Raw genomic sequence first — 43779 nt, 5'->3', positions numbered from 1 at the left:
GTACCATTTTTTAGTTCATTATTTTCTTTGAGTTCAATCATCACTAAAGCAAGGTTTACTAAACCTGCTTTCATATCATTTGTTCCACGTCCGTATAATTTTCCGTCTCTTTCTGTCAATGTGAACGGATCTGAAGTCCACTCGCTTTCATCACCAGGTGAAACGACATCCATATGTCCAGAAACGCCAATGACTGGACTCCCAACTCCTATTTCAGCTACTAAGTTAACACGAGTGTCTGTAACCGGAACAATTTTAGAGTCTATGCCGTATTCAGCAAATAAATCTTTCAAGTAATTCGCCACTTCGATTTCGTTTTCATTAACTGATTTAATTGCGATAATGTCAGATAAAATCTTTATCTTTTCTTCTTCTGTAAAATGTTTCATGCTAAATCCCTCCAAAATTTTATCTGTCTATTCTCAAGGAGAATACAACTGTATTATTACCGAAAAGTCCATTAATAAGTTGGCGGCTGAAATAATTAGAAAACTCCTCCCCACAATGGTTTGGAGTTTTTTGGTTTGCAACGAAACTGATGTAAAAAAATGCAAACTTTGTAGCGGATAGTCTAAATATTTTCTGAATCTAGGATGCTACTATTTAAAATAACAACAACAAAACTATAAATTTTCTTAATGAAAGAGTGAAGTCAAATGTGTGGAATTACTGGATGGATTGATTGGCAACAGGATTTAATTCGGCAGGTAACGACTGTCGAAAAGATGGCGCAAACATTAGCAAAGCGTGGTCCGGATGCTTGCAATGTCTTTAGTGTTCATCATGCTGCACTAGGTCATACAAGGCTTATTGTGGTTGATCCTTCCGGAGGCGAGCAGCCGATGACAAAGAAATCAAAGAACGGGGAAGCTTTTACGATGGTCTATAATGGAGAGCTTTATAATACCGAGGAACTTCGTAAAGAGTTAGTTAGCCGTGGGTATGTCTTTCAATCCCAATCAGATACGGAAGTTCTTCTTACTGCTTACATCGAATGGCGAGAAAATTGTGTAGAGAAATTAAATGGCATTTTTGCCTTCGCGATATGGGAGCACGGACAAGAAAAGCTTTTTATGGCAAGAGACCGGCTAGGGGTGAAACCATTATTTTATAAACATGAAAATAGTAGCCTTTTGTTTGGATCAGAGCTTAAAGCTATATTGGTACACCCGTCACAAAAAGCAGAAATCGATTGCGAAGGTCTCCAAGAAGTATTTGGCTTAGGTCCATCCCGTTCACCAGGTAACGGTGTTTTTAAAGGGATAAACGAATTAAGACCGTCTCATTTTCTTATTTTTGATCGAAATGGGATTAAAGTAAATCGCTATTGGAATGTGGAAAGCCGCAAACATACAGATTCATTAGAAGAAACGGTGGAACAAGTTAGATTTCTTGTAAGGGATGCGATTGAGAGACAGCTGGTTGCAGATGTTCCGGTTTGTACATTATTGTCGGGAGGGCTTGACTCTAGTGCAATAAGTGCGATTGCCTCGAACCATTTTAAGCAGCACGGAAGAGGAGTTCTTCATACGTATTCGATTGATTATGAGCGCAACAGTGAGTTTTTCCAATCAAGCTTATTTCAGTCAGATGAAGACCGACCTTGGATTGAAAAAATGACTCATTATTTGGGTGTCGTTCATCATTCAAAAATCATTACCCATGACCAGCTTGCTAACCGCTTGGAAGTCGCAGTAAAAGCAAGAGACTTACCCGGGATGGCTGATATCGATTCTTCTCTTCTATGGTTTTCGGAGGAAATCAAACAAGACTTCACGGTGGCGTTGTCTGGAGAATGTGCGGATGAAATTTTTGGCGGGTATCCTTGGTTTTATCGAAAAGAGCTATTACAAGCCGACCATTTTCCATGGATGAAGTCCGAAGCGGAAAGACACCTGCTTCTGTTACCTCAGTGGCAACAAAAACTGAATCTAAGAGACTATGTGCAAGATCAATACAGGGCTACATTACTGGAGGTGCCACGTTTTGAAGGAGAAAGTTCTATAGAGGGACGACGTAGGGAATTGTTCTATTTAAATATGGTTTGGTTCATGGCCACCCTGCTAGAGCGAAAGGACCGTATGAGTATGGCGGCAGGATTGGAAGTCCGCGTGCCATTTGCCGATCATCGATTAATTGAATATGTGTGGAATATTCCGTGGGAGATGAAAATGCTTGAAGGAAGGGAAAAGGGAATTTTAAGAAAGGCATTAGAGGGTGTGTTACCTCATTCCGTCTTGTACCGCAAGAAAAATCCTTATCCGAAAACCCACAATCCAGAATATACGAAACTAGTAAAGGACATGTTAACGAACATCATTGAACGCAAGAGTTCCCCAATTCTTGAATTGGTTTCGAAACAACAGGTTAAGGAAATCATTGAATCCGATGGAACTTCCTCTAAGGCTCCTTGGTTTGGACAGCTCATGACAGGGCCACAGCTTATCGCGCATTTGGTTCAACTTAATATGTGGCTAGAACTCTATCACGTGAACATTATTGATTGAATAGGAGAGATACCAATGACTCTAACAGACTATACACAACAACTATTTGCAGATCGAATCGGAGGACCGACGTTCGGACTTCAAGAAGAGATTTTTAAATTTGAAAAAATAAAGAGGGCCAAAAAAGCTGCATTAAAAGAAAATCCTCATATCAAATTAATTGATTTGGGGGTTGGTGAACCAGATGCGATGGCCGACTCAGCTATTGTTGAAATCTTGTCGCGGGAGGCTACTAAACCAGAAAACAGATTTTATTCCGATAATGGAATTTTTGAATTTAAGGAAGCTGCTGCACGCTACATGGATGAAGTATTTGGGGTGAGCGGACTCGATCCTGATACAGAAATCAACCACGTAATTGGATCAAAATCAGCACTCGCGATGCTACCAACAGCCTTTATAAATCCAAGCGACATCACACTAATGCCAACTCCAAGCTATCCAGTTCTAGCAACCTTCACGAAATATTATGGGGGTGAAATCGTGCAGCTGCCCTTATTAGAGGAGAATGGATTTTTACCACAGTTTACCGANNATCTTGAAAAGAGCAAAATTGCTTTATTTAAACTATCCAAATAACCCAACAGGTGCGCAGGCAACGAGGGAATTTTTTGAAGAAGTAGTAGCATTTGCAAAGGAACATAATCTTATCGTTGTTCATGATGCCGCCTATGGCGCTTTAGTGTTTGACGGCATCGCCCCACTTAGCTTCTTATCTGTTCCAGGTGCGAAGGAAGTGGGTGTTGAGTTACACTCCTTATCGAAATCCTTCAATATGACGGGATGGCGAATCGGTTTTATCGCCGGACACCCTAGTCTAGTCAAGGCGTTTGCAATGATAAAGGATAACAGTGATTCTGGCCAATTTATTCCCATACAAAAAGCAGCGACCTACGCGTTATCCCATCCTGAAATCACTATAAAAACAGCTGAAAAATACTCGCGCCGCCATGAAATGCTTGTCCGAGTTCTTTGTGACTGTGGATTTAAGGTGGAAAAACCAAAGGGTTCCTTTTTCCTATACACTGAAATACCAATTGGAGTGGAAGGAGGTCCAACCTTCAAGACTGCGGAAGAGTTTGGTGAGTACCTAATCCGTGAGCACTATATTTCGAGTGTGCCATGGGATGACGTAGGCAACTATGTTAGGTTTTCCGTAACCTTTGAGGCTGATAGTGAAAAGGAAGAACAGCGGGTCATGGATGAAATTCACACGCGTTTAAAGAGAATTAGATTTATTTTTAAAGGAAGGTGAGAACGTGTTATTTACGAAAATGCATGGCTTGGGCAATAATTATATCTTTTTTAATCTACTAGAGTGTCCATTAGAGGAACAGAAGCTTTCAGCGCTCGCTAAAGCTGTTTCAGATGTGAACTTCGGGATTGGCTCTGATGGGATGATCCTGATCTTGCCTTCAGAGATTGCAGACTTTCGGATGAGAATTTTTAATGCGGACGGTTCAGAAGGAAAAAACTGTGGGAATGGGCTGCGTTGTGTAGGAAAATTCCTTGTGGATCATTTACTTGTTGAAAAAAATACGTTCTCGATTGAAACACTTGGTGGGATCGTCGATGTGACTGTTCAAACAGGTACCAATCATGTTGCAGTTGATATGGGGGAGCCCAAATTGCGTAAGGAACTGATCCCGATGAAAGGAGAGTCACATTCAACTACGATTAATCAACCGTTTACGATTGACGGGAAAGAATATCATCTAACATGCGTATCAATGGGAAATCCACACGCAATCATCTTTGTAGATGATGTAAAAGCCTTTCCTCTTGAGAAAGTAGGACCGCTTATCGAGCACTCAGAGCTTTTTCCTGAAAGGGTGAATGTCGGAATCGTCCATGTAAAAGATGGTGGGGAAATTGATTATAGAGTGTGGGAGAGAGGATCTGGCATCACCATGGCGTGTGCCACCGGTGCATGTGCTGCTGTTGTAGCTTCAATTTTAAATGGGAAAATTGCAAAACACCGGCCCGTAACCGTTCACCTTCCTGGAGGCGACCTAGAGGTGACCTGGGATATAAACAATCATATCTGGCAAAAAGGAGAGGCAGCATATATTTGTCACGGTGAAATAAACCTCCAGGCAATTTTATATAGATAATTATTAGGAGGAAGTAAAATGGAAAGATTGTATTCGAAGGAAGACATCTTACGATTCGCAAAGGCGGAAAATGTAAGGTATATTCGCTTACAGTTCACAGATTTATTCGGTATTATTAAAAACGTCGAAATACCGATAAGCCAACTATCAAAAGCGCTGGATAATCAAATCATGTTTGACGGTTCTTCAATTGATGATTTTGTCCGCATTGAAGAGTCTGACATGTATTTATACCCTGACATCAATACGTGGCTCATTTTTCCTTGGGATACAAGTAACAGCAAGATTGCACGCCTTATATGTGATGTGTATTCACCAGATGATCATCCGTTCCCTGGTGACCCTCGTGGAATCTTGAAAAAAGTATTGAAAGAAGCAAATGCATTAGGGTATACAGCCATGAATGTCGGACCAGAGCCCGAATTTTTCTTATTCAAAACGGATGAACATGGCAACCCAACTGTGGAACCGAATGATTCTGGAGGTTTTTTTGATTTAGCCCCGGCTGACCTCGGTGAGAACTGCCGACGTGATATTGTGATTGCATTAGAGGAAATGGGATTTGAAATTGAGGCGTCACATCATGAGGTAGCTTCTGGACAGCATGAAATTGATTTCAAGTACTCTAATGCAGTTGATGCCGCTGACCAAATTCAGACCTTCAAGCTCGTGGTAAAAAACATCGCAAGAAAACATGGGCTTCACGCATCCTTTATGCCTAAGCCGCTATTTGGGGTAAATGGTTCAGGAATGCATTGCCACCAGTCGCTCTTCCGTGGAAAGGAAAATGCCTTTTACGATAAAAATGATGAATTAGGTCTAAGTGAAACAGCCAAACAGTATTTAGCAGGTATCCTTAAACATGCTTATAGCTTTGCTGCGATCACGAATCCAACCATTAATTCATACAAACGCTTAGTTCCAGGCTATGAAGCACCAAGCTATATTGCCTGGTCCGCGAAAAACCGGAGCCCACTCGTTCGTGTTCCGGCTAGCAGAGGTTCCAGTACACGGATTGAATTGAGAAATCCAGATCCATCCGCCAATCCTTATCTTGCCTTAGCCGTCATGCTTGCTGCAGGGTTAGATGGCATCAAAAACAAACTCCCATTAAGTGAACCTGTAAATCTAAATATCTATGAAATGAATGAAGAAGAAAAGAAACGGATTGGCATTGTAAGTCTTCCCGAAAATCTAAAAGAAGCTGTTGAAGCATTCGCCAATAATGAACTACTCACTCGTGTGCTAGGTGAACACATAACCAACCATTTTATAAAAGCAAAACAAATAGAGTGGAATCAGTTCCGTACGCAGGTCCATAACTGGGAGCGAGAGCAATATTTGTGATTTAGGGGGCTTTGCCAATAAGAACTGGTGGGAAAACAAGTTGACAACCATAGGGACCGTCCCTATGGTTTTATGCGTTTTTTACGTATAGACCCAAATTAACCACGATGTCAATACAGTACCCCCTAACAGTCAATATCGTTTCCTGTATTCTGGCTCTTGACCAGTTATAATAAAAGAAAGCGATTTCATAAATAAGGGGGTGGTGTAAATGGAGGCGAAGAGAGAAGAGAGTGAAGTACAGTTGAATCGAAGACTAGAACTCGGGACCAAACGAAAGATAAAGTGGAAAAGCGTGTTAACCTTTGCTGCGTTTGTCGGGCCTGCACTCTTGTTTTTTGTGATGATTCAAATTATCCCATTTATGATGGGAATCTATTATTCATTTACATCCTGGAATGGGATTAGCTCAGCGGTAGAATGGATTGGATTTGAGAATTATAAAAAGATTTTTACAAATGATGCGAAGTTTTTCAATTCCTTCTGGTTTACGACAAGATTTATGTTTGCTGCTGTTATCATTAGTAATTTGATAGGATTTGGATTAGCCCTTTTACTAAATGGCGCATTGAAGACGAGGAATATTTTACGAACGGTCTTTTTTATGCCAAATGTGATTGGCGGACTTTTGCTAGGGTTTATCTGGCAGTTCATCTTTGTGAAGGGGTTTGCGTCGGTAGGAAAATATACCGATATTGGGATATTTAAGCTTGCATGGTTAGGTGATGAGGCTACTGCTTTCTGGGGGATTGTGATTGTATTCGCCTGGCAAACGGCTGGTTATATGATGATTATTTATATAGCGGCCTTACAGGGAGTGGATCAATCCTATATAGAGGCTGCTCGAATAGACGGGGCTTCGAATTGGAAGGTCTTAACGAAGATTATTATGCCATTAATTCTTCCGGCGTTTACGATTTGCTTCTTTTTAACAATTTCGATGGCATTTAAGATTTTCGACATTAATATCTCGTTGACAAATGGGGGTCCATTTAACTCAACGGAGTCTGTTGCCATTAATATTTATCGTGAAGCTTTTCAGTATAATAATTTCGGTCTAGGTACAGCTAAAGCAGTCTTGTTCTTTGTAATCGTGGCGATCTTTACAACTGTTCAAGTTGTGATGACGAAGAAAAAGGAGGTTGAGGCATAATGAACCGTAGATATACAAAAAGGACCTTACTATTAGAGATATTCGGAATTGTGCTAGGTCTCATTTTCCTCATCCCATTTTACTTTGTCTTTATTAACTCTGTGAAGGCATTTGCTGAGATATTAATTGATGCTGCAGCATGGCCAAAGGAAATTCTTTTTACGAATTTTGTAAAGGTATGGGACATCATTCATTTTCCGAGAGCGTTTTGGAATTCGTTGATTATTACGGTCTTAAGTAATATTGGGATTGTCGTGATAAGTTCCATGGCCGCATGGAAATTGGTCAGAACGGGTGGCAGGTTTAGTAGTTTCTTATTTATCTTTTTTGTGTCAGCGATGGTAATTCCCTTCCAGTCTGTCATGATCCCGTTGATGAAGTTTGGAGGGATGTTAGGGATTGTGAATAGTATTCCAGGGATTGTGATTATGTATTTTGGGTTTGGTGTACCTTTGTCGTTATTCCTTTTTCACGGATTTGTAAAGACAGTCCCCGTAGAAATTGAAGAATCAGCAAGAATCGATGGTTGTTCGCAGTTTGGTGTTTTTTGGAGAATTGTATTTCCGTTATTAAAACCAATTACAGTGACGGTGATTATTTTAAATACATTATGGATTTGGAATGATTATTTACTGCCACTCCTTGTTTTAACAGATGCAGAGCTACGAACGATTCCGTTAGCAACAAGCTCATTCTTTGCTCAGTATACAAAACAATGGGATATGGGATTAGCCGCACTAGTTCTTGGAATCACACCAATAATCATATTCTTCTTGTTTTTACAAAGGCATATTATTAAGGGAATTGCTGCAGGATCTATTAAATAATGATTATACAATTTTTGTATAATGCAAAAATTTTTATAATAAATATGTAAAGGGGGAACTACGAATGAAACGCATTCTGCTGTTGGTATCAATGTTTTTGGTTATTGGTATCCTTGGTGCTTGTTCGGATAAGGAGAAGACAGGTGGCAAGGGTGATGGAGGAACAAAAGAAGAGACAGTAACTCTAAACATGATGCAGTTCAAGGTTGAAATTGCTGATCAGCTACAAGCGATGATTGATGAGTATGAGAAGGAACATCCAAACATCAAGATTAAGCTTGAAACAGTTGGTGGTGGTGCTGATTATGGTGCTGCATTAAAAGCGAAATTTGCTTCAGGTGATGAGCCAGATATTTTTAACAATGGTGGATTTAAGGAGTTAGAGCTTTGGAAAGAGCGCTTAGCGGATCTTTCAGATGAGCCATGGGTTGAGCATGTGTTACCAATCGGTAAAGTTCCAATGACAGATACGGATGGTAAGCTATATGGGATGCCAGTTAACTTAGAAGGTTATGGATTTGTGTATAACAAGGATTTATTTGAAAAAGCTGGAGTTAAAGAATCTCCAAAAACATTCTCAGAGCTAAAAGAAGCTGCAGAGAAGCTTGAAGCAGCGGGGATTACTCCATTCTCAGCTGGTTATGGAGAATGGTGGGTAATTGGTCAGCATTTACTGAATATCCCATTTGCACAACAAGATGATCCTGTGAAATTTATTGAAGGACTTTATGCAGGAACTGAAAAAATTGTTGGTAATCAACATTTTAAAGATTTTCAGAATGTCCTAGATTTAGAGTTAAAATATGCAAATGATAATCCACTTACGACGGATTATAATACCCAGGTCACCTTATTCGCATCTGGTGAAACAGCGATGCTACAGCAAGGAAACTGGACAGAAAACATGATTTATGAAATTAATCCTGAAATCAACATGGGCTTCTTACCGATTGCGATGACGGATGATGAGGCGACAGCAAATCGTCTACCAGTAGGGGTTCCAAATAACTGGGTACTTAATAAAAATTCGAAGCATCTGCAAGAAGCAAAGGATTTCTTAAATTGGATGGTGTCTTCAGAAACTGGTAAGCGATTTATTACAGAAGAATTCGCATTTATCCCGGCATTCGATAACATCGAACCGACAGGATTAGGTGATCTTGGTCTTTCGATTCTGGAATATTCGAAGGAGGACAAAACCGTTCCTTGGACGTGGTTTAGATGGCCAGATGGAGCAAATATGGAGAAAGCAGCAGCTATCCAAGAATATGCAGCAGGAAAAATTGATTACAATCAATTATTAGCTCGTTTCCAAGAGACATGGGATAACCTGAAGTAATTAAGTATCAGTGGAAATTCCCTTCTTTTTAGAAAGCATATCTATACCAGATATGCTTTCTATTTTATACTATTATTGTATATATTTAGGAGGGGAGGCCCTTTGTTTAAAAAGAGTATTCGAAATAGGCTGATTGTGTTATTGCTCCTAACCACAATTGTGCCATTTGGGACGTCCATTGCGATTACATATTTCCATATTAAAGAATCTTTAAAGGATCAAGTCGTTCAAGAGAATAGGAGTCTCTTATATCAAGGGAAGGAAAATCTTGCGAGCTATATTCGAGAGCTTAATGGATTATCGCTCTCCCTCTATAATAATCCTGATATTGTGAGTTATTTAAGGTCTCCTCAAAAAGAAAATCATTATCCGACCTTGGATACTCTGAAGGATGTTTTGCAAACGATTTTATATGCGGAAGAAAATATTGAACGAGTCTATATTACGTTTTCAAATGATGACCGAATTATCTCCATTTCAAAGCAATCAGCGGTCGTTTTTGCAAATAAGGTAGAGAACGGGAACGAAGAGGTCTTAGAAAAGGCTAAAAATAGTCCAGGTAATATGTATATTGAGCCTATACACATCCAAAATAATTTGGACAACATTGTGAATGTCAAACGACCGAAAACAGTTTTATCGATTCATCGTTCTTTTATCAATTCACCGTCTGATCACGTTCTAGCTTATGTGACATTGGAAATTACACCAGATAAAATCTTTGAATTAAGTGAAAATCTTTACAACGAAGAAAATGAGGAATTTTATATTGTTTCAGCTGAAGGAGAATTTATCTATCAATCGAATCAAGAGAAAAAGGCCGATCATAAAGCGTGGATTGAAACATTAGTTCATACAAGTGAAGAACAGGGGACGATGGAGTGGAGTGATGATTCATTTCATGGTGTCATGGTCTATAGTAAGCTTCCAGAAATTTCAGGGAACTGGATGTTAGTCAAACGAATTCCATATACCACTCTCTATGAAAGTGTGAATCACGTAGCCATTATTAACATTTTGTTTGGGGTCATTGGATTAATTCTGGTTGTGCTTGCCACATTATTTGTCTCATTTAAAATAACATTACCGATTCGAATCCTCTTACATAATATCCGTCAGGTTGAAGAAGGAAATATGGATGTGAATTTTCAACCATTAGGTGAGGATGAAATTGGGGTATTAGGGAATCGCTTTAAACAAATGATTGAAAAAATCAATCATCACATTAATAAGGAATATAAGCTTGAATTAGAGAACAAGACCAATCAATTACGTGTACTTCAATCACAAATTAACCCACATTTTTTATACAATGCCCTTCAATCCATAGGGACACTTGCACTTAAAAATAATGTTCCACAAATTTATTCGTTAATTACTCAGCTTTCGAAGATTATGAGATACGGAATGAATATGGAGGAAGACATTATTCCGCTGATAAAAGAGGTTAATTATATAAAAGCGTTCCTTCTTTTACAGAAAGAAAGATTTGAAGAACAATTAGAATTCACCATTGATGTTGATGAAAAGGCTCAATTTGTGAAGGTTCCAAAAATGATTCTACAGCCAATCATTGAGAACTATTTCAAGCATGGATTCGATGATCGGACTGAAGTTGGCAATATCGCGCTAACATGTACGATTGAAGATAATGAGTTATTCATTGAAGTAAAAGACAATGGAACGGGTGTATCTGAAGAAAGACTTCAAAAGATCTATTCACATTTTCATAGTGAAACGAGTTTGGGTGAGGGAACCAATATTGGACTCAAGAATGTATATGCTAGATTAAAGCTTTATTATCATGACCAAGCAGCTTTACAACTTCAAAATAATGAGGAAGGTGGTCTTCTCGTTACGATGAGACTTCCGATTGATGTGAAAGGTGCCAATTATGAAAGCAATCATTATAGATGACNNTGGAAACGATTTGGTATTGAAACAATTTTTGAAGCAAAAGATGGGGAAGAGGCGATGCAAATCATTTCGGAGCATCAGCCTGAGATCATTTTTACCGATATGAGAATGCCAAAAACCGATGGAATCAGTCTTTTGAAATGGATAAACAAATCCGGGATTTTGAGTAAAACAATTGTCGTAAGCGGTTACGATGATTTTGAATACATGAGAAATGCTATTTTTTATAAAAGCTTTGATTATATATTAAAGCCGATTGAGCCAGACGTGTTAAATGAAACTTTAGAAAAGGCTGTTAACGAATGGAAGGAGCAAGCCCTTCATCGAGAGCCTTTGGTCACGACCAATAACTATCAAAAAGAGAAAACAGGCATCCATTTGATTGAAGAATTCGTAAGACAAAATTATCAAAATGAAATCAATCTCCAAGAAATAGCTGACCGTTTTTTCTTTAGTAGAGAGTATATTTCAAGGAAGTTCAAGCAAGAGTTTGATGATACGATTACCGATTATGTAATGAAAATTCGGATGGAAAAAGCAAAAGAATTATTGGCAAATCCGCATTTGAAAATATACGAGATTGCTAATCATGTCGGCTATCAGAATGAGAAATACTTTAGCAAACTATTTAAGAAATTAATTGGGGTAAGGCCGAATGAATATCGAAATATGAAAGTAAATGTTAAATGAAATTGGAGGAGAATCGATGCTAAAAGTAACGGTATGGAATGAAAATCGCCACGAGCAGAAGGATCCGCGTGTACAAGAGATATACCCGAAAGGAATTCATGGGGCAATTGCAGGTTTTTTAAAAGAAGAGTCATTGGAGGTTAAAACAGCAACCCTTGATGAGCCAGAGCACGGTTTAACAGATGACGTTCTTTTACAGACAGATGTTTTAGTGTGGTGGGGACATCTTGCCCATCATGAAGTGAGTGATGCGATTGTTGAGAAGGTGAAGCAAAGGGTTCTAGATGGAATGGGACTCATTGTTCTGCATTCAGGTCACTTTTCAAAAATATTCAAAGTCCTGATGGGAACCTCTTGTGATTTAAAGTGGCGCGAGGCGGATGAAAAAGAAAGGATTTGGATTGTCGACCCAAGTCATCCGATTGTCGAAGGGCTTGGGGAATATATAGAGCTCGAAAAAGAAGAAATGTATGGGGAACATTTTGATATTCCGGCACCTGAGCAGCTGTTAATGGTGAGTTGGTTTGAAGGTGGAGAGGTATTTAGAAGTGGTTGTACGTACCAAAGAGGGAAAGGCAAAATTTTTTATTTCCGTCCAGGCCATGAAACATACCCAACGTACCATCATAAAGACATTCAACGAGTGATTCGCAATGCAGTCAAATGGGCAAAGCCTACTGAGCTGCCAAAGCCGATTTATGGGAATGCGAAACCACTTGAGGAAATAAAGGCAAGTAGATAAAAGTCATACATAAGGGAGGAAATGGGATGAGTAAGGTGAAAATTGCTGTGATTGGTTGCGGGAGTATCGCCCAGCACCGTCACCTGCCAGAATATGCAATGAATGAAAATGTTGAAATTGTAGCCGTGTGCGATATTGTTGAGGAGCGTGTCCATAAGGTCGCAAGTGAGTATGACGTTATAGCCTATACAAACTATGAAGAACTTCTTGCAAATCCTGGGGTAGAAGCAGTAAGTGTTTGTACCCCAAACTATTTGCATGCCCCAGTTTCGATTGCAGCATTAGAAGCCGGAAAGCATGTGCTTTGTGAAAAACCAATGGCTACTTCTAAGCAAGAAGCGATGAATATGATAGAAGCGGCGAAGAAATCGAACAAGAAGCTGATGATTGGGCATAATCAGCGATTCGTAGCCTCCCATCAAAAGGCAAGACAGTTGATTGAAGAGGGTGTACTAGGAAAAATCTATAGCTTCCGAACAACCTTTGGACATGGTGGTCCGGAAGGGTGGAGTGTGGACGGAAAGGAAAGCTGGTTTTTTAAGAAGAATGAGGCCTTTATTGGGGCAATGGGTGATCTTGGTGTCCATAAAACAGACTTGTTGCGTTTTTTGTTGGGCGAAGAGTTTGTAGAGGTCGGGTCGTTTATTGAAACAAGTGCAAAGGAAAATGCGGATGTAGATGATACAGCAGTGTGTATTTTACGAACAGAATCAGGCATCATCGGAACATTAGCTGCGAGTTGGTCTTATGTTTCAAAGGAGGATAATTCAACGATTTTTTACGGGGAAAAGGCGATTTTACGGATAGAGGATGATCCTGTTGCTAACGTCATTATTCAATATAAAAATGGTGAGGTTGTGAAGTTTGAATTAGGTGGAATTCAAACTAATGAAGACGGTGGGCAAACAAATTCTCATGTTATTTCACATTTTATCCAATCCATTGTTACCGACACCATTCCACCTGTAACAGGGGAAGAAGGAATGAAATCGCTACAGGTAATCTTGTCAGCACTTGAATCAAAAGAGACGAAGAAAATAATTTCGATCGATTGAGGTGGAAAACGTGAGTAAGCTGAGAATTGGTATAATAGGAGCTGGTGGAATCGCACAAGCAAGACATATTCCTGCATTTCAACAATTATCTGAGCATGTCACGATTGAAGCCATATGTGATGTAAGTGAAGAGAAAGCAAAGACTGTTGCAGAAAAATTCCAGATTTCAAAGGTCTATACAAACTATCAGGAAATGTTTGCTGAAGTTGATGCTGTCGTTGTTTGTACCCCGAATAAGTATCATGCAGAGATTTCAATTGCTGCACTTAAGGCAGGTGTTCATGTTTTATGTGAAAAACCAATGGCCATGTCGGCAGAAGAAGGTAAGAAGATGGTTGATGCAGCTAAAAGTTCCGGAAAAGTGTTGGCGATCGCCTATCATTATCGCTTTCTAAAAGACTCACAGGCTGCGAAAAGGTTAGTATTAGAAAATGAAATTGGTGACCCAATCGTTGCAAGGGTAAAAGCATTAAGAAGACGTAAGGTTCCAGGCTGGGGCGTCTTTACCAACAAGGACCTGCAAGGTGGAGGAACTCTGATCGATTGGGGTTGTCATTTCTTAGATCTATCTTTATGGTTACTAGGAAATCCAGAGCCTGTAGAGATAATGGGTACAGCCTATAACCGCCTCAGTAAAATTTCGAACCAAGTCAATCAGTGGGGAAGCTTTGATTCGGAATCCTTCGATGTGGATGATCATGTAACAGCCTTTATTAAATTCCAAAACGGCGCTTCAATGCTTTTTGAAACATCATGGTCGGCAAATATTCCGAAGGATGAGGAAGGAGTTAGCATTTCGGGGCTTAAGGGTGGAATCGATCTATTTCCCCTTCAACTGAATCAAGCGAAGCATGGAATGCTATTAAATACAGTTGCGGACTGGGTACCTGGGGAGGAATCTCCAGATATTCCACAAGCGAAAAACTTTGTTGATAGCTGTATAGGATTAGATGAACTTATCGTGAAACCAGAGCAAGCTTTACAAGTATCGAAAATCATCGATGCGATTTATAAAAGTAGTGAAACAGGGGAAAGCATTAAATTGCCGTATGAAATTTAAGTCAGTCTTGCTTGAAGAAGTTTCAGGCTATATGTGGTGAGTTTGATTAAATAATAACCTTTAAACGCAGTAACTTTAAAACACCTGCAAATGAGGCTACCCCACATATTGAAGGTGTTTTTTTGGTGTATGACACTTGTCGATATATACGATTCTGGTTATAGTAAAAAGTAGTAAAGATGAGGTCTTTTATAATCAGATAGTAAGGAGTAAATCATGACAATTATCGATAAATTAAATCTAACAAAGTATACAAATATGGCCATTATTAATCAACCGAGTGATTATGGTGTATTTGTTAATTACAAAACATCATTAACTGGAGAACATGATGCTATTTTCATTTTTGTTGAAACGATTGATGATATGGTCCAGCATACACAGCGTATTATTAATGAAAATCACTTAATTGAGAAAGGGTATTTATTTTTTGCTTATCCGAAGAAAGGGAATAAGAGATATCCTACTTTTGTTCATAGGGATGAAATCTTTCCAGTTATGAATGTGGGAGAAGATGGTTATGTGCAGGATAGTGATTTGAAGTTTTCTCGGATGGTAAGCATGGATGATGTTTTTACAGTTGTTGGTTTAAAGCGTGAGCAGAAGAAAGCAACAAAATCCTCAGCAGCAAGCCAGTGTGTTGCCGATTATGAGGAAAATGTAGGAGATGTCGAGAAAATCTTATCTGACTATCCAAGTGAACTTGCATTCTTTCAACAGTTAACACCTGGTTATCAAAGAGATTGGGCACGTTATATTTTTTCTGCGAAACAACAAAAAACACGTGAAAAACGTCAGGAACAGATGATTGATATTTTGTCTCAAGGCTATAAAACAGTTGATTTATATCGACAAAAAAAGAAATAAAAATGAAGTCCTCGCAAATATTGATAAATCAATGTTTGCAAGGACTTTTGCCGTTCGTGTTATTTACTTATTTCAACCGAATGTTCCTCATGCTCGTGTAGACCGTTGCTGTTTTCAACATGGATGACAATTGTGTGAGTTCCATCTTGTGTAAATGAATAAGAGGCTTTGTATTCACCTGAAGCAGCTTCTTCTGTATTAACCCAGTCATGCTTTTCTGAACCATCTTTATAAATTTCATATCGAACTCTAGCCTTCGTTAGGGGTTCATTATCAAGCTGTAGGTGTACAGCTAATTCTATTTCCTGATTTGCTTTAATATTCTCTGGTTTCATAAAATGCATACTGAGTCCTTCATTATGCCCATGGTCATGACCTTCTGATTGTTCATGATGTTCTTCTTCATGAGCGGCACTAGCACCATCACCGACTATAATTGATTTTTTTGGCATTGTGTGCATACTCTTAGCGGTTGTGTGTGCATATATTTCATAAACTGCATCATGGTCAAAAGTAACTTCAGCGGTGTAAGAACCATCGCCATTATTCGTCGATTCGACCGTTGTTTTTTCTTCATCATTACCACTTACCCAGTATTCAAAATTCATCTCATCAGCATCGTTTACTTTTTCGTCCCCATATGTAACAACCGCTTTGAGTAGGATTTTCTCACCCACATCGGCTTTTTCAGGTACGATAAAATCAACTCCAAGTGGCTTTAGTTCTTCTACAATTTGTTCTTTCCCTACGTTCTTATCATTGTTACCGCATGCAGCTAATAAGCCGATGATCAATATGAAAAGTAACACTCCTAATTTTCTTTTCAATTTACATTCCTCCGTTTTAAAAGTTATATTCCATTATTGCCTACTATCATGATGTTTAGTGCAACTACCAGAAGGTCCTTGCATTTTCTGACGAATCACTTCCATAGCTTCCTGTAATCCATAGATTTCTCCACCAAAGCCCTTAACAAATTTTTCGGCATGCTCCCGGTTTTCAAACGTGAGCACTTGTGGTTGACAACAACCGACGTTAAGGGTGGTGTCCATAACAAACCAAGTTAAAGGAGCGCTTATCGTAGTACTCATAAAAAAATCATGGCAGATTGCCTGTAACACTTCTTCACCAAGTTGGCGGTGTCGAAGGAGTCCACAGTGAGCACAGCAAGCCGTTTCAATCTTGTCATCAGCTAAGATTAACCGATACGCCATTTTTGAATGGCTTGGTTTGTGACAGTATACACATTGGCTTTGATTTCGTAGCACATGTTTTTCTTTTTCAACAAGTGATATCCCACCAAAGGTTTTTGCGATAAAACCTTCTTCAACTAAAGGCTTAATATCACGATAAATCGTCATTTCAGAGACGTTAAATTGTTCACTTAGCTCACTAATCTTTAATGTCTTTTTTATTTGAATCAACTTACGAATTTGGCTCTGCCTTTCTATTGGCAGCATGTGATCACCTCTTTGTTAAGTTGTGAAATTTTTTGATAAAAAACAACAATCTACAACATTTATTCTATCATCTATCGTTTTAATTGAAATATAGAGAAACTGCAATTGTATGAAAAGATTGTGACAAAATGTGATAAATCACAAACTTTAACATAAAATCTATCAAATCTATGTTCTAAAGGGAATCTAAATTTAATAGAATATAGTAATTTGAGAAGAATGAAAGTGGTGAAAACTCAGTTATGAAAGAAACAAACCATTTAGAGATTAGTGGAATGCATTGTGCCGCGTGTGCGACAAGAATTGAAAAAGTAGTCTCAAAGATAGAAGGAGTAGAGGAAATACATGTGAATTTAGCGACTGAAAAAGGTCGTGTTACATTTACAAAAAAACAAACTAACTTGGATGAAATTATTAATAGAATAAATAAAATTGGCTTTGAGGCGAAAATTGATCGGAAGAATAATCTTCAGTCAGAAATGGACAAGCGTAGAGAAATTACACTTCTCAAGTGGAAGTTTTTTATTTCAGCACTGCTTACCATACCTTTGGCGTGGGCGATGTTTTCCCATTTTAAGTGGGCCTCGTTTGTTAAAGTTCCGGAAATTTTTATCAACCCGTTATTCCAGTTTACGATTACCATTCCAATTCAATTTATAATCGGGTTCCAATTTTACGAGAGGGCTTGGAAATCGTTGAAAAGTGGAAGTGCTAATATGGATGTGTTAGTGGTGTTAAGTACGTCCGCAGCCTTCTTTTATAGTCATTATTTAACTTTCACTCATTTGGGTAGTTTCGGAAAACCACAATCAATGATCTTGTTTTATGAAACAAGTGCATTCATTATTACATTCATCTTGTTGGGAAAATTACTAGAGGCCAAAACGAAAATGAGAACAACAGAGGCCATCAAGAAGCTTTACCAATTGCAAACGAGAACTGCCACATTGTTTTTAGAAGGTACGGAATACCCAACACCAGTTGATCAGATTTCACCAGGGAATGTGGTTGTTGTGAAATCAGGTGAAAAGGTACCAATTGATGGACAAGTTATCGAAGGGAATTCAATGATTGATGAGTCATTGTTAACTGGGGAAAGTATACCAATTGAAAAAGGCATCGGAAATCATGTGTATGCTGGGACGGTTAATCACAATGGAACATTAAAGATAAGAGTAACAAAACAGGAATCTGAAACTACATTGTCTCAAATCATTCGGATTGTAGAGGAAGCTCAAAGCTCTAAAGCACCCATTCAACATATAGCCGATAAAGTGACAGGGGTTTTTGTTCCAATTATTATTTTCATCTCTATCGTTACATTTTTTCTATGGCATATGTGGATTCAACCAGGGGAATTAAGTGAGGCTTTGGAAAAAATGATTGCAGTATTAATAATCGCATGTCCATGTGCGCTTGGATTGGCTACTCCTACTTCAGTAATGGTAGGGAGTGGACGAGCAGCACAAGCAGGTATTCTTTTTAAAGAGGGAAAATACCTTGAGGTACTAGGAAAAAGCAACGTAATTGTATTTGATAAAACGGGAACAATTACTAAAGGTGAGCCCGAAGTAACCGATGTGTTTGTCGAGTATTATAGTAAGCGTGAATTCTTTGAAATAGTAGGTTCGGTTGAAGGCGGTTCAGGGCATCCTGTTGCACAAGCAATTGTGAAAAAAGCGAGGAAAAGGGGTATAAGTTTCACAAATGCAAATCAAGTTGAATCTATTCCAGGTTATGGGGTAGTGGGAACAGTACACGGTAAGAAAGTGTTCATCTCTAATCCAAGTTACTTTCAGAAGAATCGATTATACATACCACGAAGAGTAGAAAGAGAGATTACTAGACTAGAACAAGAAGGAAAGACGGTAATGGTCGTATCGATTCAATCTCGAATTGAAGGGATTATTGCTGTTGCTGATGAAGTAAAACAATCGTCAAAAGCAGCGGTTACTCGTTTGAAACAGCTAGGGATGGAAGTCGTCATGCTAACAGGTGACAATAAGGAAACGGCGATGATGATTGCGAAAAAGACGGGAATTGAAAACGTTCATGCCACGATTACACCACAGAAAAGGGCAGAAATTATCCAAAGTCTGCAGAAACAAGGAAACCAAGTTGTGATGGTTGGGGACGGGATTAATGACGCGCCAGCCTTAACTGTCGCTGACGTCGGAATTGCAATGGGGACAGGCTCTGATATTGCCATTGATTCTGGGGATATTACGGTTATAAAAGGTGATCTAAAAAAGATTGTGGATGCAATTAAGATCAGTAAAGCTACGTTGACCAATATTAGGCAAAATTTTGTTTGGGCATTTCTTTATAATATCATCTGCATCCCATTTGCGATGTTTGGCTTACTTGCTCCATGGTTGGCAGGTGCGGTTATGGCATTTAGTTCTGTATCAGTCGTCCTTAACTCTCTTAGATTACAAAAAGCTAGAATCTAGTCTATTAAAGGGCTAATTATGGTGCCATTCCTCAATTAGGTAAATTATTACCGTATTGGGGAATGGCACCTTTATAATTGTAAGAAAGATTTCATTTACCGCTAAGCACCCGACTAGTTTATAATAAAAAGAGTTAAAAGTGGATTAGATTCCTATGAATCTACGAATATGGAAGTAGGTGAGTCCAATCGATGTTATTGAAACACGGGTGAGAGGGTTTATTACAGATATTCAGCACCCTAAACAAAAAAAGAAGATTAATATAAATGAGTTAGAGCTTCAGTTGCGAAGGATAATCGACGATTATTTTGAAATGGACGGGTATGCTCTATTTTATTCTGCGATTCAAAACCTACAAGCTGAAGAACAATTGACTCCAATTCAAAATAAACAATACAACGGAAGGTCACCGGCACTTCCACTATTTTTTTGGGTAAATATAAAGGTTCAGGAGGATCAATGGGATCGTCTTGAGATGATGAAGATAAGTGATACATTTGATTTTTCCTTTTATGAACGTCATCCGGAATGGCAGACGAAAGAGGAATGGGCACGAATCCAGAAGCTATACCATTTTCTTCACTCCAGTCAGGAACGGGAAATCGTGTCAGTTGAAGAAAGAAGCCTTCAGCTCTTTGGCCATGAAAAATTCTTGCTAGATAGTGAAAGCTTTCCTGAAGGAAGTGGCTTTTTAACTAGAATAGGAGTAGCAGAAGAACAGCTGAAAATGGTGCACTATGGTGAACCATTTGTGTTTTGGATGAAACAAGGGGTAGAAATGAACGATATTCAGAGAGTCCTGATTGTCGAAAATCTATCATTCTTTCATACCTCCATACAGTTATTGGAGGCAGAGAAATTAGATTATGAGCCTGAGTTGATTATTTATGGGGAAGGGACAAAGATTGAACGGAGCTTTTCTTTTTTCTTCCGAATGTTTCCGGCTAAAAACTATCTTTTCTATTACGCAGGAGATCTAGATGCTGCGGGATACGGTATTATGGTTAGACTGATTGAAAAATACCCAGATTGCAGTATTCAGCCCGCCTTAAAGATTTATCGCAAAATGCTTGAATGTGTGGATCAAAAGAATACGCAAAAGCGTGGAAAAGCACAAAATATCACCTACCGTGATTCCTTTTTTCAGTGGTTTACGGAGCCCGAGCAAGCAATACTTATGGATTTATGGCAGGAAAATATGCGTATCCCGCAAGAAGTCTTAACAATCGAAACATGGAGGAGATGGATGTGAACGAATCGTGGGAAGGGTTTGCCCAGCGCATGCAACGGTTAAATCCTCTGTTTGAGCTTGGGAGGGGAATGGAAGTGGGGGAGTTAAAGCCTCATATCCAAACGATTCTCATGCATGTACTAATCACCATCTTTTACCGAGAATTAAATGATGATGATAACAGACGTAAATTAGATATTAAGTATATGGTTGATGATTCAATCAAACAAATGAAACTATTAGCAGACGACAAGCAAATAGAACGGATTACAAGTGGACTTTTGTACCAGGGAAAAGAAGAATTTAGTCAACCGTTTGAAGCTCTATATTACGATGAAATTAGGCAATCGTGGGAGACTCAAGTCTTTCGCTATGTCACAATGGATGAATTATATACGAATTTAGAGATGGGTGGCCAGGTTGTATATAAATTGACCGATGTCGCTCAAGAAATGATTTTTATGAGCAGGGAAATGGCTGAGGAATTTTCGATCACGATTGAACAGCTCTATAGTATTCAGTTAATCAAAAACGGTAACTTCAGAAAAGCTACTCGCAACCTCGATCACCTCATATCAAGGGTCAACCGCTTAATGGCAAACGAATTCTCCTTTCAAAAGGAAATGATCAACAATCCAAAAATTTTATTGATTGAAGAGGAATGGCAAAGGGCTGACAATCGTGTTGAGATTGAAAAGCAATTTGAAGAAGAAAAAAATCACTTTCGGACCATCACGAGCATGATTGAAAAATCGAAACGAACCAATGATGAAGATGATTATATCCAAAAGGAATTGATTCTTCTTCAAGAAAAAATTGGTCATACGAGGCAGTTACATGATCGATTTGCCAAGCTTGTGATCCAAAATATTTCATATGAGATGAAATTAAAGGTAGAGAACCCATCATTGTTTTGGGAAAATAGTTTGGTTTCATTTCGCGAACATTTTTATGAGGATTGGATAATGAAAGAAGGAGTTACTTCTTTTACAACCGTTGAACAGATACTGTCACCATTATTTTCACCGAAAAATGAATTTATTTTGCCCCTTGATTGGATTTGGGGAGAACAAGAATTTGATGGAATTGAATCAGATGATGAATTAATTGAAGATGAGGAAGAAGAAAATGTGACTCCGAAGCGGGTAACTGACTGGGATTCGGTTATTTCGGCATGGAGTTACGTGTTTCAATATTTACAAACATATGGAGAGTTTTCGTTAACTGATTTAAAGGACCTGCCACTTGAAGTACAGGATTTATGGTTTGAAGAGTCAGAAACGATTGATTTATGGATGATGTTTGATAAAAAACCGCTAAAGGTTCAAGTGCTTTATCGTAAGGAAGAAACGTTAAGTGATGAGAGGGAAATTCTTCTTTATAAATTAATGAAGGAATATCCTCAATTTCAAGTGTTTGAAGGATTGAAGATCTATACAAAGTTTGATCATCATGCCGAGCCTTTCCAATGGTATCAAATGAAAATTACCCCATTTAAAATCTGTGTAGAGGAGGGGAAGTAAATGGATGCAGAAATCGTCAAAAAGGCGTCCGCTGTCTATTTTAAATTATTAAAAGAGAAGGTTATTGATGAAAACAGTGAGCACTTCCAAACATATTTTGAGCCAGAAGTAAGACAGACCGTTCTCTTATTAGCAGACGAATCTGGTACCTATATCATTGAAGCACCGAAACGCATTCAGTTAGTGGTCCAGCCTACCGGTTCAGTGTTTGCAACAAATTTCACCCATATGAAAGACAAGCACAAGCAAATTGAAACGAAAAAACACTTTCATTTGATTAGTATTGTGATTATGTCATTTTTGGCAACAATTGACCGCAACCAGGCTGCTAAAATTCGTACAAAACGAGAAGGAATTAGCTTCTATGCATTAGAGCGGCAAGTGAATGATCTAATCGTGAATTGGGAGAGCATTCTAAAATCTAAGCCTGCATTCGGAGAAGAAGAACGAATTGATATGAAGGAAGTTGTGACCACATGGAAGTACATGGAGGTCGACACCGAGAATTACGGGCTAAAAAAGGGAAATCGTCGAACAAGAATCGGGTTAATTGCAAGTAGCATGCGCTTATTAGAAACAGAGGGGCTAATCGTCATTCTGGATCGTGATGATATACCAAAGGTGTTTCCAAAGAGTGAGATATTCGAGCGAATTGAATACTTGTATCACGATTACGATCGGTATGAAGTATTTAAGAAATTGATGACAACAGAGGAGGATGAGCATGCCGAAAATCTTTTCGATTAGAATTGCCGGCCTGAAATATGATGGCATGCAAAAACAATATAAAGATACCACCTTCAATTTTCATAATGATGAGACCTCAACAAATGGTTTGATTGCGATGATGAATGGCGGCGGAAAAGGTGTGTTCCTGCAAACGATTTTCCAAATACTTAAGCCCGGAACCTCGTGGGGAAAACAAAACAATCGTTATTATCAACAATTCTTCTTTAATAATAAAGAGCAATTTATTCCTTATACCTTTCATGTCGCCATTCAATGGGAATTGGACGGTGCCGATCATCGTCATTTGATTACAGGTGGAATGTTCTCAGCCGAACAGCGAATCTCAATGAACGATGAAAGTGGTAATGAAAATAAAACACTGGAACAAGAAGCGAAAATATTGCCTGATATTACTTTTTATACAAGGGAATTTGACAGGAAAGAGGAAGCCGCCCTTGATCATATTCCACTTTATGAAAATGATGAGCTAGCCGAAACGGATAGCCTGAAGGATTATTTAATGTGGAATGGATATGACGTCTACCGGGACACGAAGAAGCATTACCGCATCCTTGATACATACGGAATTAACCGTAAGGATTGGGATATTATGAAGGAAATCAATAAGGATGAAGGCGGGGTTGGAAAATACTTTGAGGGAGCTGAGGATGATCATTCCCTGTTTCAGAAAAGAATTATTCCGACTGTAAGTCAAGTTTTGCATCGTACCGAGCATCAAAAAAACGATCTAGTGGAAATTTTTAAGAGCCAGGCTAGTATTGCGAAGGATCTTCCTGTTCTTTTAAAAAGAGAGCAAGCCCATAAAGAGTTTTTAGAAGACATTGTCCCATTTGAAGAGCACATTGCAATTGGAGTCGAACATAAAGAAATTGCTAGTGAAAGTATCAAGATAGGTAGACAACTACTTGGTGCGTTGGAGCATGTAAAACAAACTGAAGAGGAAACCCAGCTTACATTAGCGAAAGAGACCGAAAACTTAACCATTAGGCAAGAAGAGTTGCGCTTTCAAAAGGATAATTTAGAGTATGCCAAAGCTCACAGAGAAGTCATGGATTGGGAAGAGAAATTAGATGTAGAAAAAGAGAAGCACACTTCCCTCCAGGAAATCGTAAATGAGAAACAGGAGCTAAAGGAACAACTGATTTTTCAGCTCTTATTAAAAGAGTGGAGTGAAAATGAACAAAGCATTCGTGCCCTGTCACAGCAAATCATGAAATTGGAACAAAACAGTGGATTAGAGCAAGTGAATCAACGAATGGAAGAAATCAAACAGGAAGCTCTAAAGCAATGGGAATCCTCCTATCAATCACTCCAAGAAGCTGTAAAACAGTATGTCGGGTACCAAAAGTTCTTAACTAAAAAGGAAAAAGAACTTTCTCGACAGGATAAGAAACAGACACAGGAATTAGCGAAGCTTAGTACGGAAATCGATTTCCTTTATACACAGATGCATAACTTTGAGTCTAAGGAAGCTGAGCTTATCCAAGAATTTGGTGACCGTCTAACGTATGACTTTCAGGGCTTGCTGGGTCACATTTCTAAACAAATCGAAGACAAAAAGGCTAGATTAGAAGACTTGGAGGCAAAAGAGAAAGAATCGAATGAAACACAAAATCGTCTTGCCACTACACATGGTACGCTTGTCCAATCGATTTCATTTTCTGAAGAAAAATGTGACGCACTAAAGGCATCAAAAGAAGAACAAGACCATAAAGAAGCAAAACTAGTAGATAAGCTTTATGGATTAATAGATGAAATCACGACACCATTTACACATTCGCTATTATCGAAATATGCCATTCAAATAGAAGGATTACTTGACGAGAACCGAAAGCAAGCTGAACAAATTAAAAAAGAACTATGGGAAACACAAATCGACCATTCATTAAATGATGAACCCTTCTGGATTCCGAATAAAGATGTGAAAGAATTAAAGGAATGGATTGATGAAAAGACTGGTATTGATGTGTTTTACGGAACTCAATATCTACAATCCTTAACGAAAGAGGAGATGGAAAGCTTTGCTCTAACGTATCCGCTCCTTCCTTATGGGTTGGTCGTAAGTGGCCAGCAATGGCAAAAAATTAATACACAGGTCCTTTCAGGAAGAATGTTTAAAAGCCCTGTTCCAATTTTTCTACGTGAAGAGATGAAAAGCGAAAAACAACACTTATCGTTTGCAGTCATTAACGGGACAGAGCAAGAGCTATTAACAGATAAAAATCAGTTTACCAAATGGAAAATTCAAATCGCCAAACAAATTGAAGACAAGAAAGACACCCTTGGTGAAATGGAAAAGACAGAAGGATCACTACGTCGCATTTTACAAGAAATCGATCGATTTTTATCAGGGGAGCTTTCGAGTGATATAGAAAAAGCGCTCCAGCAAGAACAAAATGCTCTACTAACTAAGAAAACAAACTTACAGGAAGTCATCACAAAAGAAGCAAAGGAAAAAGAACTCCAGCTTCAGCTAAAGGAACAGCTAGAAAGGACAACTGGAAAGATTGAAAAGCTTAGAAAAGATGTGGAAGTATTAGAGGAGTTTGAAAATGAAAAATCTCTCTATCAAGAAAATAAACGGGTGAAAATAGAGAAAGAAAAACAAAAGGAAGCCTTAAATCTTGAGCAGCAAGAGCTAGGTGACAAGCAACAACAGATCGCCCAGCTACAAACCAAGTGGAACCAAACATATGTAGAATGGAAGCTTACAACCGAACAAACGATTAAAGAGATCGCCACCTTTATTAGTGAAGCGGTGTTTCCAGCTGATGAGAAAGCGGATGAATGCGAAGAGGTACCACGCTTATCACCACATTTGCTAGAAGATCTAAAAGGTAATATAGAAGAGCTTAAACAACTCCAGAAATCAAAAGAAGAACAGGCTCATGAATTACTCGTTATTCAAGCGACCAGAGAAGCCGAACAAAAGCAGCAAATGAAACTGGAGAAAAAACTAAATAGCCAGAATGAGGAATGGAAACACGCTCCAGAACCGGATGAACCATTAAGTATATTGGAAAATATGATGCAAACTGCCCAAAAGGATGCAAGGACAGCGGAAAAAACAGAGCGGGAACAAGGGACTGCTGTAACAGTAGCAGAAACATCCTTAAAGCACGCCAAAGAGCAACGTGTCAAAGCAGGAAAAAAGGTCAAAAAGTATGATAAACAGCCTGAAGAATGGGAAGATCTTGATTTAGAAGTTAAGGAAATTGAAATCAAGGATCAAACGAAAGTGACAATTGAGGAAATCAATAAGGCCCTGAAACGTCAAAAAGATACAGAAACGCTAATTGCGGGTTATGAAGGAGATCTGTTAACTCTGTCTGTTATCCTAAAAGAAGAGGCGGCCGTCTTCACGGATCAAGATGTGGAAAAAATCAGGACTCAAGGAAAAACCTGCATCTTATCCTGGTGTGAAGAACATCAAGCCATTCAAGAAGAAGGGCAGGAAAAGCATGCAAAAATCGACCAATCCTTAAGAAACTTAAAGCTTACTATTGAAGGAAAGGATTGGGAAATACGTTTTAAAAACGAAGTGTTAACAACACTCGACCATTTGGATACAAGGCATTATGCCCATATTCAAAGCATCGTGAAAAACATGAAACGTTTTTCGCAAAGTGGATTAGAGCAACTAGAACGCGACAAAGAACGTGCTGAAAAGGCCCAAAACTTTTGGGCTAGCCGTGCCAGCATGAAAGTGATGAGCATTTCAGAGGCGATTCGTTCGATGATCGCGAAAATGAAACTAAAAAATGAACGAGGAACTTTTCCACTCGTCCAGTTAAATGATGACATTTTACCTAAAAAGGCGGACGAGATTGAGCCACTTCTGAAGCAGCACTTTGTCGCAGCCATTAACAAAATTACAAAGAAATTTGATATTATCGATGACAATAATCGTGCGTTAGACCAAGAAATAAAGGAGCTTATAAGTGATGAGCAAATTTTATTTGTCTCACTTCGAAATCGATTCCCCGAGCTTCTTGTCTATAATATGCGAACAGATAATGCCTTTATGTACGGGAAACCACAAAAGGAGCATTATTCAACCTGGCAAACTATTAATCAAGGTTCTAGAACGAAATCTGATGGTAGCGGAGGACAAAAATTGTCAGCCAGAATGGTGATGATGATGATGTTATTATCTGTGAAAAGTGAAACAGACCAAAGCTGGGTGCCGTTGGTCTGTGATAATCCGTTTGGACAAGCGGCATCGGCACACGTCCTAGACCCAATCTTCGCCGTTGCTGAAAAACTAAAGTTCCAGTTCATCGTCGTTACTCCGCCAGAACTGGTGAAGACGGAAATCAGCCAACGATTTGACGCCTATTATAAATTAGACTTCATTCGTGAAAAAGGAAAAGAAATTGTTTCGGATACGATTGTTCCAGCATTTAGGATTTATCAATAAGTGGGACAGAGGGCACTTCTGGTGCCAGACTCCTTATTAGGTGTGGTGTAGCACTACTGCGGGGAAAGGCCCATTTTTTTATAAGCTAGAATCTAATCTATTAAAGGGTCAATCCTCCGCCAGCGGGGGAAAGGCCCTTTTTTCTTAATATTTATTTTTGTAGATTGGAACTGTCTCTCTGACCCTCGATTGTTTCGATGAATTTTTCAATGGTTGGTGTTAAGAAAGTATCCGCTCTTCTGACGAAAACTGTTTTTATCTTACTATATTGCTCTGGGAGCTTATGAAATTGAATGAGTCCGTTCCTTTTTAGTTGGCTAACCTCTGACTTCGGAACGAAGGCGATGCCAAGTCCCATAACCGTACTGCGCAAGATGGTTTCTAATGTACCGAATTCCATGATTTTTTTTGGAGCTAGGTTTTGGTCTTTATACCATTCCGCTAGGCGAGCCCGGTATCCACAGCCCTTGCTAAAACATAAAATAGGTTCTTCGGTTAACTCTTCAAGAGTGGAAATACGATTATCGGAAATGAGAATGAGTTCTTCCTGAAACACTTCATAAGACACAAGGTCAGGATGGGGGTCTGTTTCGGTAATAAAGGCGCCATCCAGCCGATGATGTAGTACATCCTCCACTAATGTGTTTGTTACCCCTGTAAATATAGATAAATCCACATCTTTATATTTTTTTACATAGCTTGATAGGATTTTAGGCAAATGAATGACGGTTTCGACTGTCCCAATTTCTAATTTTCCTGATGGTTCCTGGTTGGTTTGAACAGCCTGTTTCATTTCCTCCTTTAAGGATAATATTTTTTGACTATAGGTTAATAGTTTTTTTCCTTCAGGCGTTAGGCTCATCCCTCGTCGATGTCGGTTAAACAATGGTGTGTTCATTTCAACTTCTAGCTTCCGAATTCGTGAAGTAATATTTGATTGTACGTATTTTAAGTCTTTTGCCGCCTCTGTAATGGTTCCCTTTTCCGCAACCAACTGGAATATTTCTAAGTCTTTAAATTCCACTGTGAATCCTCCCCTGATGAAATGATTACTATTATGATATCACGAAAAATGATAGTAATTAATCATTATTATTCATTTTACAAGATATCAAAAAGGGGAGATAATCGAATTTGTTAGTTATTTAATGGTGGAGGCATGAGGGAATTGAGAAATAATGTATTATGGGGTGCGTTTTTGTGTTTTATTGCTGCGGTTTCTTGGGGAGCGATGTTTCCTGTAGCACATGCGGCCTTTACGCATATTGATCCTTTTTATTTTACAATCATTCGTTATGGTGCTGTAACGATTATTTTGGTTGCGATGCTATTCTGGAAAGAAGGAAAACAAGCGTTTCGATTTGAAGGGAAAGGCTTGCCATTATGGTTCTTTGGGACAATGGCCTTTACAGTTTATAATCTATTTATCTTCTGGGGAGAGGATTTATTGGGTGAACCAGGAGTAATGGTTGCATCTATTAACGAGTCATTAATGCCGATGATTTCGATTGTGATCGTCTGGCTGTTTTTTAAAAAACGTCCTCATTCATTCACTTTACTATGTGTAATCGTGTCTTTGATCGGTGCGGTATTCGTGATTACAAAAGGTGATATACAATCCTTTTTAAGTGCTACTGATAATTTGATTCCATCTATTCTAATCTTCGTTGCAGTTGTTGGATGGGTGATTTACACGATGGGAGGAAGTGAGTTCAGCGGTTGGTCAGTATTACGGTATTCAACATTAAGCTGCTTGCTTGGAACGATAACAGCAGGCGTGTTTGTAGCAGGGGCGACGCTGTTTGGATATGTATCAATCCCAACAGAAGAAGTGATCATGGCAACAGGTCCGCATTTACTGTTTATGATTATCTTTCCTGGACTTATTGCACTGCTCGGCTGGAACGTAGGTGTGAGCATTTTATCGCCAATCAATGCCCTTCTGTTTATAAATTTCGTTCCCGTTACTACTCTATTAGTTTCGATTTATCAAGGCTATGATGTGACAATGTTTGATATTCTAGGAACGGTCTTGATTATCCTTTCGCTAGTGGCGAATAATCTGTTTGTCAGATGGCAAAAGAAAGAATACAAGCAGCCGATTGCGCAAACGGAATTGCGGGAACGGGCATCCTAATGAAACCTTCTATTAAAATATGAAAGAGAGCCGTTACTGTTGTGATGGCTTCTTTTTTGTCTTAATATGACGCGATGTCATATTTTTGTTGACAAGTGACAAGGTGTCATATATTATTTATTTTGTGATATGACGAAATGTCATATGCTGAATATCATTTGCAGAAGTAGTAAATAATGAGCGGTAATAGAAAAGAGACTTGGTTAGAAAGAGGATTCAAAATGAGTACAGTCACAATGCATAAAAGAACGAATAATATTAAAAAAATATCACGGGCAATAGCGGTTATGATTGGGGCATTTATAACAGCCTACGGGCTAGAGGCGATCTTGATTCCAAACAATGTCTCAGATGGCGGTGTGACAGGCCTTAGTATCGTTGGTTCGGAATTAATGGGGATCCCTCTAGGACTTCTTATTGCTGTTCTAAATATCCCATTCATATTTTTAGGCTATAAACAAATAGGGAAAAGCTTTGCCATTTATTCAGTTATCGGGATTGCTTCATTAGCATATGGGACAAGCATTATGCACCATATTCCAACTATTATTCAAGGAGATACACTGTTAGTAACCGTTGTTGGTGGAATTATCATTGGTTTCGGTATGGGTGTGGCATTACGAAATGGCGGGGCATTAGATGGAATTGATATGTTAGCCGTCTTACTTTCACGAAAATTACCTTTTGGAACAAGTGACCTGATTTTATTCTTAAACTTATTTGTTTTTATTGTGGTTTCAACCGTTTTTGGATTACAAGGGGCTTTCTTATCGGGAATAGCTTATTTTATTGCATCTAAGGTGATTCATACGGTCGAAGAAGGATTAAGTGGTTCTAAAACCTATAAAATTATAACAAGTCAACCTGAATTAATGGTAGAAACCATACGGGATCGCTTAGGTCGAAGTGCAACGTATAATCTAGTTGAAGGAGGTTATACGAATGAAAAGTTTAAAGAAATTACGTGTATTATTAACCGTTTAGAGGACAGTAAAATGAAAGAGATTATATATGAAATTGACAAACAGGCCTTTGTGGCTGTCTATGATGTAGCAGAAGTTAAGGGAGGCAACTTTAAGAAAAGGGATATTCATTAAAAAGTTTTTAGGTCCAAAAGTAAGAAGCAACGCAAATGCCGCGTTGCTTCTTTTATGTGATGAGCCACCGTTGAACGATCTACATCATTTTTTCAGTTGCTGATCCACTATTTCTCCGATAACGGGGAGCTTAAACCATTTCCCTTGGTAGGCTTGATACATTAAGATAATCCATAGTATCAAAGAAAGTGGTGACGCAATAAACGCAATTATCCAGCCAATAAATGGAATGAAGGATAAAACCTGAGTAATAATAAAAATAGCAACGAATACAAAGATGGATTGTAGTGCATGAAATCGAACAAATCGACTTTCTTTTTCAATCATAAAAAAGACGATTCCAGTAATTGGTCCTAATACATAACTAAGCAATCCGGCCACGTTTTCGGTAAGTCCTGATGATGTTTTGTTTTGATTTTGTTGCTCTCCTTTTTTGTTGTCTTCACTCATTTCTCTCACACCTAACCACGATTTTATAAGACATCTTTATATTGATACTGTAATGACTTATATAATATTCGAAGGAATTGTATTATTGTTACATTTTGTATAATCCAGAGTTCATGTAAAAAACACTCCTTATTATATAAGAAGTGTTTTTGAAAAGGCACGAGGGACCTGTCCCTCTGACCCGTTATAGAAACATTTTTTCGAGTTCTAGTGGTTCGATGTATTCGCCGTCTTTGTATGCGCGCATGTTTCCGCCAGAGATTTCATCGATCAGAACAATTTGTCTGTTCTCGCCAGTACGTCCGAATTCGAATTTGATATCATAGAGTTCGATACCCTTTTTCGCAAGTTCATCCTTGACGATGCCTGCGATCTGTTGAGTTAGGCTTTTTAATACTTGATATTCTTCCTTAGACAAGATGCCAAGCATGTCCAAAGCGTCTTCACTGATTGGAGGATCTTCACGACCGTCATCTTTTAAGGTCACTTCAACAAAAGCATCCAAGGCTTGTTCTTCTTCGGCATATAAGCCATATCGGCGCAAGAAACTACCTACAGCGCGATATCTGCAAATGACTTCAAGTCCTTTGCCAAATACTTCAGCCGGTTTTACTGTCATGGTTGCATTTTCGATATCAGAGTCAAGATAGTGAGTTGGAATTCCTTTTTCGTTTAAAATTTCGAAGAAGTATTTTGTTAATTTCAATCCAGCACGTCCAGCACCTTCAATGGTTAACCCAACTGTATTTGCACCTGGATCAAAAACACCATCAACGCCTGTTACATCGTCTTTAAATTGAAGTAGATAATTTCCATCCTGCAATTCATAGACATCTTTTGTTTTACCTGTGTAAGTTAGCTTCATGTTAATCCTCCTACGCGAAATTTAACAACATAATAATCATAAATATAAAATGATGATTGCACAAGAGTGAATAACGAATATTTTTTAAAAATTACATATGAATGTTAAGGTTTTGAATGAATTTGAGGGCTGAATGATAAAAAAAATAAACTTTCCGTGAAGTTAAAGCGAACAGAGGTCTGGGTGAGTAATTAAAAAGCAAAAAATCACTCGCAACAAGTGAGTGATCTTTTGCTAATACTTATAGATAATCTTTTCTTAATTCTTCAGGTGATTTTGGTGAAATATAGCTTGGCGCTACATCAAATACCGTTTTTGCACCAAATTGCTTTTCCTGGCTTAGGCGGTATGCAGCTCTTGCATATGCAACTAATACAGCCGATGTAAACTCAGGGTTGCTGTCTAGTTTTAACGAGAATTCGTAAATTTGTGTTGTGTCTTCACTCGTTTGTCCACCACGAATGACAAACCCGCCATGAGGTGCTTTTGAGTGGTCACGATTTAATTCCTCTTCAGAAATAAAGTTCACTTCTGTATCATAATCTGCGAAGTAGTTTGGCATTGTTTTAATTTCATTTTCAATAGCTGCTTTGTCTGCGCCTTCTTCTGCAACAATATAGCAGACGCGACGGTGTTTTTCAGCTGTTGTTAGTTCAGGATTTGAACCACTGCGAACTTTATCCATTGCATCCTCTGAAGGAATGGTATATTGAACACCGTTTTTAACACCTTCCACACGTCTCACTGCATCAGAGTGACCTTGGCTTAGGCCTTTGCCCCAGAATGTATAATTTTCACCATTTGGTAAGATTGCATCGGCCATTACACGGTTGATTGAGAATAAACCTGGATCCCAACCTACTGAGATGATAGCTGTTGTATTTTTTGCAGCTTCGTTGACAGCTTGGTAAAATTCAGGAATCTTTGCGTGTGTATCGAAACTATCTACCGTATTGAACATGCTTGCAAGGTGTGGAGTTTGTTCAGGCAGATCTGTTGCAGATCCTCCACAAAGCAGCATAACATCAATTTTACCTTGATAATCACTTGCATTTGCAATATGTTCAGCTTTTACATTTGCATCCACAAGCTTTAGGCTTTCAGGATCTCTTCTTGTAAAAACTGCTACTAATTCCATGTCAGGAGATTGTTTAATAGCCTTAATTGCACCTTTTCCAAGATTACCGTAACCTACGATACCTAGTCTAATTTTGTTGCTCATATACATTTCTCCTTTACCTCAATTACTCTCAAAAAAATTCTGTAAAGCACAGTACCTCATCGAAAGGTCACTTTTTTCTTAATTTTTTTGATAATACTTATAATAATTGAATCGACCTTAATATGCCAATTATTTTCTTTTGGAATTCTTGTTTTTTTTCTTAAGAACATCTTGAAAATTTTGATAGCATCCATTTTATTTGCTAGTTATACTTAATATAAATGAAATGTTTTTATCTCTTAAAAAGGAGCTATCGAAATGATTAAATGTGTTTGTAAAATCAAACTGAAGCCGGAAACAAATATTGAGGAATATTTAACACTAGCTAGAAAAGTAGTGACAGAAACCCGGAAAGAAAAAGGATGCATCACGTATACACTTAATCAAGATATCAATGATCCAACTATCATTTCAATGCTTGAGGAATGGGAAGATGAAGAGGCTTTAAAACAACATGATAAAAGTAAGCATGTGGTAGAAATTGTACCAGAGCTAAGAAAGTTTCGGGAAAGTACAGAACTTAACATTTATAAGGAACTGATCTAATATCTTTATAAATAATGAAACTGTTTAAAAACAAAAACACCTTCACATATGTAAAGGTGTTTTTTGATATGGATTTTTTAAAAGTTTTTTGATATTTCTTCTTGCATTTTTTGCAGGAATTTACTTTGAGGATCTTCGATTGTTTCTGGAATGTCCGATGAAAAACCGACAATGGTAATAATCCCGATTAACTCATTAATATAATTTAGAATAGGTATAGCGACTGATGACACCTCAGATATCAATGGTTCCTTAGCAAAAGCAATTCTTTCTTTCCGGATGGTCTTGATTTCAGTTGGATCATCAATGATGGTAGATTTGTAGTTTTCTTTCCAATTCTTTGTCTTATGTTCCTCAGCAAACAGATTAAAAATTTTCCCTGCTGCAGAATTTGGAGGAAGCAGCGTTCCTATCTCGGCACCGATATTTAAGATTTGATTAGAGCGGGTGATTTTTGCAATCACAGGTCCATTAAAGGTTGGTACAGAAAAAAGTGCCGTATTGTTTGTATGTTCACTAATCGATTGTAAATAAGGAGAAAGAATCGCAAGGATATCTTGACTTCCCATGGCTAACATCCCATATTGAATTAATTTTGAACCTAAGTGATACAATCCACTATTCTGATCCCGAAAAATTAAGCCGTCTTGGACGAGCGTATTGATATATTTATATAAATTGCTTTTTGTTATGTTTGTCTCTTCTTGTATTTCTGGAATCGAGAGCGGTCTCCTCGCTTTTGCAATTACATCTATAATTGAAATTCCAATGCTTAATGATTGAATCGTATCTCTACTTTTTTTCGTTTCCATTTATATTCTCCTTATTTTCAGTAAAATTAAATAATTTAAACATTGACTTTATAAAAAATTCTGACATATAATTATTATATATAGTATAACTAATTATCACAATAGTGGAATTAAATTTTTGAGGTAGGTGATTTTACCGTAAAATATGCGGCTCCATTAACAATATTACTAGTGTGGAAATATTCATAAAAAAATTTAAACAAAAGGGAGAATACAATGAAACTTATTACTTTTACAACAGGCGGTTTTTCAAGAATTGGGGCAATGACTGACGACGAGAAAATCATTGATCTAAACTATGCATATCAAGCTCAATTACAAGTTGAAGGAAAATATAGGTATAAGGAAATTGCAGAGGCATTTGTTCCATCTCAAATGGAAGCGTTTTTACAAGGTGGTAAAGAAAGTATTGAAATCGCAAGGAAAGCAGTTAATTATGCACTAGAGAATCCAGATACATATAAGCATCAGCTTGTTTTTAATAAGGAAGACGTTAGAATCGAAGCGCCGTTAACAAAGCCGGGGAAAATATTTGCGGTTGGACACAACTACCGTGAACATATTTTAGAGATGGGGCGTCAGATTCCAACGCATCCGGTTCTTTTTGCAAAGTTTGCAAATGCGATTATTGGTCCTGAGGATAATATTCCATTTCATCCGATTTCGGAACAATTAGATTATGAAGCGGAATTTGCGTTTGTCATCGGAAAACGCGCTAAGAATGTTTCAGAAGAAGATGCACTTAGTTATGTTGCAGGATATTCAGTTGCGAATGATGTGACATATCGTGATATTCAACGCCGCACATTACAATGGCTTCAAGGTAAAACAGTAGATGGTAGTTTACCACTTGGTCCATGGTTAGTTACAGCGGATGAAATCAACGATCCGCAAACTTTAGAAATGGTTTTAACCGTAAACGGCGAAGAACGTCAACGTACAAACACAGCGAACCAAGTGTTCACAGTGAAGCGTTTAGTCTCCTTTTTATCAGAGTTAGTAACTTTAGAGCCTGGTGATATTGTGATTACTGGAACTCCTGGTGGGGTCATTCAAGCAATGGAGCCGCAAGTGTGGTTGAAGGACGGCGATGTTGTGCGCGTCGAAATCGAGCAAGTCGGTGTGTTAGAAAATACGGTAAGAAAAACGCGGGAGGAGTAGGATCATGACGCAAAAATTTATTACTTCTGTAAATGGATCGATTGATAGAATCATAGAAAAAGTAAATGGCCTATCTGAAGAAACAATTCGTTGGCAACCGACAAAAGATGAATGGTCGATTATGCAAATTATCGCCCATATTATTGAAGCGTTACCTTATTGGGTTGAAGAAATTGAACAGCTTGTAGAAACACCAGGCAAAGCATGGGGCAGAAACCATCTGCATGAGGGGCGTTTGGTAGCGGTGAAGCCTGAAACAGTGGATGCAATTTCTGTAATTGAAATGGTTAAGGAGCTTGAAAATGTCAAACAAACCGTTCAAGCAGGAATTGAAGATCTAACAGAGGAGCAACTCTCTGCAGAAGCGACAAGTGTAAATCCAAACTTCGGAACGAAACCGCTGTCATTTATTATTGAGCATTTAATCGACGGACATGTGAACAAGCATGAAGGTCAGATTGCGCGTAATCTTTCAAAGTTAAGCAGTAAAAGTTCAAATTAAATAAAAAACGAGGAGTGGGTTTAGAATGGCTGAAAAAGCAAGCTACCTTAAAGATCAAGATGTCAAGGATTTTACAAAGGACATTCAGCAGTACAATCTTGGACCATTATGGGAAGCGATTCCAGAAGTAATGAACAAGACTCCAGAACCTCATGCACAAGCGCACCTTTGGACAGGAGAATTGCTAGAAAAGAAATTAATGGAGGCTGCTGAAATTTTCACACCTGAACGTGGTGGGGAACGTCGCGCCATCTATTTTCAAAACCCTGGTTTAACTTATCGTCAGCCATGGGGGCATGTTTCAACGACTCAAACTTTATATGCTGCCGTTCAGCTTCTTTTACCTGGAGAGCAAGCGCCATCTCATCGTCATACACAAAGTGCGCTTCGTTTTATTACTGAAGGAGAAGGCGCTTATACGATTGTTCAGGGGGAACGCATCTTTATGGAAGAAGGGGATTTCCTCATCACGCCAAAAAATCTATGGCATGGTCATGGGCATCTTGGAAAGAAACGAATGATTTGGATGGATGCTTTGGATATTCCGACGATATACAATCTTGGTGGTACTTTCTTTGAGCCATATGCAGATGGTTTGCAACAACCTAATGTTCCTGACAACTTCTCTGAAAAACGATATAGAGGCGGAATGGTTCGTCCTGTTGGTGATGAAAAATTTGATGTTGCACCACTAGCAAACTATAAATGGAGTCGGACCGTTGATGCGATTAAGGGGCTAATGGAATTTGATCCAAATCCTAACCATGGCTTTGCGGTGGACTATATTAATCCAACTACTGGAAAGTCAGCAAATCCAACAATGGGTACACGGATGCAGTTCCTGCCAAAAGGATTCAACACGAAATCACTTCGTCATACACACTCAACTATTTATCATGCATACAAAGGATCAGGATATACAATTATTAATGGCGTCCGCTTTGACTGGAAAGCAGGCGATTATTTCGTTGTGCCAAACTGGGCGTGGTATGAACATGTTTCTGCGGAGGATTCTTACCTATTCTCAGTTAACGACCTTCCAATTATGGACCGCTTTGAATTGGAACGAGAAGAACAATATGAGAAAAACAATGGACATCAGACAGTTACTGGAGAATTCAAGCCGGATTTTAGATAGAAGACTTTTTAATGGGGAAATAACCTAGTGTTGTTTCCCTTTAATTTCACAAGTTAGGAGAGGATAAAAATGACAAACAGCAAACAAAATCCTATTATCATCGTGGGTGGGGGAATTGGCGGGTTGGCAGCGGCACTGGGATTAGCGCAAGCCGATAAATATGTAAAAGTATTAGAACAAGCGCCCCAATTTGGGGAAGTTGGTGCTGGAATTCAGTTGGCTGCAAATGCCACGAATGTATTACAAAAACTAGGGGTTATGGATGAAATTAGTGAAAATGCCGTTTTTCCAAAACGTTTAGTCTTAATGGATGCGTATACAGGTGAAGAATTATCCGCACTAGATCTTGGTCAAGTGTATCAAGAAAGATATGGTGCACCTTATATTGTATTGCATCGGACAGATCTACATAAGGCTCTACTTGAAGCATGTGAAAAGCATGCAAAGATTGAACTTGTTACAAATCAAGAAATCATAACGGCGGCAGATAATGGAGATTCTGTGGAAGTATTTACTGCTGCTGGAAAAACCTTTTCAGGTTCAGCCGTAATTGGTGCAGATGGTATTTGGTCGAAGACTCGCAAACTATTTGTTGATGATCAGCCAGTATGTTCTGAATATGTGGCATATCGTGGTGCTATCCCAATGGAGGAAGTGGCAAATGCAAATGTTGGAGACCCGGAAGATGTATATATGTTTATCGGACCCAATATGCATGTTGTTCAATATCCAGTCAGACGTGGTGAGCTATATAACCAAGTCGTTGTGTTTAAAAGTAGCCAGTACAGGAAAGAAATTGAGCATACGGACCAGTGGGGAACCCCGGAAGAAATGGACGAGTTTTTTAAGGATAAATGTGACAGAGTAAGGACGGCTATTTCATACATCTCAAGACAAAGAAGATGGCCGATGTATGACCGCAATCCAATTGAAAACTGGACACAAGGGAATATTACCTTGATGGGGGATGCTGCCCATCCGATGCTACAATACCTGGCACAAGGGGCTTGTCAAGCATTAGAGGATGCTGGGTATTTAGCGGACATGGTAAGAAAACATGGCGATAATTTTAGCCAAGCATTTGTAGAATACCAAAAAGAACGTCTCCCGCGCGCTAACTATGTCCAAACAAGTGCGAGAAACTGGGGTGAAATTATCCATACAACCAACCCTATCACAAAATTACTCCGCGATAAGATTCTGGAAAATCGCACAGACAAGGATTTCAAATATGTTGATCAGTTCCATGGTTATAAGAAAGTTCTTGAAGAGGTAAACTAAAAGATTGATATCCTAGGATAGCAGGAGATTTCTACCAGGGTTGATTTTCGAGTACAAAATAATAAATAACAACCCAACTAGTAGTCCAATTAGTAGTAGAATTGGACTGCTTGTTTTTTATGTAATAATATCAACATGTACAATCTACTTTAATTAACTATCCATAGTCTAAGAAGGATTATGGTTTGTTTTTGTTGAAGATATTCAACGTAAGTATTTTATCTCATAGGATCATAATGGGATTTTTATTTTAATGGAGCTGATAATATGAAACGGTCTATTCTTTTAGCAGGAATTGTCTTAACTCTAAGCTTCTTATCTGCATGTTCAGATGATGAATATAATAAGGAATCATTAACATTGGAATACGAATCTCAAATTGAAGAGAAAAATGTTGAGATTAGTAAGTTAAAAGAAGAACTGAGACTTATGAATGACGAATTGGAGCAAGAAAAGAAGAACCGAGNNGCTAATACCGAATTCGATAAATTAAGAAGTGAGTTTAATGTTGAGCTTGAAGTTATCGATGGTAAGATATATTTTGATCAACTTAGTGAATCTATAGAAATTTATTTTCCAACAGAAATTGCTGGATTTTCGATGTATTTTAATTTTTATAATCCACAGCCTGATTCGACTGAGGTCGGTTATTTTCTTTATGGTTATGACCAATATGGTAGTGAACGAAAGTATGATATCCATTTTCGTTTTGGTAAGAATGACGAATTTATTTATGTAGCTACGGAATAGGTGTATTAGCAAGTAAAACAGTGAAGATTATAGTAATCAAAGTACATGGTACTATTGCTGAACAAATAAAGATGAAATAAGCAATTAAAGGAACAAGCTTCCTCGGTAAATTTACACATCTTGAGGAGTACAAAGATGTTTATAAGCAAACAGGCGAATTTTTAAAATCAAATTTATTGTAGATCGTTTTGAAACTTATGAAGTTAATGAACTGAACTATATTCTTAAATTACTTTAAGGTCAGGTAATGCTGTTTACAAATGAACCGACGGTGTGTCCTAAAAGCTATGCTTTTGAGACACACTTTTTTAATTGGACAGAATAAAACATTAACTTTAAACTATTAGGAACAATTAGCGATTTGTGCTATATAGAAGTGAGGAATAGACATGGACTTCAAAAAAATAACAAGTTACTGTTTATCAAAAAAAGGTGCGTACGAAGATTACCCATTTGGAAGTGATATTTTGGTGGTAAAACTTGCTTCAAAAATGTTTGCTCTCATTTCCGAACGAAATAATCAGTTAAATATCAGTTTGAAATGTAATCCCATTCTAGCCGAAAATCTCAGGGAACAATATCCTTGCATTATTCCTGGGTATCATTTAAATAAAACTCACTGGAATACGGTATTAATAGATGGTTCTCTCACCGAATTGGAATTGTTTAAATTGATTGACCACTCATATGATCTTATTTACAAAGGGCTTAAGAAAATAGAAAAGGATACAATCCAAGGTGAAATCCAAAGGTAGTTTTATCTATAGGAAATGATCCCCGCTAGGCATCGCCGTGAATATCTTGGCAGGTCAAAATATTGGAGCAAACCAATGGGACAATAGTTTATTTAAAAACAATGCTAATGAGTTTTCTGGGCATTGTTTTTATTTTGGTAAATTGGACAACTTTATGTCGAAATTGGTGGTTATTTTACATAGGCTTTCAACATAAGAATAGCTTGAAAGGGCGAAATTTTATATTCCGTACTGTTCATTATAGACTTGCCAAGGTTAAAGGGGGTGAAGAGCATGTGGATCATTCCTGAATATGAAGTGATTAATACAGCAGCTGAGGTGACAATGTATTCCTACATCCGTGAATAGTGAAACAACTAAAAAAGTCGAATTGAAGGGAAGGAAGCAAAATTCGAATCAGGGTATTAGGCGTAGCAGCGGGAGGAGGTTTTCCACAATGGAATTGTGCATGCCCTAATTGCCGCGGTGTTCGCGATGGGGATGATGCATTGAAACCTTTGCTACAATCCTCCCTTGCCATTAGTGCAAATGAAAAGGAATGGTATCTTATCAATGCTGGCCCGGATGTAAGTAGACAGATTGAAACCTTTTCTGCACTTCATGCGGGTCCTGGAATTAGGGAAACACCACTAGCTGGTGTAATTTTAACCGATGCAGAGCTTGATCACTCAATCGGTTTATTGTCGTTAAGAGAAGGTTCCCATTTAACGATTTATGGTACGGAAACGGTTAGAAAATGTTTACACACCTCATTTCCTGTCATTCCGATGTTAAAAAACTACTGTTCTTGGGAATGGAGGTCGCTGAGTTCCGATGTAAAGGAACGAATTGGGGATGCAATCCTGATTGAAACTGTTCCTGTATCAAGAAAACCACCGCTTTATGCGCAGTCGGGTAACGATTACTCGGAAGATATTTGGGAGGTTGGTTTACTTTTACAAATTGAAAAGTCTGGAAAATGTGTGGCGTATTTTCCAACTTTGGATACGATGACTCCGGAAATTGAGTCTGCTTTACATAAAGCAGATATTTTGTTAGTGGATGGAACGTTTTGGTCTGAGGATGAATTGGTTTCGTTAGGAGCGACAAAGCGAAATGCAAGAGACATGGGGCACCTGCCAATTAGCGGTCCGTCAGGCATGATTGAGAAATTAGCTTCATTTTCTGCAGAGCGAAAAATTTTGATCCACATTAACAACAGCAATCCAATCTTGAAAAAAGGCTCAAAGGAAGCGGAAATCTTAAAACAACATGGTATTGAGATTGCCTATGAAGGAATGGAATTGGAGGTTTGATTATGCCACAACAAGGAGGGGTAGCAAGGGTATCTCTTGGAAAAACGTGGTCCCGGGAGGATTTTAAAGAAAAATTAATAGATGTCGGGCGCTCTTCTTATCATGACAAACACCCCTTTCATGTAGCGATGCACGAAGGAACATTAAGTAGGGAGCAAATCCGAGGATGGGTAGCCAACCGGTATTATTACCAGAAGTCTGTTCCAATTAAGGATGCAGTAATTTTATCCAAACTTCCAACAAGGGAGTTCAGACGTGAATGGATTCAGCGCATTATTGATCATGACGGTAACGATGAGCAAGAGGGCGGAATTGAGGCTTGGTTAAGGCTTGGAGAAGTAGTGGGGTTATCTCGCGAAGAGGTATTGAGTGAGGAACATGTAGTACCTGCTGTTCGTTTTTCAGTTGATGCTTATGTAAATTTCGCGAAAGAAAAGCCGTGGCTTGAGGCAGTTGCTTCTTCATTAACAGAACTGTTTTCACCGATTTTGATTTCAGAGCGGATTAAAATTCTTGAACGATTATATCCGTGGATTGACCGTTCCGGACTAGGGTATTTTCGAAATCGATTAACACAGGCACCGCGTGATACAGAATTTGCTTTAAACGTAGTTTTGGATTACTGCAAGACATTAGAAGCGCAACAGCTTGCGGTGGAGGCATTACAGTTTAAATGTGATGTCCTTTGGGCACAGCTCGATGCGATTGAAAAGGCATTTCCTAACTAAGTAAAAGATTGGTGGTGGGTATTTTTGACTAGCAGCTTACCAAAACTCGCACAAAAGGGGCGGCTAAAATTTGATAAGGTAAGAGAAAAGCATCTCCTTTTGTTACCAGAAAAGGTGGTAGTTTTGAACGAAACTGCCGCATCGATTCTTGCTCTTTGTGACGGAAATGAATCCATTCACACCATCACCGAAAAAATGAGAAGTTCGCTAGAGTCGGAGAATAAACCTGATTTTGAAATCATGCAGGAGGATATCACGAGGTTTATTTTGAAAATGGTGGATGAAGGATGGGTGGTGATGCAAGATGCTCGAGTCAAAGAAACGTAAGGTGCAACCACCATTCTCGTTACTTGCCGAGTTAACGCATCGTTGTCCATTGCATTGCCCATATTGCTCAAACCCGATTGAAATAACATTAAAAGAAATGGAATTATCAACGAAGGATTGGAAGCGGGTATTATCAGAAGCAGCTGACCTTGGTGTCGTCGAGGTTCATTTTTCCGGAGGTGAGCCACTTTTACGGAAAGACCTTGTTGAGCTCATCGAACATGCAAACTCACTGGAAATGTACACAAATTTGATTACGAGTGGGATTGGATTAACAGAGGAAAAGGCTATGCGACTGAAGAAAGCTGGGTTAGCAAATGTTCAAATCAGCTTTCAAGCAGGGGAAGAAAAACTTTCTGATCGGATTGGCGGATTTAAGGCGTTCGAAAAGAAACAGAGTGCTGTTGAAGCGGTAAAACGTACCGGGATGCATTTGGCGGTGAATGTCGTGTTGCATCGGTTAAATATTGATACATTGGATGAGATTATTACGTTTGCTCATGAATTGGGAGCAGAACGCTTGGAATTAGCAAATACACAGTTTTATAATTGGGCATTATTGAACCGTGGGCAGCTCTTGCCGAGTAAAGAACAGATCGCGCGGGCAAGTGAGACTTTCGAGGCAGCGAGAGACCGTATCGGTAAAGAAATGGAAATCATATGGGTGATTCCGGATTATTATGAATCAACGCCTAAACCATGCATGGGCGGTTGGGGAGCAATCGCTTTAACTGTAGCTCCAAGTGGAGACGTCTTACCATGCCCAACAGCTGGGATGATTGATGAGATCACTTTTAAAAATGTAAGTGAGCAATCATTGAATAAAATTTGGTATGAATCAGATTCGTTTAATCGATTTCGCGGAGATGAATGGTTGCCAGAAACGTGCAGGTCTTGTGATATGTTGCATCAAGACGGCGGCGGGTGTCGGTGCCAAGCTTTTGCTCTTACTGGAGATGCAGGAGCAACAGATCCCGTTTGTTATAAGGCGCCAGATCATCCTATTGTTGAAAAAGCAGTGCAGGCCGCAAATAGTAATCTTGTTGAGGAAAAAGAACCGTTGATTTATCGAAAAATAAGGATGTGAATCAGATGCTATGGGCGGTTTTATTTAAAATTGCCTTTAGTATCTTTTTTTGAAAGTGTGATCACTTCATTGAAGGTATGGAGGAAAAAAATAAGTAAAGGATTCCGGTTAAATCCTCTTCATCGGGTTTATGAAAGCCCGAATGCAACCGCGCCGTCCCCGGAAAGTCCT

Annotated in this window: 37 protein-coding genes and 1 pseudogene; 30 read left to right on the top strand and 8 right to left on the bottom strand. The window is 38.6% G+C overall.

Features of this window, described 5'->3' with window-relative positions; translation table 11 throughout:
• The coding region (locus V7147_RS18605; RefSeq protein ID WP_335369327.1) for a M20/M25/M40 family metallo-hydrolase at positions 1-389 on the bottom strand (389 nt) is incomplete at its 3' end.
• Positions 390-656: 267 nt separating this feature from the next.
• On the opposite strand from V7147_RS18605, the gene asnB reads away from it, so the two are divergent.
• From asnB to V7147_RS18540, 13 genes and pseudogenes are all read left to right on the top strand, one after another.
• Positions 657-2507, top strand: a complete 1851-nt coding sequence (gene asnB, locus V7147_RS18600; protein ID WP_335369326.1) for an asparagine synthase (glutamine-hydrolyzing) — start codon at positions 657-659, stop codon at positions 2505-2507.
• Positions 2508-2522: 15 nt separating this feature from the next.
• A pseudogene (locus V7147_RS18595) lies at positions 2523-3762 on the top strand (LL-diaminopimelate aminotransferase).
• 4 nt (positions 3763-3766) lie between these two features.
• The gene (dapF, locus tag V7147_RS18590; protein WP_335369325.1) at positions 3767-4621 is read left to right on the top strand and encodes a diaminopimelate epimerase; all 855 of its coding nucleotides are present in this window, start codon (positions 3767-3769) and stop codon (positions 4619-4621) included.
• 18 nt (positions 4622-4639) lie between these two features.
• Positions 4640-5968 carry a type I glutamate--ammonia ligase gene (glnA, locus tag V7147_RS18585; RefSeq protein ID WP_335369324.1) on the top strand — a complete coding sequence of 443 codons (1329 nt, stop codon included), beginning with the start codon at positions 4640-4642 and terminating at the stop codon, positions 5966-5968.
• Between the two features lie 211 nt (positions 5969-6179).
• On the top strand, positions 6180-7121 hold the full coding sequence (locus tag V7147_RS18580) for a carbohydrate ABC transporter permease (protein WP_335369323.1): 942 nt from the start codon (positions 6180-6182) through the stop codon (positions 7119-7121).
• Positions 7121-7948, top strand: coding sequence for a carbohydrate ABC transporter permease (locus V7147_RS18575; RefSeq protein WP_335369322.1), 828 nt, complete (start codon positions 7121-7123; stop codon positions 7946-7948). Before V7147_RS18580 ends, V7147_RS18575 begins: the two co-directional genes overlap by 1 nt.
• Before the next feature lie 64 nt (positions 7949-8012).
• Positions 8013-9287: an ABC transporter substrate-binding protein gene (locus V7147_RS18570; protein WP_335369321.1), complete on the top strand. Its 1275-nt coding sequence runs from the start codon at positions 8013-8015 to the stop codon at positions 9285-9287.
• A gap of 102 nt (positions 9288-9389) precedes the next feature.
• Positions 9390-11204, top strand: a complete 1815-nt coding sequence (locus V7147_RS18565) for a sensor histidine kinase (RefSeq protein ID WP_335369320.1) — start codon at positions 9390-9392, stop codon at positions 11202-11204.
• Positions 11205-11261: 57 nt separating this feature from the next.
• A complete protein-coding gene (locus tag V7147_RS18560) occupies positions 11262-11894 on the top strand; it encodes a response regulator transcription factor (RefSeq protein WP_438824609.1) in 633 nt (210 codons plus the stop codon).
• Between the two features lie 16 nt (positions 11895-11910).
• Positions 11911-12636, top strand: coding sequence for a ThuA domain-containing protein (locus V7147_RS18555; RefSeq protein WP_335369319.1), 726 nt, complete (start codon positions 11911-11913; stop codon positions 12634-12636).
• A gap of 26 nt (positions 12637-12662) precedes the next feature.
• On the top strand, positions 12663-13691 hold the full coding sequence (locus V7147_RS18550; RefSeq protein WP_335369318.1) for a Gfo/Idh/MocA family protein: 1029 nt from the start codon (positions 12663-12665) through the stop codon (positions 13689-13691).
• A gap of 10 nt (positions 13692-13701) precedes the next feature.
• The gene (locus tag V7147_RS18545; RefSeq protein WP_335369317.1) at positions 13702-14751 is read left to right on the top strand and encodes a Gfo/Idh/MocA family protein; all 1050 of its coding nucleotides are present in this window, start codon (positions 13702-13704) and stop codon (positions 14749-14751) included.
• Between the two features lie 216 nt (positions 14752-14967).
• Positions 14968-15618 carry a YdeI/OmpD-associated family protein gene (locus tag V7147_RS18540; protein WP_335369316.1) on the top strand — a complete coding sequence of 217 codons (651 nt, stop codon included), beginning with the start codon at positions 14968-14970 and terminating at the stop codon, positions 15616-15618.
• A gap of 59 nt (positions 15619-15677) precedes the next feature.
• Here the strand turns inward: V7147_RS18540 and V7147_RS18535 are convergent, their stop codons facing one another.
• Positions 15678-16445 carry a FixH family protein gene (locus tag V7147_RS18535; protein WP_335369315.1) on the bottom strand — a complete coding sequence of 256 codons (768 nt, stop codon included), beginning with the start codon at positions 16443-16445 and terminating at the stop codon, positions 15678-15680.
• Positions 16446-16478: 33 nt separating this feature from the next.
• Entirely contained in the window at positions 16479-17078 is a 600-nt protein-coding gene (locus tag V7147_RS18530; RefSeq protein WP_335369314.1) for a DeoR family transcriptional regulator, read from the bottom strand.
• Between the two features lie 242 nt (positions 17079-17320).
• On the opposite strand from V7147_RS18530, the gene V7147_RS18525 reads away from it, so the two are divergent.
• The 5 genes from V7147_RS18525 to V7147_RS18505 all read left to right on the top strand — a co-directional run bounded on the left by V7147_RS18525 (position 17321) and on the right by V7147_RS18505 (position 27455).
• Positions 17321-19531 carry a heavy metal translocating P-type ATPase gene (locus V7147_RS18525; protein WP_335369313.1) on the top strand — a complete coding sequence of 737 codons (2211 nt, stop codon included), beginning with the start codon at positions 17321-17323 and terminating at the stop codon, positions 19529-19531.
• A gap of 178 nt (positions 19532-19709) precedes the next feature.
• Complete coding sequence (locus V7147_RS18520; protein ID WP_335369312.1) at positions 19710-20783, top strand: Wadjet anti-phage system protein JetD domain-containing protein; 1074 nt, start codon at positions 19710-19712, stop codon at positions 20781-20783.
• Entirely contained in the window at positions 20774-22285 is a 1512-nt protein-coding gene (locus V7147_RS18515) for a hypothetical protein (protein WP_335369311.1), read from the top strand. The genes V7147_RS18520 and V7147_RS18515 overlap by 10 nt, the downstream gene beginning before the upstream one ends.
• A complete protein-coding gene (locus V7147_RS18510; RefSeq protein WP_335369310.1) occupies positions 22286-23032 on the top strand; it encodes a DUF6063 family protein in 747 nt (248 codons plus the stop codon).
• Positions 23010-27455: a hypothetical protein gene (locus V7147_RS18505; RefSeq protein WP_335369309.1), complete on the top strand. Its 4446-nt coding sequence runs from the start codon at positions 23010-23012 to the stop codon at positions 27453-27455. Before V7147_RS18510 ends, V7147_RS18505 begins: the two co-directional genes overlap by 23 nt.
• A 151-nt stretch (positions 27456-27606) precedes the next feature.
• Here V7147_RS18505 and V7147_RS18500 read toward each other — a convergent pair whose 3' ends face one another.
• On the bottom strand, positions 27607-28479 hold the full coding sequence (locus tag V7147_RS18500) for a LysR family transcriptional regulator (RefSeq protein WP_335369308.1): 873 nt from the start codon (positions 28477-28479) through the stop codon (positions 27607-27609).
• Positions 28480-28623: 144 nt separating this feature from the next.
• Between V7147_RS18500 and V7147_RS18495 the strand changes: the two genes are divergently transcribed.
• On the top strand, positions 28624-29592 hold the full coding sequence (locus tag V7147_RS18495; RefSeq protein ID WP_335369307.1) for a DMT family transporter: 969 nt from the start codon (positions 28624-28626) through the stop codon (positions 29590-29592).
• Between the two features lie 236 nt (positions 29593-29828).
• Positions 29829-30689, top strand: a complete 861-nt coding sequence (locus tag V7147_RS18490; protein WP_438824610.1) for a YitT family protein — start codon at positions 29829-29831, stop codon at positions 30687-30689.
• Between the two features lie 84 nt (positions 30690-30773).
• On the opposite strand, the gene V7147_RS18485 is transcribed toward V7147_RS18490, so the two are convergent.
• The 3 genes from V7147_RS18485 to V7147_RS18475 form a co-directional block, all read right to left on the bottom strand.
• Complete coding sequence (locus tag V7147_RS18485; protein ID WP_335369305.1) at positions 30774-31139, bottom strand: DUF4870 domain-containing protein; 366 nt, start codon at positions 31137-31139, stop codon at positions 30774-30776.
• A gap of 184 nt (positions 31140-31323) precedes the next feature.
• Positions 31324-32004, bottom strand: coding sequence for a phosphoribosylaminoimidazolesuccinocarboxamide synthase (locus V7147_RS18480; protein WP_335369304.1), 681 nt, complete (start codon positions 32002-32004; stop codon positions 31324-31326).
• Between the two features lie 241 nt (positions 32005-32245).
• A complete protein-coding gene (locus V7147_RS18475) occupies positions 32246-33226 on the bottom strand; it encodes a diaminopimelate dehydrogenase (RefSeq protein ID WP_335369303.1) in 981 nt (326 codons plus the stop codon).
• A gap of 258 nt (positions 33227-33484) precedes the next feature.
• On the opposite strand from V7147_RS18475, the gene V7147_RS18470 reads away from it, so the two are divergent.
• A complete protein-coding gene (locus V7147_RS18470) occupies positions 33485-33772 on the top strand; it encodes a putative quinol monooxygenase (RefSeq protein ID WP_335369302.1) in 288 nt (95 codons plus the stop codon).
• A 77-nt stretch (positions 33773-33849) separates the two neighbouring features.
• Here the strand turns inward: V7147_RS18470 and V7147_RS18465 are convergent, their stop codons facing one another.
• Positions 33850-34584, bottom strand: a complete 735-nt coding sequence (locus V7147_RS18465) for an IclR family transcriptional regulator (RefSeq protein ID WP_335369301.1) — start codon at positions 34582-34584, stop codon at positions 33850-33852.
• Between the two features lie 216 nt (positions 34585-34800).
• Between V7147_RS18465 and V7147_RS18460 the strand changes: the two genes are divergently transcribed.
• The 9 genes from V7147_RS18460 to pqqE all read left to right on the top strand — a co-directional run bounded on the left by V7147_RS18460 (position 34801) and on the right by pqqE (position 43608).
• Positions 34801-35745 (top strand): fumarylacetoacetate hydrolase family protein, encoded by a 945-nt coding sequence (locus V7147_RS18460; protein WP_335369300.1) that lies wholly within the window; start codon positions 34801-34803, stop codon positions 35743-35745.
• A 4-nt stretch (positions 35746-35749) separates the two neighbouring features.
• Positions 35750-36247 carry a DinB family protein gene (locus V7147_RS18455; RefSeq protein WP_335369299.1) on the top strand — a complete coding sequence of 166 codons (498 nt, stop codon included), beginning with the start codon at positions 35750-35752 and terminating at the stop codon, positions 36245-36247.
• A gap of 25 nt (positions 36248-36272) precedes the next feature.
• Complete coding sequence (locus tag V7147_RS18450) at positions 36273-37385, top strand: cupin domain-containing protein (RefSeq protein ID WP_335369298.1); 1113 nt, start codon at positions 36273-36275, stop codon at positions 37383-37385.
• Between the two features lie 69 nt (positions 37386-37454).
• Positions 37455-38666 (top strand): FAD-dependent monooxygenase, encoded by a 1212-nt coding sequence (locus V7147_RS18445; RefSeq protein WP_335369297.1) that lies wholly within the window; start codon positions 37455-37457, stop codon positions 38664-38666.
• 1139 nt (positions 38667-39805) lie between these two features.
• Positions 39806-40171 (top strand): MmcQ/YjbR family DNA-binding protein, encoded by a 366-nt coding sequence (locus V7147_RS18440; RefSeq protein ID WP_335369296.1) that lies wholly within the window; start codon positions 39806-39808, stop codon positions 40169-40171.
• A 389-nt stretch (positions 40172-40560) separates the two neighbouring features.
• Positions 40561-41466 carry a pyrroloquinoline quinone biosynthesis protein PqqB gene (gene pqqB / locus V7147_RS18435; RefSeq protein ID WP_335369329.1) on the top strand — a complete coding sequence of 302 codons (906 nt, stop codon included), beginning with the start codon at positions 40561-40563 and terminating at the stop codon, positions 41464-41466.
• A gap of 2 nt (positions 41467-41468) precedes the next feature.
• Complete coding sequence (pqqC, locus tag V7147_RS18430) at positions 41469-42194, top strand: pyrroloquinoline-quinone synthase PqqC (protein WP_335369295.1); 726 nt, start codon at positions 41469-41471, stop codon at positions 42192-42194.
• A gap of 24 nt (positions 42195-42218) precedes the next feature.
• Positions 42219-42521, top strand: coding sequence for a pyrroloquinoline quinone biosynthesis peptide chaperone PqqD (gene pqqD / locus V7147_RS18425; protein ID WP_335369294.1), 303 nt, complete (start codon positions 42219-42221; stop codon positions 42519-42521).
• Positions 42499-43608, top strand: coding sequence for a pyrroloquinoline quinone biosynthesis protein PqqE (gene pqqE / locus V7147_RS18420; protein ID WP_335369293.1), 1110 nt, complete (start codon positions 42499-42501; stop codon positions 43606-43608). The genes pqqD and pqqE overlap by 23 nt, the downstream gene beginning before the upstream one ends.
• The last annotated feature ends 171 nt before the right edge of the window (positions 43609-43779 follow it).

Origin of the sequence: Bacillus sp. JJ1521, assembly GCF_036965165.1 — a bacterium.
Classification (GTDB): Bacteria; Bacillota; Bacilli; order Bacillales; family Bacillaceae_L; genus Ferdinandcohnia.
Note: the sequence above shows the minus strand (reverse complement) of the source record. Positions and strands in the feature narration are given on the sequence as shown.

Bases quoted from the DNA above. Each gene is read 5' to 3' on its own strand.
- V7147_RS18455 (WP_335369299.1), top strand. From the start codon at position 35,750: ATGACGCAAAAATTTATTACTTCTGTAAATGGATCGATTGATAGAATC.
- V7147_RS18460 (WP_335369300.1), top strand. From the start codon at position 34,801: ATGAAACTTATTACTTTTACAACAGGCGGTTTTTCAAGAATTGGGGCA.
- asnB (WP_335369326.1), top strand. From the start codon at position 657: ATGTGTGGAATTACTGGATGGATTGATTGGCAACAGGATTTAATTCGG.
- V7147_RS18555 (WP_335369319.1), top strand. From the start codon at position 11,911: ATGCTAAAAGTAACGGTATGGAATGAAAATCGCCACGAGCAGAAGGAT.
- glnA (WP_335369324.1), top strand. From the start codon at position 4,640: ATGGAAAGATTGTATTCGAAGGAAGACATCTTACGATTCGCAAAGGCG.
- V7147_RS18470 (WP_335369302.1), top strand. From the start codon at position 33,485: ATGATTAAATGTGTTTGTAAAATCAAACTGAAGCCGGAAACAAATATT.
- V7147_RS18525 (WP_335369313.1), top strand. From the start codon at position 17,321: ATGAAAGAAACAAACCATTTAGAGATTAGTGGAATGCATTGTGCCGCG.
- V7147_RS18580 (WP_335369323.1), top strand. From the start codon at position 6,180: ATGGAGGCGAAGAGAGAAGAGAGTGAAGTACAGTTGAATCGAAGACTA.
- V7147_RS18530 (WP_335369314.1), bottom strand. From the start codon at position 17,078: ATGCTGCCAATAGAAAGGCAGAGCCAAATTCGTAAGTTGATTCAAATA.
- pqqC (WP_335369295.1), top strand. From the start codon at position 41,469: ATGCCACAACAAGGAGGGGTAGCAAGGGTATCTCTTGGAAAAACGTGG.
- V7147_RS18540 (WP_335369316.1), top strand. From the start codon at position 14,968: ATGACAATTATCGATAAATTAAATCTAACAAAGTATACAAATATGGCC.
- V7147_RS18515 (WP_335369311.1), top strand. From the start codon at position 20,774: ATGGATGTGAACGAATCGTGGGAAGGGTTTGCCCAGCGCATGCAACGG.
- V7147_RS18505 (WP_335369309.1), top strand. From the start codon at position 23,010: ATGCCGAAAATCTTTTCGATTAGAATTGCCGGCCTGAAATATGATGGC.
- V7147_RS18440 (WP_335369296.1), top strand. From the start codon at position 39,806: ATGGACTTCAAAAAAATAACAAGTTACTGTTTATCAAAAAAAGGTGCG.
- V7147_RS18485 (WP_335369305.1), bottom strand. From the start codon at position 31,139: ATGAGTGAAGACAACAAAAAAGGAGAGCAACAAAATCAAAACAAAACA.
- V7147_RS18550 (WP_335369318.1), top strand. From the start codon at position 12,663: ATGAGTAAGGTGAAAATTGCTGTGATTGGTTGCGGGAGTATCGCCCAG.
- V7147_RS18510 (WP_335369310.1), top strand. From the start codon at position 22,286: ATGGATGCAGAAATCGTCAAAAAGGCGTCCGCTGTCTATTTTAAATTA.
- V7147_RS18475 (WP_335369303.1), bottom strand. From the start codon at position 33,226: ATGAGCAACAAAATTAGACTAGGTATCGTAGGTTACGGTAATCTTGGA.
- V7147_RS18560 (WP_438824609.1), top strand. From the start codon at position 11,262: ATGCAAATCATTTCGGAGCATCAGCCTGAGATCATTTTTACCGATATG.
- V7147_RS18450 (WP_335369298.1), top strand. From the start codon at position 36,273: ATGGCTGAAAAAGCAAGCTACCTTAAAGATCAAGATGTCAAGGATTTT.
- V7147_RS18445 (WP_335369297.1), top strand. From the start codon at position 37,455: ATGACAAACAGCAAACAAAATCCTATTATCATCGTGGGTGGGGGAATT.
- pqqE (WP_335369293.1), top strand. From the start codon at position 42,499: ATGCTCGAGTCAAAGAAACGTAAGGTGCAACCACCATTCTCGTTACTT.
- V7147_RS18480 (WP_335369304.1), bottom strand. From the start codon at position 32,004: ATGAAGCTAACTTACACAGGTAAAACAAAAGATGTCTATGAATTGCAG.
- V7147_RS18490 (WP_438824610.1), top strand. From the start codon at position 29,829: ATGCATAAAAGAACGAATAATATTAAAAAAATATCACGGGCAATAGCG.
- V7147_RS18465 (WP_335369301.1), bottom strand. From the start codon at position 34,584: ATGGAAACGAAAAAAAGTAGAGATACGATTCAATCATTAAGCATTGGA.
- V7147_RS18575 (WP_335369322.1), top strand. From the start codon at position 7,121: ATGAACCGTAGATATACAAAAAGGACCTTACTATTAGAGATATTCGGA.
- V7147_RS18570 (WP_335369321.1), top strand. From the start codon at position 8,013: ATGAAACGCATTCTGCTGTTGGTATCAATGTTTTTGGTTATTGGTATC.